We start from the raw sequence: 57,671 nt of genomic DNA on the forward strand, positions 1-57,671 counted from the left end.
AAAATATTTTGGGACTGCTTCTGATTCCTCTGAAACTCCCCACAGTGCCAGGTTGTAGGCAACAATGGTTTATGCACTGTGCCCAGTTAGGAAGGAGCAAGCGTGAATTTTCAGTCGGTTATAGCTTTATTGCATCAGTTCTGGGGCGAGCGCGGTTGTCTCATCGCCCAACCCTACGATATTGAGAAGGGCGCTGGTACTAAGAATCCGCAAACATTTTTAAGAGCATTGGGGCCGGAACCGTGGGCTGTTGCTTACGTTGAACCTTGTCGTCGCCCTACAGATGGACGCTATGGCGAAAACCCCAATCGCTTCCAACACTATTATCAGTACCAAGTTTTGATCAAGCCGTCGCCAGATAATATTCAGGAGATTTATCTTGATTCGTTAAGGGCTTTAGGTATTCGTCCTGAAGACCACGATATTCGGTTTGTAGAGGATAACTGGGAAGATGCAACGGTGGGAGCTTGGGGCACTGGGTGGGAAGTATGGTTAGATGGAATGGAAATTACTCAATTTACATACTTCCAACAGTGTGGGGGTATTGATTGCCGTCCGGTGTCGATTGAGATTACATACGGGTTAGAGCGGCTGACAATGTATCTCCAGCAGGTAGAGGCAATTACTAAGATTCATTGGACGGACAACATTACTTATGGTGATGTTTACCTTCAGGGAGAGATTGAGCAGTGTGTATACAACTTTGAAGCGTCGAATCCTGAGTTGCTACTGACACTATTTAATTTGTATGAGCAGGAAGCTACCCAGTTGACGGAGCGAGGATTGGTCTTGCCTAGCTTAGATTATGTAATGAAGTGTTCGCACACGTTCAATCTGTTAGATGCTAGAGGTGTGATTTCGGTGACGGAGAGAACTCGCTATATTGCCAGGATTCGGCATTTAGCTAGAAAGGTAGCTCATTTATATGTTGAGCAAAGGGAGAAGTTGGGTTTTCCTTTGCTCAAAAATTTAAAACCAGTCATGCCTGAGCGGCTAGAAGTCGCGGCTACACAGACAAAACCTGCTACAGCAGATTAGTAAACCTTTGGGTTTGCATTCTCTAAGCTAGATATATCTTTAATTAGGTATATCTTTATGATGTGGCTATTGCTAAAGGTCAAAAATACGGTTAAATCTTGAGTCTAGAATATTAAGGCTACAAGGATAAAGCCCGCATAGGCGGGCTTTGTTTATATAAACTTGATGGACTATACTTCACCACAAGCATCAAAATTTTTGGTGTTGCTGATTAAAGTGATGAAAAACTCATGTAGAAGCGCTCTAGGCGCAGATAATAAGAGTTTGGAATATTTTATTTTTGAATTTTATAGCCAAATTCAGCAACGCCGATTTTTCTCTATTGCTGCCCTAGCAAAGCACCGCGTAAATCCACTTACCATCTCAGACAAGGGGCAAAATCCCTTTGTTAAAGGTAGGCAGAGTTCCGCCCAGTGTACTAGCTATTTTTAAGTCAGCTACAAATTCGGGTTGTCAGGTGCTTTTACAAAAAATCTTATGATTCAAACCAGTGGTGTAATTATTTGTCTTGGCTACATTTTCGGGTTGTTGTTTACAGCAGTTCCTTGGGGTGGTGTGTGGATTTTGGTTGTGGGGATAGTCGGGGCAATTCTTTTTAGAAGACGCACTACTTCACGGCAACTTGCTCAGAAAACAGAAAATGCTGGAAGCAAAAATAAGGCTGTGCCTAATACTTGGCAAACTACTCCTCATCCTCGAATATGGATAGCTGCTGGCTTAGTGGGTTTATTGGCTACTCTATATTTTCAATGGCGAGTGCCGCAACCAGGTGCAAAAGATATTAGTCAGTTCGTTCCGCCTGGAAATACCAGTAATCAAGAACAACTTGTGATTGTTCGTGGCGAAGTGGTTAGTAATCCCCGCTTAACCCGCAGCCAGCGAGGACAATTTTGGCTGGAAGCGACTCAGCTAGATGAAGTCAAAAATGATAAAGGTTCAGCAGGTGTGCCAAAAGGGGTTACAGGTAAATTGTATGTGACAGTGCCTATACTTCAGGCTACTGGGTTATACCCTAGTCAACAAATTGCTGTGACTGGGATTTTGTACAAACCAAAGGCGGCTTCAAATCCTGGTGGTTTCGATTTTCAGAAGTTTCTCAAGCAAGAAGGAACGTTTGCTGGTTTGATTGGGAGACAAATAAATGTTTTAGATCGGGAACGTAAATGGGGATGGTGGCAAATTCGGGAGCGGATTGTGCGATCGCAAGTTCGTTGGTTGGGTATCCCTGAAGGGCCTCTAGTCAGTGCAATGGTGTTGGGAAGCAAAGCTGTTGATTTACCCTACGATATCCGCGACTTATTTGTACAAGCAGGATTAGCTCATGCTTTAGCAGCTTCCGGGTTCCAAACTTCTTTGATTTTGAGTGTAATCTTACAGTTAACGAGGCGGGCAAAAAAAGGAACGCAATTTACCCTTGGCTTTTTGGCTTTAATGATTTTTCTGAGTTTAACAGGTTTTCAACCTGCGGTTCTCAGAGCCGTAATTATGGGTTTTGCGGCATTAGTTGGTTTGTTATTAAAAAGAAAAGTAAAACAGTTCGGCTCATTACTATTAGCAGCAACTCTGTTATTGGTATTTAATCCTCTATGGATTTGGGATTTAGGTTTTCAATTGAGTTTTTTAGCAACATTGGGATTAATTGTAACAGTACCTGCATTAGTCAATCGCCTAGCATGGTTACCACCTGCGATCGCAGCTTTGATTGCCGTTCCTCTAGCTGCCACTATTTGGACTTTACCTCTGCAACTTTTTGTCTTTGGGGTTGTACCATCTTATAGTTTGTTGCTGAATGTTCTTAGTACTCCATTAATTTCGATTATTAGTATAGGTGGAATCATCAGTGCCTTAGTGGGTTTAATTTGGACTCAGGCAGGAAGCTTTTTAGCTGCGGTGTTACATTACCCTACTGATTGGCTTATTAAACTAGTGGAATTTTTTAGCAAGCTGCCAGGAAACTCTGTTGCCGTAGGCAGCATATCTAGTTGGCAGCTTTTGACGATTTATGCACTGATTCTATTAGTTTGGCTAGTACCTTGGTGGCAGCGGCGGTGGTGGTTTGCTAATATAATTGCGATTGGTTTAGTATTTATACCCCTTTGGCATTCTACAAATACATTGTTTAGGATAACGGTATTGGAATCTGGTACAGAACCAATTGTAGTTGTTCAAGATAGAGGTACAGTAACTGTAATTAATAGTGGTGATGAAGGTACAGGAAGATTCACAATTTTACCGTTTTTGCAACAGCAGGGTGTAAATCAAATCAATTGGGCGATCGCAACTGATTTCCAAGGTAATGAAAGTAATGCTTGGTTGGAATTACTGCAACGTTTACCAATCAAAAACTTTTATGAATATTCCCCAAATCCAGAAAATTCCATTGCAATTCAGGCAATTCAACAAGAACTACAAAAGTATCAAGGATCTTACCAACCACTAGCAGTTGGTCAAGCTGTGAAAACGGGTTCAATAGTGGCACAATTAATCAACGATCAATTACCCATCTTACAATTGCAAATTTTAGATCAAAATTGGTTATTAGTAGGAAATATCAAGTCTAAAGAGGTACAACAACTAGTTAAGAGTGGGAGTTTACCTCGTCCCCAAGTGCTGTGGTGTGCTCCTCAGTCATTAAAAGATTTAGTTATTGCTCTGCAACCAAAAGTAGCGATCGCTTCTTCTGCCAACTCTGATTTAAAAGCTTTATCGGAACTGAACCAAAGCCAAACCAAACTATTTTTTACAGGACGAGATGGGGCTATTCAATGGACTCCTAACGGTCAGTTTGAGACGTTTATTGAAGCTACAGAAAATAAGTCTTCTGTCTTATAAAAAAATCACAACAAACTAAATTTAAAAGCACGATATTTTTTTTAAGCAAGGATAAATAAAGATATTAATTGTTTTTCTTTTCTAATATGACAGAAGACAGGCTAATTGCAAATAGTGCGATCGCTCTTTTCCACTCAGGGTATTGTATTGTGAAGCGATCGCATCTGCAAATACAATTAGTCATAGATTATACTTACCACGTTTACTACCAGAGGATACTGGAGTCTGGCTGCTAAATTACTTAGTATCCGACAGTGCAAGGCATAGCAGCAAAGATGATTCCACATCCAGCTTGAGGGCTGTGATATTATGGGAGACTGCTACATACATTTAGAAAAACTAGAAACTGAATCGATCATGGCTCTGACGCAACTGCGGAAACAAGAAATAATTTCCAATTACCAAGTTCACGAGACCGACACTGGTTCGGCCGATGTCCAAGTTGCCATGCTAACTGAGCGCATTAACCGCCTCAGCGAACATCTCCAGGCAAATAAAAAAGACCATTCTTCCCGTCGGGGACTGTTGAAGCTAATTGGTCAGCGCAAGCGTCTTCTAGCTTATATATCGCAGGAAAGCCGGGAAAAGTATTTAGCTTTGATTGCTCGCCTCGGTATTCGTGGATAGGGACTACCGCTTATGTCTGCTGAAGAATCTGAACGCAGTCGCTTGCCCTTTGAACCAAATAAAAAGCGTCAAAAACCCGCAAAAACTCAAAGTAAACCAGCAGCACAGCCACAAGAATCTGGCAAACAGGCTGATAGAAAAAGACCTTACACCAAAGAAGAGATGGCTATTCCCCAAGTAGTCAGCCAGCGGATGATCCGTCGGGTAGCTGGATTCTGTGGTGTACCGACAGCTTTGGGCATTAGCACCCTGGTTGTTAGCTATCTGCTTGCTATCTACTCCAACATCCAACTACCTCCCATCGCCGTGTTATTGGTGAACATGGGATTATTTGGTTTGGGGGTCTTAGGGATAACTTACGGCGTTCTCTCTGCCTCTTGGGATGAAGAAAGAGTCGGAAGCTTGCTGGGTTTGGGTGAGTTCAGCACCAATTGGGGGCGAATGGTGGCAGTTTGGCGCGAAACTCGGCAAAAAAACTCATAATTAACGGCGCTCAGGTATTAGCTAACTGCGGTATTGGGTAAATAAAGAAGTGAATGTTGAAGTTGAAATTTTATAACTTCAACATTACTAATTAAAATTATACAAACCTTTTTATACCCAATAAGTAGTTATTTAGTAGTAAAACTACTGACTGAGCGCTATATTTTGTCTATTTATTTTGTAAATAAATTTTATTTTTAACTATTCGTAATTAGACCAATAGGCAACAATAAAGTTAGCTCATTTACAGAAAATTTTACTTAATTAATCAGGAACTTTCACATGATTATAGTAATGAAAAGTGGTTCCCCAGAGGCGGAAATAAGCCGCATTGATGAGGAACTAACTAGCTTGGGGCTAACTCCAGAAAAAATTGTTGGTCAACACAAAGTAGTTATTGGTGTAGTAGGTGAAACCGCCAGCTTAGATCCACTACAAATTCAAGAACTTAGCCCCTGGATTGAGCAGGTGTTGCGGGTAGAGCAGCCTTACAAACGAGCTAGCCGCCAGTACCGCCACGGCGAAGCTTCGGAAGTGGTAGTTAATACTCCTAATGGAGCAGTGGTATTTGGCGAACACCACCCTTTGGTAGTCGTTGCTGGCCCCTGCTCTGTAGAAAATGAAGAAATGATTGTGGAGACAGCGCGGCGCGTCAAGACGGCGGGAGCCAAATTTTTGCGTGGTGGGGCATACAAACCCCGGACTTCACCTTATGCCTTCCAAGGACACGGCGAGAGTGCTTTGGATTTGTTGGCGAAGGCACGGGAAGTAAGTGGACTAGGTATTATTACAGAAGTAATGGATGCAGCCGACCTAGATAAAATTGCCGAAATTGCTGATGTAATCCAAGTGGGGGCAAGAAATATGCAGAATTTCTCCTTGCTCAAAAAAGTAGGAGCGCAACCGAAACCAGTTCTCTTGAAGCGGGGAATGGCGGCTACTATTGAAGATTGGTTGATGGCAGCCGAGTATATTTTGGCATCAGGCAATCCTAATGTAATCTTATGTGAAAGGGGAATACGCACCTTTGACCGTCAGTATACGCGAAATACGCTGGATTTATCAGTAGTGCCAGTGTTACGAAAGCTGACCCACCTGCCAATTATGATTGACCCCAGCCACGGCGTAGGTTGGTCTGAGTTTGTGCCTTCAATGGCAATGGCTGCGATCGCAGCTGGCACAGATTCCCTCATGATAGAGGTTCACCCCAACCCTGCCAAAGCTTTATCCGATGGGCCCCAATCTGTTACACCAGACCGTTTCGATAACTTGATGCAAGAATTAGCAGTAATTGGTAATGCGGTGGGACGCTGGCAGCAACCAGCTGTGGCTCTGGCTTAAAATTTAGTTGCAGCTTCACGATCGGGTATCTCAACAGATGATATGTATCGAGAAAGTGAGCGTCAAAAGTGCCGCTACAAAATCGATCTGTAAGTTACTGCACTCGTCTGTGAGGCGATACGCTACCGCATCCTTGGTCAGATCGGGATCTTCGATTTTGATGTTTGTTGTAGTACCTAGCTTACAGTTATTGCAACTCAACTTTACCACCTGAAAAAAAAGGGACGGGCAAAATACCCATCCCAGAAAATTCACTTTTACTCAATTGATAGCAAAACTTTTACTGTACCTGCGTGGGGAAAGCACCAGGTTGCACAGCTATGTTAAGACTCTGCCCATTGCGACGTAATTCCATACGTAAATCGCCTCCGACTTGGCTATTTTCCACTGCTTTTTGGACACTGCTAGCATCTGTAACTGCTTGCCCACCAAGCTTTTGGATCACATCACCAGCACGTATACCTGCTTTAGCAGCTGGTGAATTTGGTACAACTTTCACCACTAATACACCTTTATCTTCATTCACACTCAAACCGCTATTGGGATCTGAGTTGATATTTTGTTTTAGCTGAGGCGTTAACCCCACCATTTGAATTCCCAGATAAGGATGTTCTACTTTGCCTGTAGCTATTAGTTGACTGGAAATGCGTTGTGCTGTGTTGATAGGAATAGCAAAACCTAATCCTTGTGCCCCTTGGATAATCGCTGTATTCATAGCAATCACCTCGCCACGGGAATTTAGTAGGGGCCCGCCGGAGTTACCAGGATTAATAGCTGCATCAGTTTGAATATACTCTACTCGCTTATCGGGAGCACCAATTTGATTGCTACTGCGTCCGGTAGCACTGATGATTCCGGTAGTTACTGTATTATCTAGTCCAAGGGGGTTGCCGATCGCGATCGCCCATTCTCCCGCTTGCAATTGATCTGAGTTACCCAAGGCTACTAACGGGAGATTGTCTGCCTGAATCTTGACGACAGCAACATCGGTCAACTCATCTTTTCCTAAAACCTTTCCTTTAAAACTACGTCCATCCTTGAGTGTTACTGTTACCGTATCAGCACCATCGACTACGTGGGCGTTGGTGAGAATACGACCATCAGCACTAATAATAAAACCTGAACCAGTACCCCGTTCTACCCGATTCTGTTGTTCTGGTATTTGAGAGCCAAAGAAGCGGCGAAAAAGTGGATCGTTAAATTCATCTGGTATCTGGTTTTTTACGGTTCGCGAAGAGTCAATTCTTACCACAGCTGGCCCTACTTTTTGCACCACTTGGATAACAAAGTTAGGATCTGTGGCTGCTGGTAATGGAGGAGCAGCATTTACTCGACTCACTGCCAAATTAGATGCACTCTCAGATACCTGCTGAGAATGTCCAGCCATATAGCCGCCTGCCAATGTCATACCCGATCCCAGTAGCACGAGCGATAGAGAGGCGGCAGCCTTTTTCCAGGGTGCTCGATTATGGTATTTGGTGTCAGTAGTGTTGGATAAAATGCTATTTGATGGGTGTTCTCCATCGCGAGATTGGTTTTGCATTGCTGTCTGGAAGCATATTTAGATGTATTACTAATGTAGATATTATTTGTGACAGTTTTGTTGCAGAGGTATTGCGTTGTTGTGAAAGGTTTGGTACTTTACTTATCGCATCTTAACTCAACTGTATTGGAATATAGTCATTCGTAGGGGCGTAGAGATGTGCGCCCCGATTGCGTGTTCCATCCATGTCTGAAGGAATAAAATGGCACAGGGTAAAATCTTACTTAAGCCTGACACTTTATGGACAAGTGTCAAAGAACAGACTGAACATGCTTTACAATGTGGGGCATTGCTGTCGATACCGACGGAATTTGAATTTGTCGAACAGGATAACGTGCGCTTTTTAGTGCGGATTTTGTCTAATCTGAATCGCAAAAAAGCAGCCAAGGAAAAACAGGAAAAACAATCTGCCACGTCTGATCAAGAGTTTAATCCTTTCTTGCCTTATGAAAAGGATTTATTTGTGGCGGATATCTCTGATACCCATGTATGTATATTGAATAAATTCAATGTTGTTGATTATCATCTGCTAATCATCACTCGTGCCTTTGAGGAACAGGAAAGCTTACTCACCTTGGAAGATTTTACGGCTATGTGGGCATGTCTGGCTGATTTTGATGGTTTAGCATTTTACAACAGTGGCAAAACCGCAGGTGCTAGTCAACGACACAAGCACTTACAATTAGTTCCCATACCACTTGCACCTTCAGGGCCGCAGATACCTATTGAACCTCTGCTCGCGTCAGTAGAATTTCAGGACTCGGACGTAATACCAAGACTTCCTTTTATACACGCTTTCGCACCCCTAGATCCTCATTGGGTGCAGTCGCCATTAGCAGGGGCCCAAGCAACACTGGAAATTTATCGCACCTTGCTACATGCTGTGGGTTTAGATGCAAGGCAATCTGGTGCTTACAATTTGCTAGCGACACGAGAATGGATGTTAATCGTACCGCGATCGCAGGAGCATTTTCAGTCTATCTCTGTGAATTCATTAGGATTCGCTGGTGCTTTGCTAGTTCGGAATGCAGCAGAAATGGAGATTCTCAAAGCTCAAGGGCCGATGACCATCCTCAAAAATGTTGCTGTATCCTAATTAAATTAGTGCGATGTCTCTCTTTAAAAGTTCGTACCTACTTAAACAAGTGATATCTACAGCCCTAAAACGATGTTTTAAAAATCCTATTGTCGGCAATAATTGCCTGATTCTGGGGAAATAACTGCTATATTTACACCGTCCTACTTAGTTAAGGTGAAATTTTCAGAAATCTGTTATTACATATCCAATATGCAATTTGAATGTCAAATATTACGCTGTAGAATGCAGATTGGTATCACTCTATAAGCTCGCCCATATTAAAATCTATTCTTATCCAACCTTTGAGTCTTCGTAAGTTGTCGAGAATGAGTAAGGGAATCTGCCAGTGATGTACCATCAGGAATGGTAAAGGATCGCTCACCTCAAACATTGCTTCTTTCCCCCGTATGATGTTTCTTAGCCAGGTTTGCAGTTGCTTAAACGATCTAATCTCATTTAGCCGCCAAACTTCGTGGTACAGCCAATAGGTTGGCTTACTATCAGCAAGAGGTTGTAAAGATTCAGCCAGGGGTTCTTTACCAAGATAGGCATCCGCTACTCCTGGATGATTGTAAAACATAGTAATGGCGGAGTGAGTCCGGGGGTTACACTCAATCGCGTAAACAGTTCCGTCTTCTGCCTCGATGAAGTCAAAGGAAAGTTGCCCGGTTTTTCCCAGTTCTTTGGTAAAATGACTCGCCCATTGCATAATTTCTGGACGATCGACGTTTTCGTAGTTGACTTGAAAGGCGGATGACTCACAGCAGCAGTACATTCTTGACTCTCCATCTCGCGCGGTAGTGTGAGTGCAGTATTCCTTTCCAGGGATAAATTCCTGCATAATCCAGGGGTTTTTCTCACTAATGGGCAGACTATTGACAAATGCTGCTGTTTCTGATGGGGTATCGCAAGGTAGCTTAGTGAGATTCAAGCGACGTATTTGATCGTAGGGGATGCTTTTAAGAATGTATTTGCGCTTCTCCTGAGAAAAGTCAAAGTTGATGACTTGTGCGGGATCGGTAATTTTGAAGGATTTGGGGACAGATAAACCGAACGATCGCGCTGTTTCAGAAAAGGCAAACTTATCATCCAGGAGCTTTGTAACATCAGCATCGAAGTGGAAAAATTCACAAAAGTCTGGTAATGGTGGCTGGCCTCGATCGTAGTGAATGACGGAAAAAATCGCTACCGGGATAAAAAAGTCGATCTTTTCTGTTTTGGCGATCGCGTGGAGGCTTTCAACATAGCCTTCTAAGTCTTTGCTTGGATCGGGAACGGTATAAAAGCCTGCAACAGAGTTGGAATATTTATTACCACTTGACCAGAATTTCTCAATGTCAATTATAATAACCCGATGCCCAGCAGCATGAAATGAACGCGCTAGCTGAAGGGTTTTAGTCATTCTCGCGCCAGCAATCAAGATATTTTTGGAATTGGGGTTGACAACAATTGACTTACCGAATGGTTGCTTAAGAAAGTTCCATAGTAGCGATGTTAAGACAACGATGCAGTTTAAGGGAAATGCCAGCGCCAGTAATACAAGAGTGCCCAAGTTTTGGAACACTACAAAAATATACTTTTTCATAGTTAGAATTTTGACAAGATAGTGGAATCAGTGCCTGGTGCATAGGAAGAAGTTAAGGAAATGCGATCCTGCTCTTGCTTCCTTTTTTTAACGATTTAATTCATTAAGTCTCCAAAGTTCGTGAGCAAGCCAATAAATAGGCTTATTATCACTCAGGGGTTGCAGAGATAGAGTTTTTATATTTTACGTCTTCTCCAAACTGTATGAGTTTCCCGATGCAAAAATCAATCCTCACCCAAGTTCTTAAGGAGCGCAAACTATCGAGTAATAGTAAAGGAATGTACCAGTGATGTACCATTAAGAACGGTAGTGGGTCGTTTACTTCAAAGATTGCATCCTTTCCTTGCCAAATATTTTTAAACCACTTTTGCAACTGCTTTAACGATCTAATTTCATTAAGTCGCCAAAGTTCGTGATAAAGCCAATAAATAGGCTTACTATTACTCAGAGGTTGCAGAGGTTCCGATGGAGGCTCTTTACTCAGATAGGCAGCCGCTAAACCTGGATGGTTATAATACATTGTAATTGCAGAGTGAGTACGGGCGTTGCACTCGATCGCATAAACCGTTCCATCTTCCGCCTGAATGAAGTCAAAAGAAATTTGTCCAGTCAGTTGTAGTTCTTTGACAAAATGACTTACCCACTGTTTAATTTCTGGGCAATCGACGTTTTCGTAATTGACTTGAAAAGCAGATGATTTGCAGCAGCAGTGTACCGTTAATTCGCCATTTCTCACTGTGCTGTGAGTACAGTATTCTGTTCCAGGAATAAACTCTTGCAATACCCAAGGCTTATCTTTACTAATTGGCTTGCTTTTGACATGAAGCGCCATTTTTTCGGGAGAATCCATTGGTAGCTTAGTTAGATCCAAGCGTAAAACAGAGTCATAGACAATACTTTTGAGAATGTACTTGCGCTTTTCGTTGGTAAAGTCGAATTTAAGAACTTGTTCGGGATCTGTAATTAAGAAGGTTTTCGCGACAGATAGCGACAGTGAGCGGGCAATTTCTGCAAAGCTAAACTTGTTATCGAGCATAGTCATTGTATCAGCATCGAAGTGGAAATTCTCACAATAGCCTGCTAACACTGGCTTGCGTTCCGAGTCAAAGTAGCTGGCAGCAAAAATGCCTACTGGTACAAAAAAGTCTATGTTTTCCTTTTTAGCGATCGCCCGCACGGCTTGAGTATAGCCGTCTTTGTCTTCGTGTGAGTCAGGAACTGTGTAAAAGCTAGCCACAGAGTTAGAAAATCGATAACCACTAAACCAGTATTTATTGAGATCGAATAAAATGACTCGATGCCCAGCAGCATGAAACGATCGCGCAAGCTGAAGGGTTTTGGTCATTTTACCGCCACCGATCAAGATATTTTTAGGATTCTCGTTCAAAACCACTTGCTTGGCATAGCTTCGGCTGAAAAAATTCCACAGCAGCAATGTGAGTACGACAGTGCAGTTTAAGGGAAATGCGATCGCCAGTAATGCAAGAGTACCCAAGTTTTGGAATATTGCAAAAATCTTCTCCCTCATAGTTGTAATTGTGACATGATATATGCTTATGCTTGGTTGACTCAAATAATCTACATTCGAGTTCTATTACTTGTCGCTAGTGAAGACCTTGTGCTATTCCAAGTCAGAAAAAAGCTAAAAAGGTGATTTGCCAGACATTAGATCGCGCTCAACGCTTCATTGACTGCCGTCATAAATAACTCATTTAAAGGAATTCCCGCTGCGTTTGCTGTACAGGCAATCACCGCGTTGTGGTCAAAAATACAAAACAACCCAGCTTCTAAGAACCAAGGTTGTCCCTGTGGGTCGATCCGGAAGTCAAATAAACTATAATGGCGACAGCCCAAAGCCAAATGACACTTCTTAACTTCTTGCTGAACCTTTTGGACGATCGGGTCATTAATATCTACAATCCAACCTGGAACATAATTTTTAGCAGTTGAAGCCAAGTCGCCCTCGATTGGTATTTTGAATTTGTCAGTATAGCTGCGGATGGGTCTTATTTGGGGGTCTATTTGATACTCTTCAAGGGGTAAACCAATTAGCTCCCCATCTTTGACAATGGCGCCACATCTGACTTCTCGACCGGCTTCAATGAATGTTTCTACAATTACCTCCGAAGCAAATTCAAATGCTTTCTTCAAGGCAGCGTCATACTCACTCTTTTCTTTGACTAAGGACACTCCTAAAGAGTTGTCGGCATTTGCGGGTTTGATGACTACTGGAGGTGTAATTGTCGGAACGTCTCCTTGGCGGAGCAATTCTCCAGAAGGCACTTTCACCCCTGCTGCTGCGACAATTGCTTTAGTTCTGGCTTTGTGGGCCGTGATTGCCATCACATCTGGAGTATTGCCTATATAAGGGATCTTTAGCAAGTCGAATAGTGCCCGGTAGTCAGTCATTCCAGGCAGACAAAACATTTGTGGCAACATCAGGTCAATGTTTTGCGCTGTTATAAACTGTATGGCATCTGATAGAGGCATCGGTTTAGCGACAGCAATATCTTCTGGACTAAGAGAGGAAGGAAATCGCCATTGGCCATCAAGTGTGATGTATGCAATCAGAAAGTCATAGAGCGATGGATTTGCCGTAGCTACCAGACAGCTTTGGGCGTAATTGCGTGACAACTCACAATAAAAATGATTGTATGCAGATCCAACTAAATGAAGGATGCGAAGTACTGGCATGATTCATCTTCCTAAATACCGTTGTATTTTTATATAAGGGACTTCCAAATAAAAAAATATTCAATTACTCTTGTGGGGTGGGCGTCTCGCCCGCCATATGGACTGGGCGGGCAAGATGCCCACCCCACAATTGCCCACCCCACAATTGCCCACCCCACAATTGCCCACCCCACAATGTTGAATAATTTATTTCTTGGAGTTCCCTAACAACTACGATTGCAAAAATTGCTTGAGAAGAGATGAGGAAGTAAGCGGAAATTATTCCTTCTTATCTTCTTCATCTCTTTGAAGTCTAGCCTTGACTCAGACTTCTCTGCTCATCTGTCGATTACACAACGCGTCTAATCAGAGTTATACCATCTCGGATGGGTAAGAGAACTTGCTCTACACGAGGATCGGCAGCGACAACACGGTTGAACTGAGCGATCGCTTCACCGTTGGCAGTACGCTGTTCTGATGGTAGGTAAACTTGCCCCTGCAACAAAGTGTTATCCACACAGATTAAACCGTCGAGAGTCAGTAAGTTACTATCCAAAATAATCTGGAAGTAATCTACATACTCTTTTTTATCAGCATCAATGAAGATCAGATCGAATACTTCATTTCTGGCAGCCAGCTTATGGAGTGTCTCTAAGGCAGGTGCTACTTCCACAACGATTTTGTCACCGTGGAGAGACTCACTAAAGCAAGCTTGAGCAAATTCAGCAACGTAGGGATCTACTTCGCAACCGATAAGTTGCCCATCACTTGGTAATGCTTCTGCCATTGCTAAAGCTGAATACCCTGTGAACATTCCTACTTCTAGAATGCGCTTTGCTTTGGTGATATGAACAAACATTTTCAATGTCTGTCCTTCCAGATGTCCTGAGAGCATCTCCTGCTCTAGTTGACGCACTGTTTCACCATCGCTGAAGCGTTTGCTCCAATCTTCTTTGCTAGTTTTTTGCGCTAATGCAGTCAATGCGCTCGATTCGGGCGTGGTGTAATCATCCAAGTAGGGATCTAAACCCGCTGCTAATTGAACACCCTGCCGTAAAGAATCTAATATCTCTACGGGAATGTTGTTCTCTTCTGCCAATTTGAGGGTTTGCTGTAGCTGGGCTACTAAGATGCTGTGTGGCGTTATCGGTCTAGCTGTTTCTCGTCCTAAAACACTCGTCATATTTTCACACCCCTACTAGCTTGGCTTCTTGATTTTCAATGTATGCGTCAACACCTTTTCCGCCACGAGGGTATTTAGCACAAAGACGTTTGTGTTCAGCTAGGGCAGCATCAAGTTCTTCACGAGTTAGATCGTTGGCAAAGAAGCACTCACCAATTGGACGAGGCATGGCTGCGCGTTGTTTGCCATCTCGTGTCAAGCTTATAGATTGGGTAGCATCCCAGAGCAAATCTCCATCTAGTAGAGGATGATCGAGTGATAAACCGATACGACTCATCAAGTCTAGGATGCGATCGCGCTCTCCTGTTGGAATATAGCCTCGTTGTGCTGCAATGGTTGCAGACAAAGCCATATCTATATTGACGGCATGACCATGATATAGGGGTATCTGAGGTGCTAATTCTAGAGTAGGACTCCAAGTATGACCGTAGGCAATGACGCGATCGAGGTCTATTTCATGCAAGTTAGGAGTCTCTAACTCCAACATGGTTTTGATTGCCTCGTAGTTGAGTTTATGGGCAATCTCTTTAAGTTCCGGTGTCCCATTCACGTGTCCAAAGTGAGTGGAAAGCAGTTCTTCGCCATATTCGTATAGCAGTTCAAATACTTCAGAGTTAGAAACTACAGCGATTTTCACTAACTCTGCCATCCCATTACGAACTTGAGCCGTTGGCAAGGTTTTCAAAAATGAGAAATCGAGGATCACTTTTAAAGGTGCATGATATGCTCCCAAGCGATTTTTCAACTTGCGATGATTAACTGCTACTTTAATCGCTACACCTGCATCGATTAAACCAATCAATGTGGTAGGAATGCGGATGAAATTACTCTTGCGACGGTAAGCAGCGCAAGCAAACCCAGCCACATCAGTAATTAAACCACCACCGACGACTAAGACTGGTTCCTTACGAACTAAGCCAAAGTCCGAAAAAGCGTCAATAATTTTCTCAAAGCTTGCAAGAGTTTTATCTGGCTCTGTAATGATGATGGGAAATACTGTGAGATCGATGTCATAGTGTCTAAAATATGACTTGATCTGCTTGCCATAAAGTTCATAGACATTTGCATCAATTACAGTCAGACAGCGACCAAATTTCGCATAGCTATCTGCTATTTCTGTGTTTTCAATATCAAATGCACCATTCACATAGACAAGACTGAAATCGATTTTTTCGTAACCTTGCACGTGAAATGCAGCTTCCGTGGCTTCAAAGGATGCTTGAACTTTATTCATGTCTGTTGACCTTTATTACAACTAAAAAATTGGCAGATTGCGGGGATGATTCCGATTTACCCTTATGCACGCCAGCAACAAATTATGCTCTTTATCGTTTGAGATTAAAGGCATGACAAAATTTGCTTTCAATAAAAAGCTGACACTTATTGCTGACTGGCAATGTTTTTAAACAACACCATTCATCTGAGTAAATTCTGTAAGTGGGTTAACCTTTAATTCGGCTTAACCTCAAACTAGTCAACTAGTCTCACTAGCAATATATTGGCATAATAATTGCCTATTTCTTCCGAGATTGCTGACTTTAAATTTGGGAAATCTATCTTAATTAAGATTTATTCCCCTATGTTTAACTCTAATGGCTTTCCAACTGTACGATCGCGCAAAAGTTCTACCCTAGACAACTGCTCATATCGTTGATCTCCAAGCTTCAATTTGAGATTAGAACCCTGATTAATCGTTAGTTCGCTGTTCTTTTGCATTAGTATCAAACCTTATATCGCTAAACTCGCTAAATTCTATTTGCTTCAGAATGACAGTAGAATCCCTCTTCCATTGAGTCAAGTTAATGCCCAGTATTCAAGATACCTACTTCAGTAACTCTTGAAAACTCAGAATTTAGATATATCTGAATTACTAGTAACAAAACTTTAACTTTATTAAGGAACGGTTGTTTGTTAAATAACTTACTAAGTTTGCTTGAATTGGCTTTAAAGCTCTAAATTGGGTTATTTTAGCTTAAACTAGCAAATAATTCACTGGCTAGTAACTTAAAAGCACAATACAAATCATAACATCAGAACTATACAAATCATAACATCAGTAAATATATTTAAGTCAATCCACCATGCGAAGTGTACTAAGCAAGCAGATAGGATCAATAAAATATGTCTAAAGATAGATACTTTACATAGCAACTAAAATGCTTTGCCGTCGATGAAAACCCTCTCTTGCGAAAGCGTCAAAGTTTAACAGAGTAAGATTCTTTCAATGGTTCACTAGTGTAAGTTAAGACATCGGAACCGTAATCAATATGCGATCGCTCAAATACACCCACAGCCGGAACTAGGTCGTACCGGACTCGCCGCTTTGATAAGTTAAAAAACATCTAAATTGCATAATCAGATTAAATCAAACTCTTGTGGGGTGGGCATCTTGCCCGCCCTAGTTATGCAATTTAAATGTGGAACAGCTTACCAAAGTCAATTTCACCAACTTTGTGACCCCAAGGCAAATGTGCCCAAGGCCCGACTAACAAATGTTGGGGTTTAGCGCTACAAGCGACCATATCCTTATATAAATGCAAAGTGCCGTGCTGGGATTTGAGCATAGTTACGAGCAGGGAAATTTCAAAACCAGGTAAACTATGTAGCGATCGCTGTTGCTTAAGCACTACTCAGATAAACTTTTTTCCTCTGCCTCCCCTGTCTCCCCTGCTTAATATCTTTACCGAGCTTGTCTAGTTAATGGCTGTTAATTTTCTCTCTAGGTCAAATAAAAATCCGTGGATATATTCCTCAGTCCATTCGGCACCATAGAAGCGTTTGAACATCCCTCGCGCTGGGTCTTTTTCAGCCCGATATCGCAGGTATCGCAATTGGGCTTGCTCAATAGCTGCTAAATTTTGGGAATCTATTACAGCTTCTGCCTGTTCCACGAAATCTAGATAAGCTTTCAAATAGTCTTTAAAAGCGGCAAATACCTGAGTTTCTACTACAGCCGTTTCTTGGGGACGAGTCCATAGAAAAGCGGGAGAGAAAAAGGGTCGTGCTTCTTCTGGAAAATCTCCTCCCCAAGACAGATGTTGTTGATGGGCATGGAAAATGGGCAAAATTGGTTCAGTATATTTTGCCTGATATGCTGGATCGTCCCGAAATAGGGGCTGCATATCCAAAGCAATTAGATGTCCTCCTGGTAATGTCACCAGATCGGCCCCAAAAAAGGGTAAATCGTAGTTGAGGTGGGGGAAAATCACAAAATTCAGCACTTGCAGCGAATTGCCACCCTGCACGTGAGCTGCACGAATTTGTCGCAATTTTGCGGTTTGAAAGGCATAACTAGTGGTGACAACCTCTTCCTGATTCTTTCCCTTGCCCACAACAGCACTCTTAGACTCAAACCCAGTGGGGATAGGATAGGGTTGTAAATCCAAGCGCGATCGCATGTAGGCGATCGCATAATCGAGAAATGGTTGATAGAGTGTCACGTCGCTTCGCTCCAAATTCAAAATTCAAAATTTAAAATTAATAATCCCCAAAGCCCAATCGATCATCTTTTGCCGACACCAACTGCTAGGGGAACAGCATCTTCAAATAAGAATTCATGGAGAAAGCGCTCTGCCCATTCATGACCAAAATAACTGCTAAACAAACCAGATGCTGGATCGCGGTCTGCACTATATTGGTCATAGTCTTTTTGGGCTTTGACAATCCGCTGGATATCTTCAGGGTCTTGGAGCGGTTTGGCATCTGCTAACATTTGCCAATACAAGTTTAAATAATCTTGAAAAGCTTCAAAGACTCGCGTTGCCACTGTTTCAGGATCTGTTTTGGCAAACAATAGGTATTTAGAAAAATACTGATTGGCATCGTAAAACTTCATTTCTAAGTTTTGCGCCAAATCGGGGTATTTATCATGGAGAGATTTTAGCGGAACTATATATTTTTTTTGATAATCTTCATCCTGAAATAAAGGTTGAAAGTCAAGTACAATCAGATTTTTAACTTTCCCAAAGGATAAAAAGTCAATTCCTAACAGAGGTAGATCGTAGTGATGACTGGGATAAATCACGCTGTTAAAAATTTGGGCACTCTCGCCGGCATCAATGTAGGTATAACGAATTTTCCGCAACTCTTGAGATTGGTAACACCAACTGCGAATAGTTGCTGGGTTTCTGCCGCGATCGCTAAGTTTGAATTCCAAACCAGGGGGAATGACCCTACTTTGTAAATCAAACTGCTGAAATAGCTCTTTTTCTAAAAATTCCAGGAAAGGCTTATACATGGAGCATGATTTGTTAACCCTTGCATGAAAATAAGTGATGGCGATCGTGCACGTCTCATTTATGAGAAACAAAGCAACATTCCTTAATGGGGATTGGGCACTGGAAACAGGCACAGAGTTTTGACTTTTCACGTTATGTGGAAAAGTCCACGAAAACCTAACCCCCTAACCCCCTTCCCGCATCGGGAAGGGGGAAATTCAAAGTCTCTCTCCTTTTAGGAGAGAGATTTAGAGAGAGGTTTTCCAGATGCTGTGAAAAGTCAGGCACAGAGTTAGGATGCAGCGAGCAGAGGGCAAAGAGGTAATTTTTATGCTCCCTGCTCCCCTGCTTCTTCCCAATGCCCAATCCCTACCGAGCATGGTTGCGACCGATCATTTGCTCCAGCAGTTCTTGGGAAACACAACGACGCTCAGAACAATAAGTCATCAAGTTGACACCATTCATCATTCGTACAGTACTGACCCTGACACGAAAATCATCCGTAACAAACCAACAACGTTCCTGACCTTGATTATTGTCATAGTCAGTATCAATCGTCAGTAGTCCATCATCGGCAAACCGATATCGGCTCACAACCGGAATGCTTTCAACATAGCCCTGGTTGCGGATTAGTTTTCCAGAACGCCTCGTTTCGTTGGGAACATCAACCAAAATCGCAGCATTATCGCTATTCGGTAACCTGGTGTCTAGGTTAGCCTGCCATGCAAAGCTAGCACCGCCTGTTGCTTTCGTAGGGTCTATCCCTTGGGCTTTACAGACTTCTTGGACTTTCGGATCGTCCTTTTCCATGACTTTAACGATCAAATTCGACTCTCCCGACTCATCCGCCGCCGAGTCAAAATGATGAACGGAGCGCTCCGTAAACCATGTCCCCTCACTTTTACGGAAGAAGTCGATCATTGTCAAGGGGGGTATTAAATGCATCTGTTTTGAAACCTCTTTTATCAAATTTTGGCGTTATTGAATACTGAGTTATGAGATGAAGTCCCGATTTAGCTAAAGTGTAGAATAACTCCAAAAGTTATATTTTAATCAGCTGATGACAAATAGTGAAATTCAACTTATTACAAGCAAACGCCCCAGTCCAACTCCAGAAATCTTAACAGCTCTCAAAAAAGCAATCGCTGTGGATTGGGTCGATTTGTACCAATTCAATCTGAAGGAAGTCGATTTACAACAAGCTAACTTGAGCAAAGCCAAGCTACTAGGAGCCGATCTCAGTCAGGTGGTCTTAAGTAATGCTGATTTGAGCGGGGCAGATTTGCGAGGCGCTAATCTGCGTGGAGCCGATTTGAGTGGGGCTAATTTACAGGGAGCTTATTTAAACCGTGCTGACCTCCAACAAGCAAATCTCAGTGGCGCAAATTTAGAGGGAGCCAAACTCCAAGTCGCGCGTTATGATACACAAACGAAATGGCCGCAAGACTATAACTACAAAGCTTGTGGAGCGGTAGGGCCGGGTGCTAATCTCAATGGTGCTTTTCTCAATACAGCTTCTTTACGAAACGCAGATTTACAAGGTGCTAATCTGCGTGGAGCCTACCTCAGCGGCGCTGACTTGACAGGAGCCAATTTGCAAGGTGCGGCTTTAAGTGGCGCTGACTTGACGAAAGCTTATTTAACAGGGGCTTGCTTGCGGAATGCCCGATTAACTGGAGCCGATTTGCGGGATACAGATTTGCGAGCAGCTGACCTCAGCGATGCAGAGATGGAGCACCTTCAAAGTATCGCTGGAGCAGATTTTACTCTTGCCCAAGGACTTACAGAAGCAACTAAAGCCATGCTTTCTAGCCGTCCACATTCAGAACTCGATGTTTGGAACGCTTACACTCGTGCAACAACTCGTGAGAGTTTGAGTGCTTGAGTGTGCCAATTTTAGATTTTAGGTGCAGCTGCGCTTCTTATGGATGAAATAAATCCAAATTCCAAGTTGTGCTCGAAGCGCACCATAGGTGCGACCCAAAATCCAAAATTGTTTGATATCATGTCCGCTTGATTACTTATTAAATCTGAAGAACCCCACCCCGCCTGCGGGGAGGGGATTAAGGGGAGCCAGTGCGGTCTTGGGGTCTCCCCAAGTGGAGCATCTGGCGTGTGGGGTGCAATGACTGTGGGAATCACAACTAATTATGCGGACATGATATGAGTAGTTGTTCTGTAGTGAGTTTACAACGGCTGCCAGTTCTTTTTCAGGAGTGCTAAAAATGTAGCGTATCCTTCGGAAAAACCCGGCGGATCGGGTACAACATATTGTGGAAATTCTTTATACGATCGCCAAGGTTCCGAAGCATTATGCCGCAAATGTAAGGCAGATTCTGAGGAACCTGGTAGTCGCCAAGTCATTTGACCAGTTGGTATATCAGTCACAAATGCCTCCTCATCTCGAAAAAGTTAATCTTTTCTTCCGGATTTTGGCAGATTAACCGGATATTTTGGTCAAATTTAAGGTAAAGTAATACATTAGCTATTGCTCAAATGAGTTTTCTGACAATATTGCCAACAAAGCCATAGTCCTATTGTGGCAACAAGTCTTCTAAAGCAGCTCCGACAACTCGGTGATCTTCATCTTGTCTGAGTTGGTTCAGGGCTGCTTTTGCTTCCGGCTCGTCAAATCGTTTCAGGGCATAGCTAACTCGCACGCGCATCCGCCAAGATTCATCATTCACCAACGTTAGTATCTGGGATAATGCCGCACTATGTTGGCTAGAATTAGCTAGCAAGCCAAGTGCATCAACAGAAGATTCCTGAACTGTAAAATCTTCATCTTTTAAACCCTGAACGCATATATCAAATAGTTCTTCAGGGCAATCCATTTCGGCGATCGCAGCCAAAATACTTCGTCGGACTAGCCAGTGGTCATCCTGATAAAATGCCAGAACTAGATGAGAAACTGCGACTCTGCCAAATAACGATAAAGAATTTGCCGCCTCAGCTCGCACGTTGGGGGTATCGTCAAATTTCATAATTTGCATCAAAGCCGCAAAGGATTCCGCTGATTGTTGGTTACCCAAACCCCTTGCCACAAAAGAACGCACCAAAAATTCTGAGTCATGAAGTTTACTCGTTAACAGAGGAACTGCAACTTCTGACTCGTAATTATCGAGGGCAGCGATCGCCTTCAGCCGATAATGAAAATCTGGGTTCTTCAGTTCAGCTTGGATTTTATGGATTTCCATAGGTGCATTTGGTAGAGCTATTCTTTACTTTATTTTACAGATGTTAAAAAATGGCGATCGCATTCTAAGAAGATTGAATTAAGGGCATTGGGCATGAGTTATTCTCCTTTTCACCTACTCCCCAACCCAGTGCCCCATGCCCTATCCTCTAAACCAATGACTCAATTAAGCGAAACCGTCAAAGAATTAATAGCCAAAGCTAGAATCGTCAGCTTTACTGAGTGGGAACAGTCCCATCCAAAAGCAGCAATCGCCATATTCCAAGCTGCGGATGATGCTTTTCGCTATCTAAGCGATGAAGATTTATCGCAGATTAAAACCTTGTCGCCCGATAATTCAGCTTTGATTCCTGTTGCTCAGTTGTTACGCGATCGCGCAGCCGAAATTGTTGATGAAGCTAGAGAGCAGGTTTTGGCGACTTATCCCGAAATTACCCAGCCTGGAGGCAGTCTTTATCCACCTGAACGCGCCCAAGCTTGCTGGCGAGATTTCTGGCATTTTCTCCGCTGTATTACCTATGGCATAGCAGGTGGGCACAGTGAATATACGAATCCCACAGGACTGCACTATATGAATTTGCTCTATCAGGAATTACAAGTTCCTTTGAATGCAATGGTCTTAGGCTTAAAAAGCATCAAGGCTGCTAGTTTGAAACGCTGCCAAGCCAATCAGCAGGAAACTCTTGCTCCCTATTTTGACCATTTAATTGCCCAACTGGCTACTTTCCAAATTCGGTAAGTAAGTGGGCGTGAATAATTAAATTGGCTTTTAGTATGGGCTAGACCCGCTTACTAAGAGCTAATTTAATTAATTTTACATTGGGTAACATAGTTTGATTTATTCATGCCCACTTACCAAGATAAACTCCGGTGACTCAGCACGATTAATACTCTTGCTCAAAGGAAAAATACCATATCATCACCTGTATCCAAAATCGCAAATCAAATACTAAAAAAAGCTGAAATTTCTCTAAAGTATTATCTAACTTAATAAATTTTAATAGATATGGCTTCAGCATCGTATCAGAATGTGTAAAGGCATAACGATGCAAAAACTTAAATCATTAAGACTAATAAGGATTTCAAGTCTCTATGACCTCTCCTTTGTCACAATGATGTAAAGTTTTTTAACATCTACTGAATATCCTTCTCATAAAATTTAGTTGTTAACTGGGAGATAGTTTGAATGGCTTTCGGACTAGCATCACGATTAGGGGTCGCTCTGTCACCAGTATTACTCCTGTGAACTAGAGAATCTATCCACAAAGTAAGCTTGGGAAAAAGGTAAATGGTAAGTCATAGTTACAAATTCTCTGAAGGTGGAGCATTTCCGCCGTACTCAGTCTCCAGTCTTTAATCCCCAGTGTCGCTCGTTCATCAAAAGTTAGCCTGGGGTTTGAGTAATTCCGCCGTCAGTTGTCATATACGAAGATATTTAACACGCTTTCACAAACTAAAGTTTTACAAATGCTTGTCAGTAGCAAAAAAAACTGACAACTGATGGGAAATTTCTACCTCCATAAGGAGTAGGATTCTCGTAAATTAAATGAAATTTACGTTTTTCAGGAGATATTTCAATGTCACTTTGGGCTATTGATTCACCTAAGGTTGAGCTGCGTCCCAACACCAGCGAAAGTGAATTACAAACACTGATTCGGGCAGTTTACAAACAGGTTTTGGGCAATGCTCACTTGTTGGAAAGTGAGCGGCTAGCCACTGCTGAATCGCAATTGCGCGATCGCAAAATCAGTGTCCGTGAATTCGTCAACACCATTGCAAAATCAGAGTTTTATCAATCCTTATTTTTCAATTCTTCTTCCCAGTATCGGTTCATTGAATTGAATTTCAAACACCTGCTAGGCCGTCCTCCTGCCGATCGTGCAGAAATTTCCGAACATGTCCGCATCTACAACGAACAGGGCTATGATGCTGAGATCGAATCCTATATTGATAGCGACGAATATCAGCAGAATTTTGGCGAGAATATTGTTCCCTATATTCGCACCACTACTTCCCAAATCGGAATTAAGAATGTTAGCTTTAACCGCACCTTCACCTTACTCAGAGGAGAAGCTAGCAGCGATAGCGATCGCAAAGCCAAATTAATCGGCGATGTCGGTTCAAATTTACCCACATCCATCAAGGCTCCTGTTGCTGGTTCTAGTGTAAGCAGCACCAGCAAACGCTTCTTAATTAAGGCGGTAAAAGGTTCAGCTAATCTGCGTACTCGTCTGGGCAACCTCGAATATGTAGTTAACTACAATCAACTGTCTGGACAAGTGCAAAACATTCATCGGACGGGCGGTAAAATTATCAGTATCACTGAAGTTGCTTAGATTTGTCTAAGTAAGGGGCTGAGGGCTGGGGATTAAGGACTGGGGAGAGAACAATAACTCCAAACCCTTGTACAGACGCGATTAATCGCGTCTCTCCAAACTCAGCACTCTTAAATGTAATTGCGATCGAGGAGGCTAGTATATAGACTTGGAGAATAACTCTTTAGCCAACATATCTCTTGGATTTTAAGCTACTTTTTTAAGATCGCTTTTCTAATGGAAATTACTGAATTCTTTGAACTGTCAATTGGACGATGGCGATCGCAGCGTAGCGGTCATCATTTAGCATTCGCCCATTTTGAACAAGTGCTGTCTGACATTGACATTGAGTCTCTATCCACCAACGATCCGGCGGTGCTAGCAGTTTGTCAATTGTATAACATTGACCCCGCCAGCATCACCCACCCCTTTCGCATGACTTGGAAAGGTGAGTCAGACTGGGACGATAAACCAATCTCTGGTAGTACTGTGCTGGTACCAATTCCAAATGTTGAAAATCCTTCTAGAGGCAAACTCCTGCGCGATAAGGGATACGCCGAAACAATCCCAGCTGTGGCTAAATATCATCTGAGTGACGATGGGATTTTTACCTTGCTGACAGAGTATGAACTCGCTGCTGCTGAAGAAAAAATTTGGTTTGCTACTCCAAATCTGCGATTTCGGGTAGCGACAATTAAAACCAGTGATGGTAAAGGCGTGACAACAGCTTCCTTTTCTTCAGAAATTCGTTCTTTGTCAAGTTCAACCAGTTAGCAAATATCAGGTTAAAACATAAAAGGATACAAGCTCATAAATTTATTTATGGGGATTGTTAATTTTGAATTTTGAATTTTGAATTCGGAGCGAAGCGACGTGACGATAGCGCCCAGTGAATCTAGCACCAACGCTAGCGATTTGCTCACCTTAGCCTGTTGGATGGCGGGAGATTTTAGCAACTACAAGCAATCTTTTGCAAATCCGCAACTTTACGCCCACATTCACATTTTTTTTCGTCCTTTATCAGTTGAATTTTTTTCTGGCATCGGTTTTTATTCTGAACAAGCTTATGACCACGATTTATGGACACCCTATCGTCAGGGAGTACATAGACTAGTCGATTTAGGCGATCGCATCTATATCGAAAATTACAGCTTGAAAGACCCTATGCTTTATGCAGGTGCTGCCCGTGAATTAGATATCCTCAAAACCATCACCCCAGAGAGCATCGAGCGGCGTTATAACTGTTCAATGGTTTTCCAGCGAGAAGGTGAAATCTTTCGAGGCAGTGTAGAACCGGGCAATCAATGTCTGATAAAGCGCAATGGATGCCAGACATATCTTGTCAGCGAAGTAGAAGTAACCGAGCGTACTTGGATAAGTCTAGATAAAGGTATGGATATTGAAACCCACGAGCAAAGATGGGGATCGACTGCTGGCCCATTGCGGTTTGAAAAACGGGAAAGTTTTGCTGATGAATTACTTGCAGTGAGAGCATTATGTTGATTCAGCTTGAATCTGTTAAATATAAAATGTTACCTCCACAGGCTGAAAAAAAGATGCGCTGTTGGATTCGCAGTCGTCACTTGATTTGTTCGGGTAACTTTTTTATATTCGAGACATTAGAATATACGACGATTGAAAGATTTTCTGGATGTGTAGCTTCTTTAGGAGGAACAGTAATATGTGTTGACCCCATTAATAAAATCTGGATGGGCGATCATCGCCAAGTAATTTTATATCAGGCGAAAGCCAGTTTACATACGCCTCATCATACTTTGAAACAATACTGGATAAAATACGGTGGTTTCTACAGTAGATTTGATGAGCGTGTTTGAGAGTTACTGTCCAACGGAAATATTTCTGACAGGCGTTTGCACTCTAATTCAAAATTAAGTTTTGAATTTTAAATACTCCCCAAGGGGATTGACGGCTAATTGTTAATGTCTAATTGCTAATTTTTTATAATGATTAGCTGTTAGTTATTAATAGTTAGCCGTCTAAGTTTGTTATAAAACATAACTAAAAAACTCCCTAAAACTTGATAAATTAATGGTGGGTATAAACGACAAACGCTTTAGTAAAAGTTAAAAATATAGCGATTGCAAGCCAATCCCACTTTTGCAACTATCTATTATTGAGCAAAATAGGAAAGTTCGCACTTCTCAATTCTTTATTCAATCTCGTTAATCCAACTTTTAATTGCGCTGACTAAATTTGGATGTGCAGATGAAAAACCTCTCAGAGGTGCTTCTAAAAATTTATCAGTAATCCAGGCAATATGTAGCACATCTGTTAACTTGCGGCTGAAGGTGATAAGCGCCTGATTGGGTTCGCAATTGTTAATAATCAAAGCGAGATGCTGTGTTTGGAGTTGTTTTTTAATTTGGAGGATAATTCGTTTGAATTGAGGCGCATTATTAACTGCTGGAATTTCTGGATTATTAGGAAAGATGGTTAGATAGATTTGGTTACAGAGTTCCTGTGATATGGCGCTTATATCTGTTTCATGTTGTAGTGCTTCACAGTTGATGACGATGGGATAGGTTTTGTTAGTTGGTTGGAGTTGAGAGGCGATATCAGCTATTAGATTTTCTGAGTTTTGAACTGTGGAACTTTCGCCGTGCCAAGCGCGATAAAATTCTGGGTAGCTCATGTTTTCGGCACAGCGCCAGATGACATCATGACAAGCCGTATAGAGATGAATATTGTCTTTAAGAGCTTGATCTGTCATGTAATGCTTCAAGACTGGAACTAATTTCGGAAAATGATTGCCTTGTAAAATTCTTTCTAGGCTTTCAGCCCATTTCTCATCTGTGAAACTATAGGATGCAATTATTTTCGGAAACTGATCATCTTCAATAAATTGCTCAATCCCACCAGTCCATGTTTCATTCTGGCAAGTATATGTAATATTTCTTTGCGGAAATATATCTATTTTTGCTATTTTTGGCAAAAGATGACTTGGTGTAATTTTCTTGAATTTGTCAGTCCATACCTTCCTTTCGTCCGTTATATCAACTATAAATTGAATTAAAGCTTTAATTACAGTTTGATTACCAGGGTCAATTGTTCCCAAGCTTTCTACTATGGAGAGATCATAAAATCCACTCTGAATCAGCTTTTCTAGAGATGCAATAGCTTTTCCATTACCTGTACCAAATTTTTCTAAAAAGCAGACAGCTTGGTTGATAATTTCCCAATCCTCAGACCTATCAATTATGTATATAAGAGTTATAACTACTAATTCATTCCATTCAGTTTGTAAAGTAATTTCACCTAAACTTTCCGTAGCTTCCAAACGTATACCTTCATCCACAATAATTTCATTAAGTTTAGGATTAATCCATTTAATTAGGGCAGCTATTGCTATTATATTACCTGGTTCTATTTGTCCTAAACTTTGAGATGCTGCCCTAAGAATTAACCAAATATTATAAAATTCTGATAAGTCTATCTCAGAATTTACTTCTAAAATATTTAGCAATTTATTATAACATTCTTCTAATTTATATTGAGTATCATAAACTAAGTGAGTAAGACTTTGAATAGCAAGTGGACTGGCAGGATCTATTTTTCCTAAGCTGTGGGCATATGTCCACAGAACGAAGTCATTTTCTTCTAACTCAATTAACTGAGACAGAAACGCTATAGCAGTTTTATTTCTAGGGTCGAACTTCGCCAAACTTTCAGCCGCAGCTATCAATATTACTAGAGAATCAGTTGTTTGAATCATCTCAACCAAGAAGTCAATTATACTTTCGTTACTTTGGTCAACTTGCCATAATCTATCAAGTTGTATCCTGTGTGTATAAGGATCAATCCAACAATCTGCATAATTTTGAATACTCTCAACCAGAAAAGCGATCGCTTGTTCATCACCAGGATTAATTTGCCCCAAAAGCCAAGCTACTTCATCTCGATGTCTAGTATTGTCTTGTAGCAAATCAACTAGGAATCTGGTTGCTGTTGCTTGCTCAGTTTCTTTCAAGACTTGTTGCGCTGTTTCTGTAGGAGGAGCAGACTTTCGCCAATCATTTTCCATCCATTTAAGGAGATTTTTAACAGTGTGCCTTCCAGGGAGAAAGCCACGATACTGTCTCTTTATCTTCTCTGGAATTTCTTCTTTGCTAAAGATGTTTATCGTATGATTTCTATTAGTCATATTTATTTACTAGTAGGTAGTACTAAAGCTCCAATCAACAATCATTCCAACAATCTCTTCACGCAAACTACAATCTTTAAATTCAGCTATTCCAGCAGCCGCGAGAAGATAGGCTCGACGCTTATAGAAATACCAGCAGCCATCATCAAATTCAACTAAAGCTTTGATAAACTCTTCTTTTTTGTCCTTCGCTACATCCTCTCGCCCCAACCACAGTAAAATAACTTCCTTCCACTGTGGCTCAAAAATACGATAAATGCCTGCATTAGGATTATCTGGAACGTGCGTCAGAAAAAAGCGCCAATCATCAATTGCACAAGCAGCAAAATATTCCTCAAATGTGGGATGGTAAAAAGCATAAACAGGTTCTTCTAGATCTTCCTCTGCAACACCTACCTGATTCAGCCAACCCACTTGCATTGCTAGCTGAAACAGAGGTGTATCCGATTCACCCAATACCGACCAAACAAAGCGACGGGTGAGGCGAAATCGAGAGTAAGATTGAGAAATTGCAACCTTTGCCAATCTTCCCAAAGCTTGATTCAATTGCTTTCGAGTTGCAGAATCAGAGGGAAAATATTCTTGTTTCCACTCGTAGAAAGCTTCCACAAATCTTTGGTATAATGCAGCCTTAGTTTTTGGTAATTTACCTTGTCTCAGTTGCCAGGAATAAGCCATTAGTGACAACCGCAAAGGATTTTTGACTAAATCTTTAATTCTTTCTTTTCCAGGTTGATCTAAGGCTGTACGTAATGCTTTTCCTAAGTGCGGATTACTAGTTACAAACCAGTTGATGAGAAATTGGTTAACTTGATCCGAATCGGGTTTGTGGCGATCGCCATAGCTAAATTCTAAAGTACGATAGGTATCAAATCTTTCCAAAGCATTTTTGCCAGCATCCCATACATTCAGCCGACACGTTAATACAACCCGCGCATTGGATATCCAACCTGTGGTAAGTTGGGATGCGATCGCAGTCAAAGGATTGCCAGTTTCCACCGACATCTCATCAACACCATCCAACACTAACCACACTCGCTCCCTGTTGAACAGTTCGACAAAAGAATCTTCCATTTCTGGTGTGACTCGCGCTGTTTTCAAAGCGTGTTTTAGCCATACCTGTAGCAAATACTCTTCTAGGGTTCTCACCTGCAAATCTGCTAATGACACCCAAATAGCTACATCTTGATCAGTGTTTTCAAACACCCAATCTGCTATCTGCTGCAAAAGCGTAGTTTTTCCGGCTCCCGGTTCTCCGATGATGGCGATGCGTTTACCCTTACTTTTGGGACTTACCCCTAATCTGAAAACTTGCTCGAAAAACTCATCATGCTGTAACGTCCGGGTAACTTCATACTCCGTTGGGTGGTTTGAGGATTCCTCACTGCTAACTTGGCGTTGTTGTTTTCGCTCTATCAATCCCAAAGGTACATAAATGTCTCCTCGCTTAAACGTTGTTCCACCACCAGCCATCAACGGATTAATGCTTAATCCTTGTTTTTCAAGCATCCCTTGGCAAACTTGCCGATGAATTAGAATTTTCTGCCCTAATTCGGAATTGGTGGTAGTTTGGTTCCACTCACTAGGATTGATAACATCTAGCGGATCTAAATCTAAGGCTGTAGTAATCCAGATAATAGTATTTCTATCAACTGGCTCTGATTTCAGAAACCTTTTAACTGTGCTAAGACTCACACCTGACTTATCCGCAAGGTCTTCTTGCGACCAACCCTTTTTGTCCTTTTTTTCAGTGAACTTTTCTAGTTCAGACATTCTTTGTAGAACTTTCTCTAGCCCTTCTGGTGTTGCTCGTAAGCTACGAGATTTAGACGCTGAAATCATTGGTAATATCTAAGCTCAGTGATTAATAACAACAGCGTAGTCAATTTATTACCGATTGAGTAGTGTAGTTCAGATCAGTTCAGAACGAAGTGAACTATTCTGCTCTTGGAAAGCATTTTTAACCTCGATATTCTTGAAATATAGACCAATTGAAAATATCGAGAGACAGAAAAAATGAAAAGAACTATATTCAATGCAGCTTTAGTCTTAAGTTTTGTCGGAACTGTTTTACCAGCAATAGTAAAGCCTAATACTTCAGCTGCTGTAGTCCCTTTAATCTCCGTTCAAGATACTGGAGTTAATAAAACTCTTGTAGAACCCCGTCGAATTCGCGTACCAAAAGTTGCCACACAACGCAGCACCAAAGACAACCCAAACTGCCCTTGTCCCTACGACGTAGCCTTTAAAGGCAGCATTTGTGGAGGAAGATCAGCTTATGCCAGACTAGGTGAAGATGAGCCAGCCTGCTATGAAGGCGAAACAGCAGCAAGACAGCTTTGGTGGAATAACCTCAATAACCAGTTTGTTGATCGTAACCGTCAAGGACAGTAATTTTATTTGCTAATATCTTTAGGCGTGTGCAACTTTTACTCGAACCTAACCCCCCAGCCCCCTTCCCTACCAGGGAAGGGGGAGAATTCAAAGCCTCTCTCCTTGCAGGAGAGAGGTTTGGAGAGAGGTCAAAAATTAAGTCGCACATCGCGTATCTTTTTAAGTAAATACTTAATAGTAAGGTGCGTTAAGACAGAGTTTAACGCACCCTAATTTATGACAATTTCAGCTTTTCACCGCGAATCGAATAATCTAACAACTCCATCGGGTGAATAACTGAAATCTTCTTACCTTGCAACTGCAAATGCTTCGTAATTTGCAAAGTACACCCCGGATTAGCAGAAGCAATTAACTCAGCACCAGTATTCAACAAATTTTGCACTTTTTGCTGACCCAATTCTTCAGAAACTTCCGGTTGCAGCATATTATAAACCCCTGCACTGCCACAACATAAAGCTGCATCTATTGGTTCTCTCAACTTCACCCCTGGAATTTGCCGCAATATCTGACGCGGTTGGACGCTAATTTTTTGTCCATGCAATAAATGACAAGCATCTTGATAAACCAAATTTAAAGGTTTATCAGTCAGTGGTGAAAGTTTCACTGTTAACCCAACAGTTGCCAAAAACTCTTGAGCATCTTTAACTTTAGCTGCAAAATCCTTCGCTTTTTCCCGATATTCAAGGTCATCTTCTAAAATATGACCGTATTCTTTTAAAGTATGACCGCAACCAGCAGCATTGATAATCACGAAATCTACATCCGTGTTGGCAAAACTATCAATCATCTGCCTTGCTAAAGCTTTCGCCTGTTCTGTTTGCCCTTGGTGTTCGGGAAGCGCTGCACAACAACCTTGAGATTTTGGAATCACAACTTCACAACCATTCGCTGTTAAAACTCGCACGGTTGCTTCATTCACTGGCGAGAAAAACAGCCGTTGGACGCAACCCAAAATTACCCCGACTCGGTAGCGCTTCTCACCTTTAGCAGGAATCACAGTAGGCAAATTATCCTGAAAAGATTTGAGAGTAATTTCTGGCAGAATTGATTCCATTGCTGCCAAACGGGGCGATATTTTCTTTAATAAACCCGTAGCACGAAAGAATTTAGCAAACCCCAATTTTTGATAAACCAATAACGGAACTAATAAAATCCGTAAAAGGTTGGGATAAGGAAACAAAGAAAATATTATTTGACGAAAAAATTGATCTGGCAAACTGCGAGGATAATTGCGTTCAACTTGGTGACGAGTTGCAGAAATCAACTTGTCATACTGCACACCAGAAGGACAAGTACTCACACAAGCAAGGCAGCCCAAACAAGAATCAAAATGTTCTACCGTTGCCGTATTTAGAGCAATTTCACCCTCATTAATTGCATCCATTAAATAGATGCGTCCTCTAGGAGAATCCATCTCCTTGCCAAGCACCCGATAACTAGGACAAGTTGAGAGACAAAACCCACAATGTACACAACTATCAATTAACTTTGGGTCGGGCGGATGGTTCTCATCAAACCCCTTCAAATTTTTTAAACTAGCCGTATTATTAACAGAATTTTCTGAAACTTGCATATTTCTCTCTTTCCCCTCTCTATCTCAGCGTTCTCTGTGTCTCTGCGGTTAGTTAAAACTAAATTCCACCCACAAACCGACCAGGACTTAAAATATTTTTACTATCAAACTGTTCCTTAATACGGCGCATCAATGGCAAAGCATTCCCCGTATAGCCCCAAACATCTATTTGTTCTTTAACCGCCACTGGTGCTTCCAGAATTGTTAAAAAACCTTTATTAGCTTGAGTGCGTAGGCGCAGCCCGTCGTATGCATCGCCTCCGGCAAAGCCTAGCTCATCGCGCAGTTTCAATACTTGATTTTTATCCTCTAATTGTAACAAACCTAAACCACTACCAATATGAATCAAACCCAACTCCACCTGAGTCAAAATCTGCACAGCGGCAGTAGGTAATACCCCTATTTTGCAGGTAATTACTGATTCTGTAGCAGTAGTATGTATTCGTTTTTGCAATCTCTGCCATAGATTAGCTTCATCATCATCTGCAAAAATTGCCCCATTTAAACCTAACTTTTGCCCTACTTCTAAAACTCGGTTTGACTGTTCCTTAACACTCTCACTTATACTTTGAAAGCGAGCAATTAATCCCAGTCCTTCACCCAAACCTAAGCTAGACACCAATTTAGTTGATAGCAAATCAGCTTGAACTGGTGTTAATGCCGAACCTCGAAGGATATTAGCGGCCTGGGATACAGCTTCTGCACTGCCCGTCAGTACCACCGTCCCCGATGCTTCTGCTAGCGGATACACGCGGAAAGTTACTTGACTAATAAAGCCTAATGTGCCGTAAGAGCCAGTAAATAACTTCATTAAGTCATATCCGGCAACATTTTTGACTACTCTTCCCCCAGCTTTAGCGACTTGTCCATCAGCACGCACAAAGGTAATACCTAGTAACTGGTCGCGCACACTACCATAACGTTGTCGCAGAGAACCTGTATCACCTGTGGCAACAATACCGCCAATGGTTGCTGACTCTGGTGCTGTGGGGTCAAGGGCGAGAAATTGCCGCGACTTTGCCAAAAGTGCTTGCAAATCGGAGAACTTCATCCCAGGTTCTACTGTGACAGTCAAATCACCAACAGCGTGTTCAATCAGTTGGTTGATGCGTTCTGTACTGACTACAATATCAACGCCTTTGGTTAAACCACCCCAGTTGAGTTTACTACCACTACCACAGGGGAGGACACGCCAGTTATTTGTGTGAGCTGTGGCAATAACTGTGGCTAGCTGTTCTTGGGTACGAGGATAGACAATACAACTGGGAAGCTTTCCAGAAGCTATAGCCTGTTGGATACGTTTTTGCTGACTGAGTTCGATATTTTCCCAAAGGCAAACACCATTTTTATCGCCGACAATAGATGTAAGATCGGAAGCGCAGACGCCTTGCGGCTTGTCGTTAGACATCGCTTTCATTTAGTTTATTTTTTTACGCCCTACATCTAATTTACTGGTTAACCTGACCAAAAAAGCGCATTGCCATTAATATACGGTGGCTTCAATATAAGGAGCAATGCCTACGGCTGACTGCGCCAACGCCAGCTTGTAATGGGCGATCGCTGCTAACTAAATAAAAGAAGGGTGGTTCTTCAAGCGATCGCTATTCGTTGACAATATAATTTTTGCAGCAATCTGTAACTTTAACGTTTTTAACGAATGTTTTAACGATATTAACAACAGCTTCTTTGTTTATGACAAATGATTGAACGATATTAACAAAGTTTTCTCCCTTTATATAAAAAGCTTAAGTCGGAGCGATAACAGCTTCTTTGTTTCTTATAAATTTTTAAGTCCGAATAATTATTTATAGCTTTGGTTCGGCTGCTGCAATAAAAGTTTTAACTACTTTAGCTTTTTCATCTCATGATTTCATGTCCGGATAAATAGTTATGATTCCCACAGTCACTGCACCCCACCCCCAACCCCTCCCCGCTTCCGAGGAGGGGAGACAAAGCATAGCTTTGGCGGGGTCGGGTTCTTCGGGTTTAATAAGTAATCAAGCGGACATGATATGATTAGCATTTTAAAATTTAAGCAGAGAAAGTAGTAGATGAGTAAATTTAAATCATCTACTACAGGTAGAGTTAGGAGACAATTTGCATATATAAAAAATCTTGTATGGAGAATCAAATTATAGTGGTATTACTTAAATAGACTAGAGATGTTTGGAGAGAAAAGTGGGCGTAGTCTATTTATTTGAATATTGCTAGAAAAATTTAAATTTTGAGAATAAATTTATGTGGATTTGATTAACTTTTAGAGAAAGGTAGCAGATAGGTAGAAATTACCCATCCGCTACAGCAAACGGAGGTATAAACTTGATTATTTAATTGGCATGAACCAATTCTTGAGGCGCTGCGGCATCATATTCTACAGCTTTAACAAATTCCTTGAGAACGTCTTTGAGTCTTTGCTCAATTTCCTCATCTAACAGAACGCTGTTATCAGCTTGTCGTTGAATTTGTTTGTCTACCGCATAAATAGTAGCTAAGATATGCCGCGCTCCTAATTCAGATAAGACAGGTTTAAGAGCATATTCAATTGCCAATAAGTGAGCGATCGTTCCACCAAGGGCAATTGGTAACACGGGTTTACCTGTCAATGATTTTTGTGGCAGCAAATCTAGAAATGTTTTTAGCACTCCTGTGTAAGCAGCTTTGTAAATTGGGGTGGCAATAATCACGCCATCTGCCTTTGCTAGTAAAGCTTTTGGCTGTTCTAAAGCAGGACTGTCGTATCGTCCAAAAACTAAATCTTCAGCAGGCAGATCCCGAACTGAAATAATGTCTACATGCAAGCCTTCTTGTTGTAAAAGCTTGGCAGTGTATTCAACAACACCATAGGTTCTAGATGGATGGGTTGGACTACCTGCGATCGCTAAAATATTTGCCATTCAATTCAACTCCAAATTTCTACAATTGTTTTAATAGTGAGCGGGAATTGGGAAGAATTAGTCCCTAGTCCCCAGTCTCTATATACCCTAAACTTTACTAGGATATGGATGTGGCTTTCTCCTTATGCTGCTGCTTGGGAAAATCTTCATTTGCTACAATCTCGCCAAATGGACTCAAGACATGTTGCGTCTCTACTGCTGGCAGATTCTCTAATGGCAAATGGGGAAATAGAAGTTCTGCAACTCGATAAGCTTCCTCTAGGTGGGGATAGCCAGAGAGGATAAATGACTCAACACCCAAAGAAGCGTATTCTAACATCCTGGCCGCTACGGTTTGAGGATCGCCTACTAAGGCTGTTCCCGCACCACCCCGCACCAAACCGACTCCCGCCCACAGGTTCGGGCTAATCTCTAAAGCCTCACGATTCCCGTGGTGTAACTGAGTCATCCGTTGTTGTCCAACTGAATCCATCCGGGCATAAGCTTTTTGGGCTTTAGCGATCGCCTCATCATCTACATACTTAATCAATTGATTCGCCGCATCCCAAGCTTCACTCTCGGTTTCCCGCACAATCACATGTAGGCGAATACCAAACCGCAAAGTTCGCCCTTCTGATAAAGCAAGTCTGCGAACTAATGCAATCTTCTCGGCTACTTGCGCCGGTGGTTCGCCCCAAGTTAGATAGACATCTATATGTTTGGCAGCAATTTCTTGAGCAATGGGAGAAGAACCACCAAACCACAAGGGCGGATATGGCTTCTGAACAGGTGGAAACAGCAGTTTCCCATCCTGAATGTTGAGATAGTCGCCCTGAAGATTGGCTTGTTCGCCACTAGCGATCGCTCGCCATACTGTCAAAAATTCATCTGTTAATTCATAGCGCTGATCGTGACTTAAATGCAAGCCATCTCCCGCTAACTCCACCGGATCGCCCCCTGTCACGACATTAATCAGCAAGCGTCCACCAGAGAGGCGATCGAAAGTCGCCGCCATCCGCGCTGCCACTCCAGGTGATACCAATCCGGGACGAATTGCCACCAAAAAACGCATTTGTCGCGTTAACGATACCAGGGTTGACGCCACAATCCAAGCATCTTCGCAAGATCGTCCCGTAGGTAACAATGCCCCTGTATAACCAAGGTCATCCACCGCTTGGGCAATCTGCCGCAGATAAGGAAAGCTTACTGCCCGTCCACCTGTAGCAGTTGCAAGGTAACGTCCGTCGCCGTGGGTTGGGATGAACCATAGTAGCTGCATGAGTCCTGTCCTTTTAAACTACGGTAATTCGATAGAAATACCGTGCTTTATTTATAGTTTTCAGAGTATCACATATTCTGCTTAACCAAGCAAGAAGTTTTTAGAAAACTCCGGTATTTCTATCAGACTAATGTATATTAAGCCGTGTTCAATCGGCTGGCCATCGAAAAAATTGGGTATTGGGTATTAGTTATTTCTCCCCTACTCCCCCCTTCTGTCTGTAGGGAGAATACAGGGATAACAGCTTTGTGTATATTAGTTTACTTATTCCTAACCTGTTGTTAAATTAACCTTAATCTAAGCTAAACTTATTGACCTAATGTAGTTAAGTTTTCAGCTATAAACGTGGGTAGCCATCCAGCCCACTGAACAATAGGCGCAAAATTTCGTCTAGGAGAAATAAAGCAATGGGGCCGATGTTTATTACTGCCAACGATTGGCCACATATAGCATTTAGATTATCTTTGGCACTCCTGGTTGGTTGCTTGATTGGATTTAACCGTCAGCAAGGGGGTAGACCAGCAGGAATGAGAACATTTATGCTCGTGAGTATGGGAGCAGCACTATTCGTGATGATTCCTTTGCAGGCTGAGGGCGAGAGTCCCTATGCTGCTACCAATGCACTGAGTCGCACAATTCAAGGTGTAGCTACTGGCATAGGATTTCTCGGAGCCGGATTGATTTTACAAGAGTCTCCAAGAAAATCTGGAACGCCAAAAGTAAAAGGTTTAACTACAGCCGCGTGTGTCTGGACAGCGGCCGGGTTGGGGGCTGCAATTGGTTGTGGTCTGTGGCAAATGGGATTATTGGGAGGCTTACTGACCCTGATTACCCTAAGTGGTGTAAAGCGGCTCAATCACTTATTTATGTTTCTAACGAGTCAGGGTAAACACGAAACTACTAAGGATCTCAGAACTATCTCTGATGAAGATGATGATTGACAGTCGCTACCGACATTAAATCGTCTGTTAGTCAACACTTCTAATGAAAACTTAATCATACAATCTATGCACAACATCCAGGTGTAGTGTCAAAAATCAAGTCAAGTCGATCTGATTGTCGTGCAGTATTTTGTTATTTTTAGCTAATTTTAATGAGTTTATCGGAGGTAATTCAGGGCGTAGAGGCGTTGCGGAGCCTCTTGTAGAGAAGCCGCTTGTTGTCAGACATCGCTGATTATAGTCATTAATGTAGGGAATCCCGTACTGGAGTTGATTGGCCAGTGAACCGGAAAATAGAAAATAATAGATATATGGACAAACGCTATTTTTTAGAGGCTAGTGCAGTAATAGTCGGCACAGCATTGTTATCAAGGTATATCAAATGGGGGCCAGAAGAGATGACAACTTCTAAGAGTGGATTTGAAATTAGTAAACCTGAAGAAGAATGGCGTACCATTTTAACGCCAGAACAGTTTAGTGTATTGCGTAAACATGGGACTGAACGCCCTTACACCAGCCCATTGGATAAGAAATACGACCAAGGCACTTATTATTGTGCTGCGTGCGAACAGCCACTATTTACATCTGATACCAAATTTAACAGTGGTACTGGCTGGCCTAGCTTTTTTAATCCAATTGAAGGTGCGATCGCCATTACTGTAGATAAGTCATTGTTTATGACCAGAACTGAAGTGCATTGTAGTCGCTGTGGCGGCCATCTAGGTCATGTTTTTGACGATGGCCCTGCACCCACTGGCAAGCGCTATTGCATGAATGGGGTTTCGTTGAAGTTTACTCCTGCCTAATTTAGTTGCTCTGGCGTAGCCTGTTGTAGACATCGCACGCAATGCCAACCTAAATTATCAGATTTTTAGGCTTGACCAAGGGTGAATAAATTTTTGACAATAACTTTTCCTACTCAATGCTACTGGACAAAGTATTGTCAATTTAAAGAAATGCAACTCTTGGTCTTCGCTAGAGCTATTTACCTAAATCGTCCTATTTGTTTGGGTCTTTTTTCTCCTTTTTGTCTTTGGGATCTTTTTTAGGTTTTTTAGCTTCTTTATTACTTTTTCTTTCCTTTGACATCAGCGTTCTCCAACTAGGTTAATCAGTCAAAGCTTTCATATTCCGCCGTCAGTAAATCATAAAATGACTTACCTGATATTTTTTTAGGCAAAAAAGAAAGCATCAGCCATAGATGCTACTAACTACCATGATACGGTGTTGTTTGATTCAATGTGGTCTTGAATCCATATTGCCAGAGGCCCAAATTCCATAAAGTTTTAGGTTACAGGGTAAAGAAGATAATTTTCTTTACTGTCACCTGTAACCTACCACCTTCTTAACTCTTAACTCCCTTTACTATTGCTCCAACAATTTCATCCGCTGCCACCAACGATTTAGGGGATAATAGACTACAGGTGCCCACAGACTACTAAGAATGGCAGAGGCTAGGGCGACACGCTGATAATATGTCCAAATATCTGTGACTTTGCGATCGCCTATCAAAGTTAATTGCAACCCAAAGATAGTTTCTGCCAAAGCTGCCATAACAAATACAATTACAGCAATCGAAATAAAATCTTCTTCGATAAAACGCTGTTTCTGGAGCAGACCAGTTAAAATTCCCACTATACCTAAACTGAGGGCATGAGTAGGGTTAGGTGATGTCATTGAATCTTGAAGTAGCCCCAGAACTATACCTGCCAATGCTCCGGCAAATACGCTGCGCTTCACGCTCCAAGCTACCACCCAAATTAACAGCCAGTTAGGGCCAATTCCCAATAATTCCATACCTGGCAAGCGGGTTGGCAATAACAGTAAACATAACAGTACAGAACTAGCCGTCACTATCCAACCCAACAACTTACGTACACCGGGATGCCAACGAGAAAGTGGCTGGATTTGGAATTTCGATTTTCGCTCTGACGATTTTGGCTTTTTCTGCCTGCTACTACCAAATGCAGGAATCTTCATTTTTCTATGGATTTTTTCAAAGAATTTACTTAGACTTTTGCGGCACTTGATTGGCCGACTCTTGGTTTTCTGGCTTTGGATAAACAGCTACCCAATCGAGAGAGCGGATTGGTGGAAAAAGCTCAATCTTCGCCACTGATGCCGGAAGTTTCTTTAAATCCAGCGATTTGATTCGTCCTACTGCCAAGCCAGATGGAAATTTCTGACTATAAGTAGATGTGGAAACTAAATCTCCTACCTTGGCATTTGGGACTTTTTCATAAAACTCCAGCACTGCTTCAGCAGAAGAATCTCCTCGCAAAACGCCTTTAGCTGCCGTCCGGCTAACTGATACACCCACTTGACTTTTGAGGTCGCTGATTAACAACACGCGGCTAGTATTGGGAGTTACACTCTCCACCAAACCCACCAATCCGCCCTCTGCCTTGACTATGAAGCCTTCCTGAATCCCCGCATTCGCACCGCGATTCAGGGTAACTTGTTGCCACCATTGGTCAGCACTACGTCCTACCACCCGTGCTGGGACTGGTCGTGATGCTAATGGCTCTTTTTCCACATAGCCTAATAAATCTTGTAGCTTTGTCTTTTGACTTTCCAAATCTACTATACGGGTTTGCAATTCCAGTATCCGGGCATCTCTGAGACGCTCTTCTGGAGTTGGCCCTGACTGTAACATCTCTAACGGACGAGTAATTGCCTGGTATGTCTCAAGCACCAGCTCACCTTGAGTCTGTCGCACCATCCAAGCGCTACCAACTACTAAAGCTAACAACCCGATTTGTAACCCTTTACGATCCCACCAACGCCGTATTGTAACCATATATACCTTTCTATACTTAATAAATTAAGTTCTACTTGGATTCTATTTATATAGAACCCAAATAGAACTCAAATAGAACTCAAGTCTGATATTTTTTTTTGCTACATATTGCGAGAGCTTTCGGTGACAACTCGTTCCAACTGTTTAAAGTTTTCTAACACACGACCTGTTCCCAACACAACACAGCTCAAAGGATCGGCAGCAATGTGGGTAATAATCCCTGTTTCATGGCTAATGAGGGTATCTATGCCTTTAAGCAAAGCACCACCACCAGCTAACATAATCCCTCTGTCAATAATGTCTGCCGCCAGTTCTGGCGGTGTGCGTTCCAATGTTCGCTTCACAGCTTCTATAATTACTGACAGTGGTTCCAACATACTTTCACGGATTTCCGGCCCTTTGATTGTCACAGTTCGCGGTAAACCAGAAAGCAGATGTAACCCTCGGACTTCCATCATGGCGTCATTATCATCACTAGTCGGATAGGCAGAACCCATCCGAATCTTGATTTCCTCGGCAGTACGTTCGCCAATGACTAAATTATGAACTTTCTTAATATATTGAACGATCGCTTCAGTCAGTTCATCTCCAGCAATGCGTACTGATTCGCTGATCACGGTACCTTGAAGACTCAGCACCGCAACTTCTGTTGTCCCACCACCAATATCGATGATCATGTTGCCTGTAGCTTCGGCAACAGGTAGTCCTGCACCAATGGCCGCAGCTACAGGCTCATCGATTAAATACACTTTTCTTGCTCCTGCTTGGTGAGCTGCATCCATCACAGCTCGCCTTTCTACTCCTGTGACGCCACTGGGAATACCAATGACAATCCTGGGTAAAATTAAAGATCTGCCTTCATTTACACGCTGAATAAAGCTTTTCAGCATCAGCTCGGCTATCTCGAAATCAGCGATTACACCATCACGCAAGGGGCGGAGGGCAATCACATTTCCAGGTGTGCGACCGAGCATTTTTTTGGCTTCTTCTCCCACTGCTAGCGCTACCTTTTCGTTGACATCAATAGCAACTACAGAAGGCTCTTGCAGTACAATACCTTTACCAGATACATAAACGAGAGTGTTAGCAGTACCGAGGTCGATACCCATATCCCATGATGTGCGAAAGTTCCTAAAAATACCCACGCGTCTCTAAGCCCCCTATGTGCGATACTTCTTGACTACAACGGTAAGAGTTAATCGTGCTTGATTCGATTACGTTTGTATCCCGAGTTCAGAAAACTAGACTATATTTTTATATGATTCCCAGGAATATTTAGTATGTCTCAAGCTCCGTACTTTTTGATATTCTCTGGTTAACTTAGTATATCCGTATATTTTTATGTGTTTCTCCAAATAGTGTGTATAATTTTTCAAGTCAACTATATTGTTAACTGTTTAACACATTATTTTCAAGTGTTTCACAATTCGCTATGATAAAAGTCTAAATTAATCAGTACGCCCGTACTAAAAGGTAACGCACATGAGTATCAATGTTGTCACCCTCGTCGGTCGTGTAGGCGGCGACCCAGATATAAAATATTTTGAGTCTGGTAGTGTTAAGTGTAGATTGACACTAGCGGTAAAAAGGCGATCGCGCAACAGCGATCAACCTGACTGGTTCGAGTTGGAACTATGGGGAAAGACAGCAGAGTTTGCAAAAAATTATGTGCAAAAAGGTAAACAAATTGCCGTTAAAGGTTCGTTGAAGTTCGAGGCTTGGAGCGATCGCCAAACAGGAGTTAGCCGCTCTAAACCAGTTATTCTAGTAGACCAAGTAGACTTATTGGGTTCTAGGCAAGATGGAGACGGAGGAACGGGAGATATGTCTCCAGAACATTTTTAATTGGGCATTGGGCATTGATTATTAGTCCTTTGCCTTTACAAATGACAAAGGACTAATGACTAATGACAAATGACTAATAACTAATTTGCAGCGTCACCGATGCTTCTACTTCCTGTTCGCCACCAACAACAGGGGTGGAAGCATCAGCTACCTTTGCAGCCTCAGCCCGTAAAAACATGGGTGGTGGTGGAGGCGCACTGGCATTATTAACTTGAATGCTCACTATCTCTTTGGATTTAAAACCCAAGGCACTGAAAACGGCATCAGCTTGCTGCCGCGCGTCTTGAGTAGCTTCTTTTAATGCTTGCTTTTGAGCAGCCGCGATCGCTTCATCATTCGCAACAAAACTGATACCGTTAATTTGTGTCGCACCGGCTTTCACTGCATCATCCAATAATGTCCCAGCTTGCTCAGTAGGAATTCTAAAACTCACGGTATTATTGGCAGCATAGCCTGTAATCTGCTGCACATTATTGGTGTAGCTGTAAACTGGGTTGAGCCGAATACCAGTAGTTTGTAATTTTTCCACATTTTTGCTCTTGAGAAAGGCAACTACAGCCGATGACCTGCGGGCGGCTTCTTGCTGTACCTGCTCCGCTGTTTTCCCTTGAATCTCTACTCCCAAACTTACCTGCGCCAAGGTTGTAGGAATTGTTTCTACTCCACGACCACTGACACTAAGGGTTCGCCACATTTTATCCTTTTCTTGTGCCAACGCAGGTAGTGCAAAAGTTGTACATACCAGCAAGGCTAAAGGCAGTATTTTCCACAGGTTTCCAGATGAAAACTGAGAACCGGGTAAAGCGGCTCTAATCATAATATTTGCACTCCTCAAAGTATCCACAGATGTTTCTGATAAAGGTATGTAGCAATCTTCTATTGACCGTTGAGAGTCAACAACCACCACAAGTTTTTCACAACTCAAGTGCGATCGCTAGATACGATTTGTATGTTCTTACTTTGACACTGCCATTGTCAAAACCTGAAATGGTTACATTTTTGGAAACTAAAAAAATTACACTAGGCTTTTTGGAGATTTTGTCGTGGCATATTGGCTGCTGAAAACTGAACCGGAAAATTATTCCTACTTCGATTTGGAACGGGAGGGCAGTACGATTTGGGATGGAGTCAACAATCCTCTAGCCCTAAAACATCTACGTACCATGCTCCTTGGTGACTTGGCGTTAATTTATCACACAGGCAAAGAACGGCAAGTCATCGGTTTAGCAGAGATAGTTAGTCAACCCTATATCGATCCAGCACTCAATGACAGCAAACGGGCAGTTGTAGATGTGCGGGGATTACGAAGAGTACGCCAACCCATCACTCTAGCCCAAATCAAACAGGACAATAAATTTACAGATTTTGACTTGCTACGACTTCCAAGACTGTCTGTAGTCCCCGTTTGGGAAGTCTACTGGCAGCGCTTGATTGAGTTGACAAATGGCACAAATTAAGATTTTAAAGCTGCCAATTGCGCCACCATTGATAGATGTTTTTCAGAAACGCGTCAGAATCAAAGAGAAGGATTTCCAAAGAACCCAATGCATTTGTTAGATCCAATCAGCTACACTTTTCCTCTGCTGGCCAGCGCAACACAAGCCGCAGACAGTTCAATGGTAGTAGCAGCAGTGCTACTAAGCTTAATAGTCGTTTATCTCGCCAGCAAAGTTGGTGGAGAGTTATCAAACCAGGTGGGTTTACCGCCCGTCTTAGGCGAACTCGTAGGTGGTGTGGTAGTTGGCATCTCTGTTTTCCACCTTTTAGTGTTTCCAGAAGGCGGCACAGACAGTTCTAGCTCTTTGATCGTGTCGTTCCTTCAAACCACAGCTGGTTTAACGCCTGAAGCCACTCCAGCGGTCTTTGCAGCCCAGTCTGAGGTCATTTCCGTTTTGGCAGAATTGGGTGTGATTATTCTGCTGTTTGAAATCGGCTTGGAGTCGAATTTAAAAGACTTAATGGCAGTTGGTATCCAAGCCACTGTTGTAGCAATAGTGGGGGTAGTAGTACCCTTTGCCGCTGGTACTGTGGGACTGATGACTTTATTTGGTATTAGCGCTGTCCCGGCAATTTTTGCTGGGGCGGCTTTGACTGCCACTAGTATTGGTATTACTTCCAAAGTGCTGTCAGAATTGGGGCGGCTCAATTCTAAAGAAGGGCAGATTATTTTGGGTGCTGCCGTAATTGACGACGTTCTGGGAATCATCGTTTTAGCGGTAGTTGCCAGCCTAGCTAAAGATGGCGTGGTGGATGTCAGCAAAGTCATTTATTTGATTATCAGCGCCACTGGTTTTATTTTGGGAGCAATTCTACTAGGTAATGTTTTCAATAAGTCCTTTGTGGCGATCGCTGATAAACTCAAGACACGCGGTGGACTGGTAATACCAGCATTCATCTTCGCTTTTGCTATGGCATACCTTGCCGCCGTCATCCAGTTAGAAGCAATTCTCGGAGCTTTTGCCGCAGGTTTAGTTTTAGAAGAGACAGATAAGCGCAAAGAACTACAAACGCAAGTCTGTCCCATTGCCGATATGTTAGTGCCAATTTTCTTTGTCACTGTTGGGGCAAAAACCGATTTGGGAGTTTTAAACCCAGCAATTCCCGATAATCGAGAAGGTCTAATTATGGCAACTTTCCTGATCGCAGTAGCCATTCTCGGTAAAGTAATCACAGGCTTGAGCGTGTTTGGTCAACCGGGAATTAACCGTTTAGCGATCGGTGTGGGGATGATTCCTAGAGGCGAAGTCGGGCTGGTGTTTGCTGGTGTCGGCGCAGCCAGTGGCGCTCTCTCGAAACCATTAGGAGCGGCAATTATCATGATGGTTATCTTGACAACCTTTTTAGCTCCTCCCTTGTTACGATTTGTATTTCCAGATCCAAAAACCGTGGATGCAGGCTCAGACCAACTGATTTTAGACGGTTCTTCTGGGACTTCGTTGGTAATTGAACCACCTCAGTCGATGGTGCCAACATCAAATGACAGTGGCAATTTGGAAGTAACCCCAGAATCTGGCGATCGCTAATCAAATTCTTAGGTAAATGCTTACTGAGTTCTGAGCACAAATTACTCAGAACTCAGGACTCTGAATTCAGTACTATCACCGTGCTTTTAAGATTTTACGATTGCTTAGTGGAAACTTCTATTCCCAAATTTGCGTCCCGTGTGATTGTAGAATAATCGTTTGTTTATAATTTCTACCAGCATTCGGAATGTTATTTATTTCTAATCACTCTTCTTGGCTTGTAGGCCTTTATCTGAATATTTTCCAGGTAATTAGGGAGTAATACCCATAAATTTTGCTAGATCGTTTGACAGTAATGGGAATTATTTAGTTAGTGCATTGATGGCAACAAACAAAAAACAGTTATCAGTGAACGGTTATCAGTTATTAGTTTTCTAGGTTCCTTATGAGTCAGAGTTACTACCTCTAAAGGTGGAAAATTTCACATGGGGATTTAGACCCAATATGAAACCCATAACTGATTTAAGCGTGTCTTTATACCAGCTTAAAAAATCAAAAAAGGCATCAAAGGTCAAGTTTAGGTGGTGACGGTGTGATGATTTACCAATGAGTTGAGATATTGACGGCTCGCGTGAACGTGAATTAGGAGAAAGGACTGTGAAATTACACTGGTTGCTACCCAGCACTATTGGAACTATCTTCATGCTCTCGTCGCCGGTAATGGCTGCGAGGCTTGAATCTTGGCGCTTTGATGCCAATCAAAACAGGCTGGAAATTAATACTGTGGGAGCAGTTCAACCCCAGGCACAACTAATTTTCAACCCGACTCGGCTGGTAATTGATTTGCCAGGAACCACGTTTGGGCGTCCGCAGCTAACCCAACAAGTGGGCAGTGGAATTCGCTCGATCCGTGTTGGGCAGTTTGATACAGAAACAACACGTATAGTTGTCGAACTGGCTCCTGGTTATACTTTAGACCCCAAACGAGTGCAATTTGTTGGTACAACTGGCGATCGCTGGACAGTGCAATTGCCTAGACCAGAAGTCGAGAAAGTTGCTTCATCACCCAGAAGCGCTTACAGTGTAGTCACTCCAGACTCTGAACCTCAACCTGCGATTTCAAGGGTTGCCACTACTACACGAGGGGCGACTCAAATTGAAAACTTACAAGTAACAGGCGATGGGTTGTTCATCCGCACCAGCGGTGGTAATCCTCCGATTCAGGTAATTCGCAGCCGCGATCGCACCGCTATCTTTATGGATATTTCTGGTGCATCTTTATCACCACGTCTAACCCAACAAAATAAAATATCTGTTAACAAACATGGTGTTAGTCGCGTCGAATTTACCCAATTACAAACCCAACCTCCTGGCGTCCGCCTGACTTTGCGGGTAGATAAAAATAGCCCAGACTGGCGAGCAACTAATAGTAACGGCGATGGTTTGGTAGTTCTACCTAGTCGCGTTGTCAGATTGCCTGGAAGTAATAATTTGGGCAATCAGTCAGAATCGGCTTCTTTTCCCACTACACCATCTGCCAACAACTCGCCAGCAACAATTGAGTCTGTGCAACTGGCTGATAATGGCACACAATTGCTAATTAGAGGCGACCAAACTTTATCTGCCACTGGAATCTGGGATAGATCCTCTGGTTTGTTCCGTGTCACAATTACTAATGCTAAATTAGCTCCCAGAGTTACAGGCCCTACTTTTGCTGCCAATAGCCCCATTCTTCGGGTACGTCTGCAACCCCAAGGAAGCAACACTGTCGTTGTGTTAGTTCAACCAGCAGCCGGAGTGCAAATTGGGCAACCAAAGCAAATCGGCGACCAGCTTTTAGCTTTACCAATACAAGGCTCTCGGCGAGTTGTCGCCCTGCCCGGAAGACCACCCTTTGCTTTGCCTGGACTACCACCGCCAAACCGCGGCCCTTTCCCAGATCCAAACAATCCCAATCCCCTGCCCTCAGTTCAACCACAACGCCGAGTTAGCAATGGGCGAGTGGTAGTCATCATTGACCCCGGACATGGCGGTAAAGACTCTGGAGCAGTTGGTATTGGGGGTGCACGCGAAAAGGATGTTATCTTGCCTATTGGTAAGAAACTCGCTCAGATTTTGCAGCAAAATGGCGTACAAGTAATTATGACGCGAGATTCTGACTATTTTGTTACCCTTCCGGGACGGGTGCAATTAGCAGAGAGAGCTAATGCTGATGTGTTTGTGAGCATCCACGCTAATTCGGCAGGTGCGAGTCGTCCCGATGTTAATGGCTTGGAAACGTATTATTACGACAGTGGTTTGGGTTTAGCTCGCACTGTCCATAGCAGTATTCTCCAAAGCCTGAATATCAGAGACAGGGGAGTGCGGCGAGCCAGATTTTATGTCCTCAGAAAAAGTTCTATGCCCTCCATTCTCGTGGAAACGGGTTATATGACTGGTCGGCAGGATATGGCTAGGCTCAGAACTTCAGCTTACCAAAATCAAATGGCAGAAGCGATCGCTCGTGGTGTCCTTCAGTATCTAAAGAGAAGATAAGTAATTTAGTCGAAATTATTGAGTAAATACATCTAATCTTTACCATTTTTATCCAATTTAGTAGTAAAACAATTTAAGTATTCTTGCGGCGGGACAAGAGTAGCTTCTTTGTTATTGTCATCTGATGCTTTGCAAGTCAAATTTATCTGAGCTAATGGATGGCATGGCAAAATCAAAGGAGCGTGCTATATTTTACGCCATTAGCTGTGTCTTAATAACAGCGCAAAACTCAAGTGTGGTCGGTGACGGTGTGAGGATTTGCCAATATGTTGAGATGTTGACGGCTCCCATGAATGTGAATCAGGAGAAAGGACTGTGAAATTACACTGGTTACTATCCAGTACTATTGGAACTATCTTCATGCTATCGTCGCCGGCAATGGCCACGAAACTTGAATCTTGGCGTTTTGATGCTAATCAAAACAAGCTAGAAATTAATACTTTAGGGAATGTTCAACCCCAAGCACAATTAATTTTTAACCCCACTCGGCTAGTAATTGATTTGCCAGGAACCACATTTGGGCGTCCGCAGCTAACCCAACAGGTGGGTGGTGCAATTCGTTCTATCCGTGTTGGGCAGTTTGACGAGCAAACAACGCGCATAGTCGTTGAATTGACTGCTGGTTATACTCTTGACCCCAAACGAGTGCAATTTGTAGCTACAACTGGCGATCGCTGGACAGTACAATTACCCACGCCAGAAGCCGAAAATGTCCCCTCAATAAATACTGGGGGGCAACAAGAACAAGCTATAGCAACAGAAACTTCACCGAAAACACCTCCACCAGTCTTCTCCCCAAGAAATATTTACAATGTAGTTACAGCAAGCCCTGTCAATCCACCTAAAAACGGAATGATGGTCGCCAGGGTTACTCAAATTGAGAACTTACAAGTCACAGGGGATGGTTTTTTCATCCGCACCAACGGTGGTAATCCTCAAATTCAAGTAAATCGTAGCAACGATCTAAGAGCAATTAACATCGATATTACTGGTGCTACTTTATCACCAAGTCTAGAGCAGCGGGATTTGCCGATTAATCGCTATGGTGTCAGCCGTATCCAGTTCACCCAACTGCAAACCAGCCCATCTATTGTTCGCCTAACTTTACAGGTGAACGAAAATAGTCCAAATTGGCGAGCAACCACTAGCAGTGTTGGTGGTTTTGTGGTTATACCCAGTCGTGGCGTTGCCCAGTTACCTGGAGGTAACAGTCCACGCCCTATACCATCTGCTAACGCCTCACCTGCTACCATTCAGTCTGTGGAACTGGCTAATAATGGCACACAACTGCTGATTAGAGCCGACCAAACTTTATCTGCTACAGGAGGCTGGGATAGAACCTCTGGCCTGTTCCGCATCACTATCAACAATGCTCAGTTAGCTCCGAAAGTTACAGGCCCTACTTTTAATGCTAATAGCCCTATCCTGCGAGTCCGCCTGCAACCAAAACAACCCAATACTGTCACCGTCTTGGTTCAACCAGCAGCCGGAGTGCAAATTGGGGAACTCAACCAGGTTGGCGACCAGCTTTTGGCTTTAGAATTACAACGCGCTGGTAGCATTACACCGCCCATTCTTTTACCTCCCCTACCATCAATAAACCAAGGACAATTCCCAAACCCCACAGATAATCCCCGTCCAATCTCCCAAACACAACCACGCCCCTCAGTTCCCAGAGGCAAATTGCTAGTAGTTCTTGACCCAGGACATGGTGGAAAAGACTCAGGTGCTCCTGGTTTGGGCGGATTGTTAGAAAAGGATGTAATTCTGCCTATTGGTAAAAGGGTCGCAGCAATTTTAGAGCAAAATGGTGTACAAGCGGTGCTAACGCGGGATGCTGACTTTTTCGTAGAACTTCAGGGACGGGTAGACATTGCCGAGCGAGTTAATGCGACTTTGTTTGTCAGCATTCACGCTAATTCTGTTGATAATCGCCCTGATGTCAATGGGTTAGAAGTATATTATTACGACAGCGGTTATGGTCTAGCTGAAGTAGTTCGCAAGAGCATCCTCCAGAATATCGGTACTATCAAAGACCGGGGAACCCGCAAAGCCAGATTCTACGTTCTCAGGAAAAGCTCCATGCCTTCCATTTTAGTGGAAACAGGCTATATGACTGGTTACGAGGATAATCCTAGATTAGGAACACGAGAGTATCAAAATCGGATGGCAGAAGCGATCGCTCGCGGCATCTTAAAATACTTACAGCAGAGGTAATATAGTACAAATTACTATTTAAAGAGGTAGTATTTAAACTTCTTTTACGTGCAGAATTTAGTGGTCAATTTGGAGATTCTCTGCTAGATTCTGTATTTTAAATCCAAAAACTTAACTCAATATCTGCCTGTGTATTCTTCTTCCATCTTTGAAGGGAATCTTGACGATTTTTCCGAGCAAGAACCCCAGCGTGCCCCAATTGGCATCTTTGATAGTGGTGTGGGTGGACTGACTGTACTGCGACAACTATATCGGCAACTCCCCAATGAATCAATTGTTTACTTTGGGGATACAGCTCGACTTCCTTACGGAATTCGCTCACAATCAGAAATTTTACAATTTACGCGTGAAATTCTTACCTGGCTACAACAGCAGCAGGTAAAAATGGTGATTATGGCTTGCAACACCAGTTCTGCCCTAGCCCTAGAAACTGTGCGTCAAGAATTCAGCATACCCATTTTGGGAGTAATCTTGCCGGGTGCAAAAGCTGCGGTGCAGCAAGGAAGACGTATTGGTGTAATTGCTACTCCAGCTACAGCCAAGAGTAATGCTTATAAGCACGCCATACTTGAAATTGCTCCTGATGTCCAAGTCTGGCAAGTTGGATGTCCAGAGTTTGTGCCACTCATTGAGCAAAATCGCATTCATGACCCCTATACTGCTGAAGTAGCACGAGCCTACTTAGAGCCTTTATTAGAGCAGGAAATTGACACCTTAGTCCACGGCTGTACCCATTATCCCCACCTTACACCTGTATTGCGATCGCTTCTCCCCTCTCAAGTCCAACTGGTCGATCCAGCTGTTCATGTTGTGGCAGCTTGCGCCCAAGAGCTAGACTTACTAGGCTTAAGAAATACTCACCTCCCACTGCCTACTCGCTTCGCTGTCAGCGGTTGTCCGCAACAGTTTTCCCAGTCAGGAGTGCAGTGGCTAGGCTATACGCCAATGGTTGAAGAGGTTTGCTTCACTGATACTGCTATTTCCCAACTCTAATAAAACTAATTTGTCCTTATACCATTTCTTTGTGAGGTTGCGCCAAACCTTCTTGACTTCTTATTTCTTTGTTTGTGCCTTTGTGGTAGCCTATAGCAAGCCGCTTTCGGTCTTCGTTCCTCATAAGTTTGGGCCGTCTTCATACAGAATTGGTATTAGTCCTTAGTCCTTTAACCAAAACAAATGACCAAGGACAAAGGACAAATGACAAATGACTATTGACTATTAACTGCTTGAGTCACCTTTGCCCTTACTGATATTTCCTGCTTGTGTTTTCCTTCGGTAGATGGAGGGAAATTTGCAGTAACAGTCTTTGTACCCGTTCGCTTCGCCAGTGCTAATAACAGGTAGACTGTGAATAAATATCCAGACGCTAAAATAAAAATCATCATAGGTATACTTCCGTAAATCATTGTTCTACTAGCACCCTTCTAAACGAATATAAAATTCCATAAAATTAGTAGAACCTCAGCCAAGCAAGTGCATTCTTGATGGCTGTAGTTTCCTATGGTAAAATTACCTATAGAGAGATAATTCTCTACGGACAAAGAATTTATTATCTAATGCAATGCGACTTCTTGCAGACCATAGACCTCACAGCAGTTAGGTTGCCGTTTAGCAATCTAAAACTACGATTCTCAGCGGTCTACTCGATCTGCTTTATTTTCGCTCAAACTGCTGTAAAAAGAGCCATGCTGGCGCTCAACGTGCGCTGAAGACGTGTAGCTGCTTCCCATAGGGATATGGCATAGCTCCAAACCAGAAGTTTCGCTTATCGTAGGCAAAATAAAAGGAATAATTCCTCTAATCTAAGCTACGACTAGTTATTTTAGACTCACATTCCCAACTCAGTAAAATCAACTAGTAGGTGACCTACTTTTGGGGTGTGAATATCTGAAAAATTTAAAATTCCTATATTTTAGCGTAACACAACGACCCTGAATTTTGAGCTTACTCGACTGCTAAATTTCAAATTTTTTGAATAGCTACACTTCAGTCCTGGAGAAATTTAGTCTTACCCATTAGCGACAAATCCACACCCTATCTATTTTGTCAATAAGTAATATTGCTTAAACTATGTTTTGCTCTGTGTCGGGAAAGCTGTACGGAGAAAGTAATTAACATAATTTAAGCTGATATTTTTTCCCATCTACTGAAAATTCATATTTTAAGTTATTTTAAAGCCGGAATTTTCATAAGATAAGCATAATTGCTTATTGATAAACGTGCCAGTAAGCTTAATTATCTACCGATAGACTCATGAATTATGAGATTACTTTATGAAAATTTTGCGCTGGCACAGGGTTATCTTAAAATGAGTATAGGATATGTAAACTTTCGTAACCTAAGTCAGAGTCCGCCCATCCATGACCCCAGCCACCTCCATGTTTAACCCTGTGGAAGCAGACCTGCGACTACTAGCAGATAACCTAAAACAGCTAGTTGGAAACCGCCACCCCATTCTGTTTGCAGCAGCCGAACATTTATTCGGAGCTGGGGGAAAGCGTATCAGACCAGCAATTGTCTTGTTAATATCGCGGGCAACAATGTTAGAGCAAGACATTACACCACGTCATCGCCGCCTAGCTGAGATTACAGAAATGATTCACACAGCAAGCTTGGTACATGACGATGTGGTAGATGAATCAGACGTGCGGCGAGGCGTTCCTACCGTTCATAGTGTGTTCGGCAACCGCATTGCCATATTAGCAGGAGATTTTCTCTTTGCCCAATCGTCCTGGTATTTAGCAAACTTGGACAATTTGGAGGTGGTGAAACTGCTTTCAGAAGTGATTATGGATCTGGCTACTGGGGAAATCCAGCAGGGACTGAATCGTTTTGATGGTGGCATCTCTATTGAAACTTACCTCCAAAAGAGTTATTACAAAACAGCTTCATTAATCGCCAACAGTTCTAAAGCTGCTGGGTTACTCAGCGAAGTCTCGCGAGAAACTGTTGAGCATATGTATAGCTACGGTCGTCATTTTGGTATAGCGTTTCAAATTGTTGACGACATTCTAGATTTCACCAGTACAACAGATACCTTGGGTAAACCAGTGGGTTCGGATCTTAAAAGTGGTAATCTGACTGCACCCGTTTTATTTGCTTTAGCCGAAAAACCATCCTTAGAAGTGCTGATTGACCGAGAGTTTGCTCAAGAAGGGGATTTAGAGCAAGCACTGGAATTAATTCAAGATAGTCAAGGTATACAGCAGGCACGAGATTTAGCTGCTCACCATGCTAAGTTAGCGATTGAACATCTTGCAGTTCTCCCAGCCTCAGAATCTCATCAGGCATTGATTAACATAGCTGAGTACACACTAAGTCGCCTCTATTAAATCAGTTAATAGGTAAAAAATCGGGTTTTAGATGCCAAGCGAAACCTACCATCTGTTTTTAGATGGGGTAATTTGGCTTAATGGTAAGCTAAATTTTGAAAAATGTTCGCTGATAACTGTTTGTTAACTGATTTTAGATTAGGCAGAAAGTTAAACCGATCGCCTGGTTCTTTAAAGAACTAAAAGGGTAGTAACTGGAATTAATTTCTTTCCATTAAAAACTTTTTCAAACGAATTTGAGATTTAAAAATTTGGATGTGGGATTGTAGCTAAACAACCCCACATCCAAATTTTTTCTATGCAATATCAGGGGGTATCTGTTTAGGCGATCGCTGTTGTCGTAACTGTTTCTGCATCAGTTTTTCTAGGTCAGTTCGCCGAACTTCAACGGTATGAGTGGTCTTACCCGGCGTCTCCAAAAAAACGATACTATCTACGGGTTCTAATGCCACCAGTTGGAACAAAATATGGGTGACAGGAATAATTTTAGCTAGCATTTGAGGGTCAAGCCCAGCAGGGGAAATTAGAGAGACATCCTGTATGGTAGGAAAAGCGTAAACCACACGCTTTTCCAATCCTGGATTAGCACGATTGCTCAATGTAGTTAGAACCCAGCTTGATTCCGAATTTTGGAGAATATAGTACTGGGAGTAGCGTAATTTTTGAGCGATCGCTCTAAGGGCAGGAGCAATTGCTGCAATCAGATTTGGTGTTATACCATCGCGGGGTGCATTGTCAATCAGCAATTGAATTTGTGCTTCTAAATCCATAATGACTTGTATACGGCTCCTGGGTAATGGCAATAACATCTATCAAGTGCGAACAATCCCATCAAAGTTGGGAATAATAAAATCAGCCATATCCTAAATCTAGGATTGGTCTGCGTTTAGCTTATACGTAAAACCAAAAAAGCCAATACCCACAGTCCTACAGGTTGTATTTAAGTAAGTTAGGGTCTTTTGAAAACCGAGACTATGAATTCAGCCGCAACCGCAACTATTCCATCTGCAACTATTCTGGGAGAAAATTCTACAGGCGTGGAGGCGATCTTTCAACTCCTGTCCAAGGAGTTTCAGCAGTCAACTAAAGCTTCGGAACAGAACTGCCACGATGTAGCAACACGTATTACTACCGAAGTCTACCGGATTTGTCATGAAAGCAAACGTATTCAAGCTTCTGGATCTGTAGAAAGCTCGGCAATGAGCCTGGCTCGGCATCGGCTGCAACAGTGTCTCAGGTACTATCAGTTGGGTTCAAATCGGGGCAGGGTAGAATTACACAGTACTCTGAGTGCAATTATTTATCGATATATTAATCCCCCTCAGAGGCAATTGAGCTACCAAGGGCGGCTGACTATAATTGAAGATTTCCTCCAAAGTTTTTATCTGGAGGCATTGAACGCTTTCCGGCGAGAAAATCAACTCGGTGCAACTTATCGCCCTCAGACGCTTTTAGAATTGTCTGAGTATATGGCATTTACCGAGCGCTACGGCAAGCGACGCATTCCCTTACCAGGTCGGCAGCAGCAGCTAATTATTCTGCGGGCGCAAACTTTTTCCCAACAGCAGCCCCCGGAAACCAGCGTAGACATAGAACAAGCCGCAGAAGGCAGCAATAATGAAGCCGACGGTTCTTGGGAAGAACCAGCAGTGCATCAATTGCGTTCCACAATGGCAACGCAAGCCGAACCCGAACCCGAAGAAGACACCTTGCGCTCTGTTGTCGTTACGGAATTAATGAATTATCTCGAACAACGGCAACAATCTGACTGCGCTGATTACTTTTCCCTCCGCCTCCAGGATCTATCAGCACAGGAAATTGAGTCGGTTTTAGGTTTAACCCCGCGTCAGAGAGATTATTTGCAGCAGCGCTTTAAGTATCATTTGATTCGGTTTGCCTTGTTACACCGTTGGGAATTGGTTCACGAATGGCTGGAAGCTTCTTTACACACCAATTTGGGCTTAACTCCCCAGCAATGGCAAGTATACACAGCACAGCTGGACAATAAGCAACGGTCTTTATTAGAGTTGAAACAACAAGGACAAGCCGATGAAAAAATAGCAAAAACTTTAGGGCTGTCAATGGCACAACTTCAAAAACGGTGGTTTAAGATTCTTGAGCAAGCTTGGGAAATTCGTAACTCATTAGTGTCCGGATCGGGTGCATCTACTCATGAATAGTGACTCAGAATCCTTACAATCTCAGTGTCTCGATTGGTTATTGACAGATAATGTCAAAAATAACGAGCAATCGGTAGAATGCGAGGAAAATGACGGGGTAGAAAACCTCCTCAAGGAAGCCACTGCTTCAAAAAGCAGTGAGTCAAAATTGGGAGGAACGCCCCAGGCCTTTCAACTGGGAGAAATTCCTACTGTGCAAGATCGTTTCCAAGCCGTCCTTAAGCGTCGGTTACAAGTCCAAATCCAAGACCACCCACCGTTGTTTCCCTGGGAAACACAATTAATCGACTATCCCGATTTTGTTGACGAGCCGTCAATGACACTCGTTCCTAGCTGGGGGTGGATGGCACAACAGGCGAAGCTAAACCTGCCGCATCCCTTGCCGGAGAGAGTTTTCCGGCAATTGCTAGAACAGTGTCAGGCGTTGGTGACATCTTCTGTACCGCTGGGGGCAAAATTAGTTCAGGTAGTGGAGAACTTTTTTCCCAACGAGTCTCAAGCATTAAACGACATAGCTGGATTGGTGCTAAGAAGCACCTATCGTTCTGTAAATACTCTGGAGACAATACCTAATATTCAGAGCGATTACTCGGATTTACAACCGCGTCAACAGATGGCTTTGTCGTTACTAGCAGCTAAACAACTGCTAGAAAATTTGACTCTACCACTTTCTGCAACTAGTCCAGTGGTAGAAAGACAATGGTTAACTAGTGTCGGTACTTTGAACATTAGAGTAGAGTATCAGTCTGTAGGTAAACTTACGAAGTTACTTGTTCAGGCTGAGTTACCTGTTAAAGGAACTTTGACACTGCGGGGAAGTGGCACCTTAGCAATGACAACATCTTCGACTTCGGGAGACCTAAGTGTAGAGTTAGGCTGCGAGCAACTTAACCCAATTTATACTCTGGAAATTGAGTTTCCAGAAATAGACCAACAGTCGTTGTTGTTTGTCATTAGTCCGACAATTTAGTTTAAATTGCCACCGCTAGCACACTACGTCGATATATATTAAGAAGATTTTCCTGGTTTTGAAGCTTATCCTATTTTTCAACAAACGGTCATTAGGGTGTCTACAAGAAGCAGTTATTACAAAGACACAGGGACACAGGGACACGGAGACACGGAGAAAGTATTTAATAATTCTCCGCGTCCCCGCGTCTTTTTCCCTCTTTGTGTTTACCCGTGTCCATCATTTTTTTAACACAGTAGTAGGGTAGTCAATTACCTCCCCTGCATTGTGTCCATCGCATCTACATCATTGCTTCAATTAGACTCAAATGTTTAACTTATCCAGGATAAATCGGTTTTGGCGTCTCCCTGTAGATAATTTCTGGCGACAAAATCCGCAGAAGTCGTCTTTGCCAGAAGTGGAAGATTCAATTTCCTTGCGGGTGCTGGTACTAGCGTTGGTTATTTTAGGAATTGTGGCGACGGATATCGCCGCCGAGACTTCATTCAGCCTTTGGGCGTTACCCCTAAGTCTAGTGGGTACGATTTGGAGTTATTATCGTCGCCACGATCGCAATGTTGCAGTTAAGTTCTGCATCGCCATCGGAATGTTAGTAGCACTGGGTGCTTTCTTTGGGCGATTAGTGGGAGAGTTAAATGATACGCGGTTGGGTTTGGCAGAGTTATTAATTCAACTCCAGGTGCTGCATAGCTTTGATACACCCCGCCGGAAAAATTTGGGCTATTCGATTGTCATAGGACTGATTTTATTGGGTGTGGCGGCAACGCTGAGTCAGACTTTAGCATTTGCGCCGGTGCTGCTGTTATTTTTAGCGATCGCTCTGCCAACTTTAGTATTAGATTATCGCTCGCGCTTGGGTTTGCAGCCATTAAAAACTCAAAAGGAAAAATTCAATCAGAAGAATTCCTCAAGTCTAAATTTTAAATTTTTAATTCTAACTTTTTTACTAATTGTCGGTCTAGGGCTGGCAATTTTTGCTGTTTTACCTAGATTCCCTGGTTATCAGTTACGAACTTTTCCTGTAAGTTCTGCTATTCAAGTAAAAGGCAGTTTCACAGGACGTAGCATCATTAATCCCGGTTATGTCCGCCAAGGTAAAGGTAAGAATCAAGGCAGTGGTACAGGACAAAATCAAACTGGTCAACCAGGTAAAGTAGATAACAACTTTTATTATGGTTTTAATAGCCAAATGAACCAAAACTTGCGGGGCGAGATGAAACCCAAGGTGGTAATGCGGGTGCGATCGCAAGCTGAGGGTTTTTGGCGAGTACTAGGATTTGACCGTTATACAGGTAAGGGATGGGAGGTTTCTCGGAATGAAGATGTTACGACTGTTAGACGATCGCCTTGGTCTTATCAAATTTTTCTTTCCCCATCTGTACTCACTGGTAAAAAACAAGAGGTAGTACAAACTTATACAGTGGTGTCGGATTTGCCTAATCTAATTCCAGCGATGACTTATCCCAAGGAAATTTACTTTCCGACACCAATAATTG

General features: G+C 42.6%; 52 protein-coding genes (1 of these 52 running past the window's edge). 26 read left to right on the forward strand and 26 right to left on the reverse strand.

Annotated features, from left to right (window positions below):
• Positions 1 to 102: 102 nt before the first annotated feature.
• The 6 genes from glyQ (at position 103) to aroF (ending at position 6,321) form a co-directional block, all read left to right on the forward strand.
• Positions 103 to 1,038 (forward strand): glycine--tRNA ligase subunit alpha, encoded by a 936-nt coding sequence (gene glyQ, locus V7L01_RS12810; RefSeq protein WP_335035246.1) that lies wholly within the window; start codon positions 103 to 105, stop codon positions 1,036 to 1,038.
• Between the two features lie 165 nt (positions 1,039 to 1,203).
• Positions 1,204 to 1,470: a hypothetical protein gene (locus V7L01_RS12815; protein WP_335035248.1), complete on the forward strand. Its 267-nt coding sequence runs from the start codon at positions 1,204 to 1,206 to the stop codon at positions 1,468 to 1,470.
• 45 nt (positions 1,471 to 1,515) lie between these two features.
• Positions 1,516 to 3,870, forward strand: coding sequence for a ComEC/Rec2 family competence protein (locus V7L01_RS12820; protein ID WP_335035250.1), 2,355 nt, complete (start codon positions 1,516 to 1,518; stop codon positions 3,868 to 3,870).
• A gap of 357 nt (positions 3,871 to 4,227) precedes the next feature.
• Positions 4,228 to 4,497, forward strand: coding sequence for a 30S ribosomal protein S15 (rpsO, locus tag V7L01_RS12825; RefSeq protein ID WP_094348354.1), 270 nt, complete (start codon positions 4,228 to 4,230; stop codon positions 4,495 to 4,497).
• 12 nt (positions 4,498 to 4,509) lie between these two features.
• A complete protein-coding gene (locus V7L01_RS12830; RefSeq protein ID WP_335035252.1) occupies positions 4,510 to 4,980 on the forward strand; it encodes a PAM68 family protein in 471 nt (156 codons plus the stop codon).
• A gap of 282 nt (positions 4,981 to 5,262) precedes the next feature.
• Positions 5,263 to 6,321: a 3-deoxy-7-phosphoheptulonate synthase gene (gene aroF / locus V7L01_RS12835; protein WP_335035253.1), complete on the forward strand. Its 1,059-nt coding sequence runs from the start codon at positions 5,263 to 5,265 to the stop codon at positions 6,319 to 6,321.
• Positions 6,322 to 6,601: 280 nt separating this feature from the next.
• On the opposite strand, the gene V7L01_RS12840 is transcribed toward aroF, so the two are convergent.
• The gene (locus tag V7L01_RS12840; RefSeq protein WP_335035255.1) at positions 6,602 to 7,864 is read right to left on the reverse strand and encodes an HhoA/HhoB/HtrA family serine endopeptidase; all 1,263 of its coding nucleotides are present in this window, start codon (positions 7,862 to 7,864) and stop codon (positions 6,602 to 6,604) included.
• A 202-nt stretch (positions 7,865 to 8,066) separates the two neighbouring features.
• Here V7L01_RS12840 and V7L01_RS12845 point away from each other — a divergent pair, with 202 nt between their 5' ends.
• Entirely contained in the window at positions 8,067 to 8,960 is an 894-nt protein-coding gene (locus tag V7L01_RS12845) for an ATP adenylyltransferase family protein (RefSeq protein WP_335035257.1), read from the forward strand.
• A 238-nt stretch (positions 8,961 to 9,198) separates the two neighbouring features.
• Here V7L01_RS12845 and V7L01_RS12850 read toward each other — a convergent pair whose 3' ends face one another.
• From V7L01_RS12850 to V7L01_RS12900, 11 genes are all read right to left on the reverse strand, one after another.
• Positions 9,199 to 10,527 carry an ATP-grasp domain-containing protein gene (locus tag V7L01_RS12850; RefSeq protein WP_335035259.1) on the reverse strand — a complete coding sequence of 443 codons (1,329 nt, stop codon included), beginning with the start codon at positions 10,525 to 10,527 and terminating at the stop codon, positions 9,199 to 9,201.
• A gap of 148 nt (positions 10,528 to 10,675) precedes the next feature.
• Positions 10,676 to 12,055, reverse strand: coding sequence for an ATP-grasp enzyme (locus tag V7L01_RS12855; RefSeq protein WP_335035260.1), 1,380 nt, complete (start codon positions 12,053 to 12,055; stop codon positions 10,676 to 10,678).
• A 137-nt stretch (positions 12,056 to 12,192) separates the two neighbouring features.
• Complete coding sequence (locus tag V7L01_RS12860) at positions 12,193 to 13,221, reverse strand: D-alanine--D-alanine ligase family protein (RefSeq protein ID WP_335035261.1); 1,029 nt, start codon at positions 13,219 to 13,221, stop codon at positions 12,193 to 12,195.
• Between the two features lie 328 nt (positions 13,222 to 13,549).
• A complete protein-coding gene (locus V7L01_RS12865; RefSeq protein ID WP_335035263.1) occupies positions 13,550 to 14,383 on the reverse strand; it encodes an O-methyltransferase in 834 nt (277 codons plus the stop codon).
• A gap of 4 nt (positions 14,384 to 14,387) precedes the next feature.
• Positions 14,388 to 15,617 carry a sedoheptulose 7-phosphate cyclase gene (locus V7L01_RS12870; protein ID WP_335035265.1) on the reverse strand — a complete coding sequence of 410 codons (1,230 nt, stop codon included), beginning with the start codon at positions 15,615 to 15,617 and terminating at the stop codon, positions 14,388 to 14,390.
• Positions 15,618 to 15,952: 335 nt separating this feature from the next.
• Positions 15,953 to 16,099, reverse strand: coding sequence for a hypothetical protein (locus V7L01_RS12875; RefSeq protein WP_335035267.1), 147 nt, complete (start codon positions 16,097 to 16,099; stop codon positions 15,953 to 15,955).
• A 479-nt stretch (positions 16,100 to 16,578) separates the two neighbouring features.
• Positions 16,579 to 16,725, reverse strand: a complete 147-nt coding sequence (locus V7L01_RS12880; RefSeq protein ID WP_335035269.1) for a hypothetical protein — start codon at positions 16,723 to 16,725, stop codon at positions 16,579 to 16,581.
• Between the two features lie 69 nt (positions 16,726 to 16,794).
• Positions 16,795 to 17,010 carry a hypothetical protein gene (locus V7L01_RS12885; RefSeq protein WP_335035391.1) on the reverse strand — a complete coding sequence of 72 codons (216 nt, stop codon included), beginning with the start codon at positions 17,008 to 17,010 and terminating at the stop codon, positions 16,795 to 16,797.
• Positions 17,011 to 17,076: 66 nt separating this feature from the next.
• On the reverse strand, positions 17,077 to 17,823 hold the full coding sequence (locus V7L01_RS12890; RefSeq protein WP_335035270.1) for a phycoerythrobilin:ferredoxin oxidoreductase: 747 nt from the start codon (positions 17,821 to 17,823) through the stop codon (positions 17,077 to 17,079).
• A gap of 62 nt (positions 17,824 to 17,885) precedes the next feature.
• Positions 17,886 to 18,620 (reverse strand): 15,16-dihydrobiliverdin:ferredoxin oxidoreductase, encoded by a 735-nt coding sequence (locus V7L01_RS12895; protein WP_335035272.1) that lies wholly within the window; start codon positions 18,618 to 18,620, stop codon positions 17,886 to 17,888.
• A gap of 349 nt (positions 18,621 to 18,969) precedes the next feature.
• The gene (locus V7L01_RS12900; protein ID WP_335035274.1) at positions 18,970 to 19,545 is read right to left on the reverse strand and encodes a phycobiliprotein lyase; all 576 of its coding nucleotides are present in this window, start codon (positions 19,543 to 19,545) and stop codon (positions 18,970 to 18,972) included.
• 115 nt (positions 19,546 to 19,660) lie between these two features.
• Here V7L01_RS12900 and V7L01_RS12905 point away from each other — a divergent pair, with 115 nt between their 5' ends.
• Positions 19,661 to 20,485 carry a pentapeptide repeat-containing protein gene (locus V7L01_RS12905; RefSeq protein ID WP_335035276.1) on the forward strand — a complete coding sequence of 275 codons (825 nt, stop codon included), beginning with the start codon at positions 19,661 to 19,663 and terminating at the stop codon, positions 20,483 to 20,485.
• Between the two features lie 302 nt (positions 20,486 to 20,787).
• Here V7L01_RS12905 and V7L01_RS12910 read toward each other — a convergent pair whose 3' ends face one another.
• Together V7L01_RS12910 and V7L01_RS12915 are read right to left on the reverse strand one after the other, a co-directional pair.
• Positions 20,788 to 20,988, reverse strand: a complete 201-nt coding sequence (locus V7L01_RS12910; protein ID WP_322719215.1) for a hypothetical protein — start codon at positions 20,986 to 20,988, stop codon at positions 20,788 to 20,790.
• A 146-nt stretch (positions 20,989 to 21,134) separates the two neighbouring features.
• Entirely contained in the window at positions 21,135 to 21,797 is a 663-nt protein-coding gene (locus V7L01_RS12915; RefSeq protein WP_335035278.1) for a HEAT repeat domain-containing protein, read from the reverse strand.
• A gap of 156 nt (positions 21,798 to 21,953) precedes the next feature.
• Here V7L01_RS12915 and V7L01_RS12920 point away from each other — a divergent pair, with 156 nt between their 5' ends.
• The 5 genes from V7L01_RS12920 (at position 21,954) to V7L01_RS12940 (ending at position 25,946) form a co-directional block, all read left to right on the forward strand.
• Complete coding sequence (locus V7L01_RS12920) at positions 21,954 to 22,535, forward strand: phycobilisome protein (RefSeq protein WP_335035280.1); 582 nt, start codon at positions 21,954 to 21,956, stop codon at positions 22,533 to 22,535.
• Between the two features lie 838 nt (positions 22,536 to 23,373).
• On the forward strand, positions 23,374 to 24,132 hold the full coding sequence (locus V7L01_RS12925) for a phycobilisome rod-core linker polypeptide (RefSeq protein WP_335035281.1): 759 nt from the start codon (positions 23,374 to 23,376) through the stop codon (positions 24,130 to 24,132).
• 216 nt (positions 24,133 to 24,348) lie between these two features.
• Entirely contained in the window at positions 24,349 to 24,885 is a 537-nt protein-coding gene (locus tag V7L01_RS12930; RefSeq protein WP_335035283.1) for a phycobiliprotein lyase, read from the forward strand.
• A gap of 99 nt (positions 24,886 to 24,984) precedes the next feature.
• Entirely contained in the window at positions 24,985 to 25,614 is a 630-nt protein-coding gene (locus tag V7L01_RS12935; RefSeq protein ID WP_335035285.1) for a chromophore lyase CpcT/CpeT, read from the forward strand.
• Entirely contained in the window at positions 25,608 to 25,946 is a 339-nt protein-coding gene (locus V7L01_RS12940; protein ID WP_335035287.1) for a CpeR family transcriptional regulator, read from the forward strand. Before V7L01_RS12935 ends, V7L01_RS12940 begins: the two co-directional genes overlap by 7 nt.
• Positions 25,947 to 26,281: 335 nt before the next feature.
• On the opposite strand, the gene V7L01_RS12945 is transcribed toward V7L01_RS12940, so the two are convergent.
• Both V7L01_RS12945 and V7L01_RS12950 read right to left on the reverse strand, forming a co-directional pair.
• Positions 26,282 to 28,273, reverse strand: coding sequence for a HEAT repeat domain-containing protein (locus tag V7L01_RS12945; protein ID WP_335035289.1), 1,992 nt, complete (start codon positions 28,271 to 28,273; stop codon positions 26,282 to 26,284).
• 9 nt (positions 28,274 to 28,282) lie between these two features.
• Positions 28,283 to 30,115 carry an NACHT domain-containing protein gene (locus V7L01_RS12950; RefSeq protein ID WP_335035291.1) on the reverse strand — a complete coding sequence of 611 codons (1,833 nt, stop codon included), beginning with the start codon at positions 30,113 to 30,115 and terminating at the stop codon, positions 28,283 to 28,285.
• Between the two features lie 174 nt (positions 30,116 to 30,289).
• On the opposite strand from V7L01_RS12950, the gene V7L01_RS12955 reads away from it, so the two are divergent.
• The gene (locus V7L01_RS12955) at positions 30,290 to 30,667 is read left to right on the forward strand and encodes a hypothetical protein (RefSeq protein WP_335035293.1); all 378 of its coding nucleotides are present in this window, start codon (positions 30,290 to 30,292) and stop codon (positions 30,665 to 30,667) included.
• A 214-nt stretch (positions 30,668 to 30,881) separates the two neighbouring features.
• Here V7L01_RS12955 and V7L01_RS12960 read toward each other — a convergent pair whose 3' ends face one another.
• From V7L01_RS12960 to ssuD, 4 genes are all read right to left on the reverse strand, one after another.
• Positions 30,882 to 32,240 (reverse strand): (Fe-S)-binding protein, encoded by a 1,359-nt coding sequence (locus V7L01_RS12960; RefSeq protein WP_335035295.1) that lies wholly within the window; start codon positions 32,238 to 32,240, stop codon positions 30,882 to 30,884.
• A 58-nt stretch (positions 32,241 to 32,298) separates the two neighbouring features.
• The gene (locus V7L01_RS12965; RefSeq protein WP_335035297.1) at positions 32,299 to 33,657 is read right to left on the reverse strand and encodes an FAD-binding oxidoreductase; all 1,359 of its coding nucleotides are present in this window, start codon (positions 33,655 to 33,657) and stop codon (positions 32,299 to 32,301) included.
• Positions 33,658 to 34,567: 910 nt separating this feature from the next.
• Positions 34,568 to 35,134, reverse strand: a complete 567-nt coding sequence (ssuE, locus tag V7L01_RS12970; protein WP_335035299.1) for an NADPH-dependent FMN reductase — start codon at positions 35,132 to 35,134, stop codon at positions 34,568 to 34,570.
• A gap of 97 nt (positions 35,135 to 35,231) precedes the next feature.
• The gene (gene ssuD, locus V7L01_RS12975) at positions 35,232 to 36,392 is read right to left on the reverse strand and encodes an FMNH2-dependent alkanesulfonate monooxygenase (RefSeq protein ID WP_335035301.1); all 1,161 of its coding nucleotides are present in this window, start codon (positions 36,390 to 36,392) and stop codon (positions 35,232 to 35,234) included.
• A 407-nt stretch (positions 36,393 to 36,799) separates the two neighbouring features.
• Between ssuD and V7L01_RS12980 the strand changes: the two genes are divergently transcribed.
• Entirely contained in the window at positions 36,800 to 37,333 is a 534-nt protein-coding gene (locus V7L01_RS12980) for an MgtC/SapB family protein (protein ID WP_335035303.1), read from the forward strand.
• A 311-nt stretch (positions 37,334 to 37,644) separates the two neighbouring features.
• Positions 37,645 to 38,139, forward strand: coding sequence for a peptide-methionine (R)-S-oxide reductase MsrB (gene msrB, locus V7L01_RS12985; RefSeq protein WP_335035305.1), 495 nt, complete (start codon positions 37,645 to 37,647; stop codon positions 38,137 to 38,139).
• A 559-nt stretch (positions 38,140 to 38,698) separates the two neighbouring features.
• Here msrB and mreD read toward each other — a convergent pair.
• From mreD to V7L01_RS13000, 3 genes are all read right to left on the reverse strand, one after another.
• Positions 38,699 to 39,313 carry a rod shape-determining protein MreD gene (gene mreD, locus V7L01_RS12990; RefSeq protein WP_335035307.1) on the reverse strand — a complete coding sequence of 205 codons (615 nt, stop codon included), beginning with the start codon at positions 39,311 to 39,313 and terminating at the stop codon, positions 38,699 to 38,701.
• Positions 39,314 to 39,338: 25 nt separating this feature from the next.
• Complete coding sequence (mreC, locus tag V7L01_RS12995; RefSeq protein WP_335035309.1) at positions 39,339 to 40,133, reverse strand: rod shape-determining protein MreC; 795 nt, start codon at positions 40,131 to 40,133, stop codon at positions 39,339 to 39,341.
• 101 nt (positions 40,134 to 40,234) lie between these two features.
• Complete coding sequence (locus V7L01_RS13000; protein ID WP_335035311.1) at positions 40,235 to 41,242, reverse strand: rod shape-determining protein; 1,008 nt, start codon at positions 41,240 to 41,242, stop codon at positions 40,235 to 40,237.
• A 373-nt stretch (positions 41,243 to 41,615) separates the two neighbouring features.
• On the opposite strand from V7L01_RS13000, the gene V7L01_RS13005 reads away from it, so the two are divergent.
• Complete coding sequence (locus V7L01_RS13005) at positions 41,616 to 41,978, forward strand: single-stranded DNA-binding protein (RefSeq protein WP_335035313.1); 363 nt, start codon at positions 41,616 to 41,618, stop codon at positions 41,976 to 41,978.
• A 73-nt stretch (positions 41,979 to 42,051) separates the two neighbouring features.
• Here V7L01_RS13005 and V7L01_RS13010 read toward each other — a convergent pair whose 3' ends face one another.
• Entirely contained in the window at positions 42,052 to 42,795 is a 744-nt protein-coding gene (locus tag V7L01_RS13010) for an SIMPL domain-containing protein (protein WP_335035388.1), read from the reverse strand.
• A 226-nt stretch (positions 42,796 to 43,021) separates the two neighbouring features.
• Here V7L01_RS13010 and V7L01_RS13015 point away from each other — a divergent pair, with 226 nt between their 5' ends.
• From V7L01_RS13015 to murI, 5 genes are all read left to right on the forward strand, one after another.
• Entirely contained in the window at positions 43,022 to 43,435 is a 414-nt protein-coding gene (locus V7L01_RS13015; protein ID WP_335035315.1) for an EVE domain-containing protein, read from the forward strand.
• Between the two features lie 87 nt (positions 43,436 to 43,522).
• The gene (locus V7L01_RS13020; RefSeq protein WP_335035317.1) at positions 43,523 to 45,001 is read left to right on the forward strand and encodes a cation:proton antiporter; all 1,479 of its coding nucleotides are present in this window, start codon (positions 43,523 to 43,525) and stop codon (positions 44,999 to 45,001) included.
• Positions 45,002 to 45,598: 597 nt separating this feature from the next.
• Positions 45,599 to 47,476 (forward strand): N-acetylmuramoyl-L-alanine amidase, encoded by a 1,878-nt coding sequence (locus V7L01_RS13025; RefSeq protein ID WP_335035319.1) that lies wholly within the window; start codon positions 45,599 to 45,601, stop codon positions 47,474 to 47,476.
• A gap of 315 nt (positions 47,477 to 47,791) precedes the next feature.
• Positions 47,792 to 49,693, forward strand: coding sequence for an N-acetylmuramoyl-L-alanine amidase (locus V7L01_RS13030; RefSeq protein WP_335035321.1), 1,902 nt, complete (start codon positions 47,792 to 47,794; stop codon positions 49,691 to 49,693).
• 129 nt (positions 49,694 to 49,822) lie between these two features.
• Positions 49,823 to 50,686 carry a glutamate racemase gene (gene murI, locus V7L01_RS13035; RefSeq protein WP_335035323.1) on the forward strand — a complete coding sequence of 288 codons (864 nt, stop codon included), beginning with the start codon at positions 49,823 to 49,825 and terminating at the stop codon, positions 50,684 to 50,686.
• Between the two features lie 215 nt (positions 50,687 to 50,901).
• Here murI and V7L01_RS13040 read toward each other — a convergent pair whose 3' ends face one another.
• Positions 50,902 to 51,099, reverse strand: a complete 198-nt coding sequence (locus V7L01_RS13040; protein WP_335035325.1) for a hypothetical protein — start codon at positions 51,097 to 51,099, stop codon at positions 50,902 to 50,904.
• A 954-nt stretch (positions 51,100 to 52,053) separates the two neighbouring features.
• Here V7L01_RS13040 and sds point away from each other — a divergent pair.
• Positions 52,054 to 53,025: a solanesyl diphosphate synthase gene (sds, locus tag V7L01_RS13045; protein WP_335035327.1), complete on the forward strand. Its 972-nt coding sequence runs from the start codon at positions 52,054 to 52,056 to the stop codon at positions 53,023 to 53,025.
• Between the two features lie 296 nt (positions 53,026 to 53,321).
• On the opposite strand, the gene V7L01_RS13050 is transcribed toward sds, so the two are convergent.
• Positions 53,322 to 53,795, reverse strand: a complete 474-nt coding sequence (locus V7L01_RS13050) for a hypothetical protein (RefSeq protein ID WP_335035329.1) — start codon at positions 53,793 to 53,795, stop codon at positions 53,322 to 53,324.
• Positions 53,796 to 53,999: 204 nt separating this feature from the next.
• On the opposite strand from V7L01_RS13050, the gene hetZ reads away from it, so the two are divergent.
• The 3 genes from hetZ to V7L01_RS13065 form a co-directional block, all read left to right on the forward strand.
• Entirely contained in the window at positions 54,000 to 55,205 is a 1,206-nt protein-coding gene (gene hetZ / locus V7L01_RS13055; protein WP_335035331.1) for a heterocyst differentiation protein HetZ, read from the forward strand.
• Complete coding sequence (locus V7L01_RS13060) at positions 55,198 to 56,175, forward strand: PatU (protein WP_335035333.1); 978 nt, start codon at positions 55,198 to 55,200, stop codon at positions 56,173 to 56,175. Before hetZ ends, V7L01_RS13060 begins: the two co-directional genes overlap by 8 nt.
• 307 nt (positions 56,176 to 56,482) lie before the next feature.
• Positions 56,483 to 57,671: the 5' portion of a transglutaminase TgpA family protein gene (locus V7L01_RS13065; protein WP_335035335.1), read on the forward strand. It continues 1,124 nt past the right edge of the window; the window shows 1,189 of its 2,313 coding nt (coding positions 1-1,189); the start codon lies at positions 56,483 to 56,485; its stop codon lies off the right edge, out of view.

Source organism: Nostoc sp. (assembly GCF_036917095.1).
Taxonomy (GTDB): Bacteria; Cyanobacteriota; Cyanobacteriia; order Cyanobacteriales; family Nostocaceae; genus Nostoc.

Coding starts and splice junctions, on each gene's coding strand:
- V7L01_RS12845 (WP_335035257.1), top strand. CDS start 8,067: ATGGCACAGGGTAAAATCTTACTTAAGCCTGACACTTTATGGACAAGT.
- mreC (WP_335035309.1), bottom strand. CDS start 40,133: ATGGTTACAATACGGCGTTGGTGGGATCGTAAAGGGTTACAAATCGGG.
- V7L01_RS12850 (WP_335035259.1), bottom strand. CDS start 10,527: ATGAAAAAGTATATTTTTGTAGTGTTCCAAAACTTGGGCACTCTTGTA.
- V7L01_RS12980 (WP_335035303.1), top strand. CDS start 36,800: ATGGGGCCGATGTTTATTACTGCCAACGATTGGCCACATATAGCATTT.
- aroF (WP_335035253.1), top strand. CDS start 5,263: ATGATTATAGTAATGAAAAGTGGTTCCCCAGAGGCGGAAATAAGCCGC.
- V7L01_RS12965 (WP_335035297.1), bottom strand. CDS start 33,657: ATGAAAGCGATGTCTAACGACAAGCCGCAAGGCGTCTGCGCTTCCGAT.
- V7L01_RS13010 (WP_335035388.1), bottom strand. CDS start 42,795: ATGATTAGAGCCGCTTTACCCGGTTCTCAGTTTTCATCTGGAAACCTG.
- V7L01_RS13005 (WP_335035313.1), top strand. CDS start 41,616: ATGAGTATCAATGTTGTCACCCTCGTCGGTCGTGTAGGCGGCGACCCA.
- V7L01_RS12830 (WP_335035252.1), top strand. CDS start 4,510: ATGTCTGCTGAAGAATCTGAACGCAGTCGCTTGCCCTTTGAACCAAAT.
- V7L01_RS12945 (WP_335035289.1), bottom strand. CDS start 28,273: ATGACTAATAGAAATCATACGATAAACATCTTTAGCAAAGAAGAAATT.
- V7L01_RS12950 (WP_335035291.1), bottom strand. CDS start 30,115: ATGATTTCAGCGTCTAAATCTCGTAGCTTACGAGCAACACCAGAAGGG.
- V7L01_RS12865 (WP_335035263.1), bottom strand. CDS start 14,383: ATGACGAGTGTTTTAGGACGAGAAACAGCTAGACCGATAACGCCACAC.
- ssuE (WP_335035299.1), bottom strand. CDS start 35,134: ATGGCAAATATTTTAGCGATCGCAGGTAGTCCAACCCATCCATCTAGA.
- V7L01_RS12875 (WP_335035267.1), bottom strand. CDS start 16,099: ATGCAAAAGAACAGCGAACTAACGATTAATCAGGGTTCTAATCTCAAA.
- sds (WP_335035327.1), top strand. CDS start 52,054: ATGACCCCAGCCACCTCCATGTTTAACCCTGTGGAAGCAGACCTGCGA.
- V7L01_RS12900 (WP_335035274.1), bottom strand. CDS start 19,545: ATGCATTTAATACCCCCCTTGACAATGATCGACTTCTTCCGTAAAAGT.
- V7L01_RS12930 (WP_335035283.1), top strand. CDS start 24,349: ATGGAAATTACTGAATTCTTTGAACTGTCAATTGGACGATGGCGATCG.
- V7L01_RS12860 (WP_335035261.1), bottom strand. CDS start 13,221: ATGCCAGTACTTCGCATCCTTCATTTAGTTGGATCTGCATACAATCAT.
- V7L01_RS13020 (WP_335035317.1), top strand. CDS start 43,523: ATGCATTTGTTAGATCCAATCAGCTACACTTTTCCTCTGCTGGCCAGC.
- V7L01_RS12820 (WP_335035250.1), top strand. CDS start 1,516: ATGATTCAAACCAGTGGTGTAATTATTTGTCTTGGCTACATTTTCGGG.
- V7L01_RS12815 (WP_335035248.1), top strand. CDS start 1,204: ATGGACTATACTTCACCACAAGCATCAAAATTTTTGGTGTTGCTGATT.
- V7L01_RS12895 (WP_335035272.1), bottom strand. CDS start 18,620: ATGTATAAGCCTTTCCTGGAATTTTTAGAAAAAGAGCTATTTCAGCAG.
- V7L01_RS12960 (WP_335035295.1), bottom strand. CDS start 32,240: ATGCAAGTTTCAGAAAATTCTGTTAATAATACGGCTAGTTTAAAAAAT.
- mreD (WP_335035307.1), bottom strand. CDS start 39,313: ATGAAGATTCCTGCATTTGGTAGTAGCAGGCAGAAAAAGCCAAAATCG.
- V7L01_RS12855 (WP_335035260.1), bottom strand. CDS start 12,055: ATGAGGGAGAAGATTTTTGCAATATTCCAAAACTTGGGTACTCTTGCA.
- V7L01_RS13040 (WP_335035325.1), bottom strand. CDS start 51,099: ATGATTTACGGAAGTATACCTATGATGATTTTTATTTTAGCGTCTGGA.
- ssuD (WP_335035301.1), bottom strand. CDS start 36,392: ATGCAGCTACTATGGTTCATCCCAACCCACGGCGACGGACGTTACCTT.
- V7L01_RS12880 (WP_335035269.1), bottom strand. CDS start 16,725: ATGTTTTTTAACTTATCAAAGCGGCGAGTCCGGTACGACCTAGTTCCG.
- V7L01_RS12920 (WP_335035280.1), top strand. CDS start 21,954: ATGACTCAATTAAGCGAAACCGTCAAAGAATTAATAGCCAAAGCTAGA.
- V7L01_RS12940 (WP_335035287.1), top strand. CDS start 25,608: ATGTTGATTCAGCTTGAATCTGTTAAATATAAAATGTTACCTCCACAG.
- msrB (WP_335035305.1), top strand. CDS start 37,645: ATGGACAAACGCTATTTTTTAGAGGCTAGTGCAGTAATAGTCGGCACA.
- V7L01_RS12925 (WP_335035281.1), top strand. CDS start 23,374: ATGTCACTTTGGGCTATTGATTCACCTAAGGTTGAGCTGCGTCCCAAC.
- V7L01_RS12905 (WP_335035276.1), top strand. CDS start 19,661: ATGACAAATAGTGAAATTCAACTTATTACAAGCAAACGCCCCAGTCCA.
- V7L01_RS12870 (WP_335035265.1), bottom strand. CDS start 15,617: ATGAATAAAGTTCAAGCATCCTTTGAAGCCACGGAAGCTGCATTTCAC.
- V7L01_RS13000 (WP_335035311.1), bottom strand. CDS start 41,242: ATGGGTATCGACCTCGGTACTGCTAACACTCTCGTTTATGTATCTGGT.
- V7L01_RS12840 (WP_335035255.1), bottom strand. CDS start 7,864: ATGCAAAACCAATCTCGCGATGGAGAACACCCATCAAATAGCATTTTA.
- V7L01_RS12915 (WP_335035278.1), bottom strand. CDS start 21,797: ATGGAAATCCATAAAATCCAAGCTGAACTGAAGAACCCAGATTTTCAT.
- V7L01_RS12955 (WP_335035293.1), top strand. CDS start 30,290: ATGAAAAGAACTATATTCAATGCAGCTTTAGTCTTAAGTTTTGTCGGA.
- hetZ (WP_335035331.1), top strand. CDS start 54,000: ATGAATTCAGCCGCAACCGCAACTATTCCATCTGCAACTATTCTGGGA.
- V7L01_RS13050 (WP_335035329.1), bottom strand. CDS start 53,795: ATGGATTTAGAAGCACAAATTCAATTGCTGATTGACAATGCACCCCGC.
- V7L01_RS13060 (WP_335035333.1), top strand. CDS start 55,198: ATGAATAGTGACTCAGAATCCTTACAATCTCAGTGTCTCGATTGGTTA.
- rpsO (WP_094348354.1), top strand. CDS start 4,228: ATGGCTCTGACGCAACTGCGGAAACAAGAAATAATTTCCAATTACCAA.